Source organism: Trichocoleus sp. FACHB-262, assembly GCF_014696035.1.
GTDB lineage: Bacteria > Cyanobacteriota > Cyanobacteriia > FACHB-46 > FACHB-46 > Trichocoleus.
Map to the genome: position 1 here is coordinate 1 of NZ_JACJPK010000112.1, position 43,250 is coordinate 43,250.

The 43,250-nt window shown below is 50.7% G+C and carries 38 protein-coding genes and 1 pseudogene; 7 read left to right on the plus strand and 32 right to left on the minus strand.

The features are described 5' to 3' along the window. Positions 1-79: 79 nt before the first annotated feature. From H6F68_RS29920 to H6F68_RS27475, 4 genes and pseudogenes are all read right to left on the minus strand, one after another. Positions 80-367, minus strand: a pseudogene (locus H6F68_RS29920) (transposase); the annotation flags it as partial. Between the two features lie 5 nt (positions 368-372). Next, on the minus strand, positions 373-843 hold the full coding sequence (locus tag H6F68_RS27465) for a transposase family protein (protein WP_190564022.1): 471 nt from the start codon (positions 841-843) through the stop codon (positions 373-375). A 274-nt stretch (positions 844-1,117) separates the two neighbouring features. Further along, positions 1,118-1,630 carry a hypothetical protein gene (locus H6F68_RS27470; RefSeq protein WP_199300423.1) on the minus strand — a complete coding sequence of 171 codons (513 nt, stop codon included), beginning with the start codon at positions 1,628-1,630 and terminating at the stop codon, positions 1,118-1,120. A 327-nt stretch (positions 1,631-1,957) separates the two neighbouring features. Continuing rightward, positions 1,958-3,736 (minus strand): AAA-like domain-containing protein, encoded by a 1,779-nt coding sequence (locus H6F68_RS27475; protein ID WP_190564023.1) that lies wholly within the window; start codon positions 3,734-3,736, stop codon positions 1,958-1,960. Between the two features lie 331 nt (positions 3,737-4,067). Between H6F68_RS27475 and H6F68_RS27480 the strand changes: the two genes are divergently transcribed. Beyond that, positions 4,068-7,913, plus strand: a complete 3,846-nt coding sequence (locus H6F68_RS27480; RefSeq protein ID WP_190564025.1) for an AAA-like domain-containing protein — start codon at positions 4,068-4,070, stop codon at positions 7,911-7,913. Between the two features lie 185 nt (positions 7,914-8,098). On the opposite strand, the gene H6F68_RS27485 is transcribed toward H6F68_RS27480, so the two are convergent. From H6F68_RS27485 to H6F68_RS27500, 5 genes are all read right to left on the minus strand, one after another. Next, a complete protein-coding gene (locus H6F68_RS27485; RefSeq protein WP_199300425.1) occupies positions 8,099-8,836 on the minus strand; it encodes a hypothetical protein in 738 nt (245 codons plus the stop codon). A gap of 174 nt (positions 8,837-9,010) precedes the next feature. Next, positions 9,011-9,430: a zinc-binding dehydrogenase gene (locus H6F68_RS28645; RefSeq protein WP_199300427.1), complete on the minus strand. Its 420-nt coding sequence runs from the start codon at positions 9,428-9,430 to the stop codon at positions 9,011-9,013. A 164-nt stretch (positions 9,431-9,594) separates the two neighbouring features. Further along, entirely contained in the window at positions 9,595-9,894 is a 300-nt protein-coding gene (locus H6F68_RS28650; protein WP_199300429.1) for a hypothetical protein, read from the minus strand. A gap of 163 nt (positions 9,895-10,057) precedes the next feature. Then, a complete protein-coding gene (locus H6F68_RS27495; RefSeq protein WP_190564031.1) occupies positions 10,058-10,480 on the minus strand; it encodes a hypothetical protein in 423 nt (140 codons plus the stop codon). A 1,267-nt stretch (positions 10,481-11,747) separates the two neighbouring features. Continuing rightward, complete coding sequence (locus tag H6F68_RS27500) at positions 11,748-13,217, minus strand: phytoene desaturase (RefSeq protein ID WP_190564032.1); 1,470 nt, start codon at positions 13,215-13,217, stop codon at positions 11,748-11,750. A gap of 175 nt (positions 13,218-13,392) precedes the next feature. Between H6F68_RS27500 and H6F68_RS27505 the strand changes: the two genes are divergently transcribed. From H6F68_RS27505 to H6F68_RS27530, 6 genes are all read left to right on the plus strand, one after another. Beyond that, on the plus strand, positions 13,393-14,394 hold the full coding sequence (locus tag H6F68_RS27505) for an AAA family ATPase (protein WP_190564033.1): 1,002 nt from the start codon (positions 13,393-13,395) through the stop codon (positions 14,392-14,394). A gap of 24 nt (positions 14,395-14,418) precedes the next feature. Then, positions 14,419-15,558, plus strand: a complete 1,140-nt coding sequence (locus H6F68_RS27510; protein WP_190564034.1) for a DUF2201 family putative metallopeptidase — start codon at positions 14,419-14,421, stop codon at positions 15,556-15,558. Between the two features lie 29 nt (positions 15,559-15,587). After that, the gene (locus H6F68_RS27515; protein ID WP_190564035.1) at positions 15,588-16,793 is read left to right on the plus strand and encodes a pentapeptide repeat-containing protein; all 1,206 of its coding nucleotides are present in this window, start codon (positions 15,588-15,590) and stop codon (positions 16,791-16,793) included. A gap of 387 nt (positions 16,794-17,180) precedes the next feature. After that, positions 17,181-18,557: an SDR family NAD(P)-dependent oxidoreductase gene (locus tag H6F68_RS27520; protein WP_190564036.1), complete on the plus strand. Its 1,377-nt coding sequence runs from the start codon at positions 17,181-17,183 to the stop codon at positions 18,555-18,557. Positions 18,558-18,563: 6 nt separating this feature from the next. Beyond that, the gene (locus H6F68_RS27525) at positions 18,564-19,724 is read left to right on the plus strand and encodes a ribonuclease inhibitor (RefSeq protein ID WP_190564037.1); all 1,161 of its coding nucleotides are present in this window, start codon (positions 18,564-18,566) and stop codon (positions 19,722-19,724) included. A 746-nt stretch (positions 19,725-20,470) separates the two neighbouring features. Then, the gene (locus tag H6F68_RS27530; RefSeq protein ID WP_190564038.1) at positions 20,471-20,905 is read left to right on the plus strand and encodes a hypothetical protein; all 435 of its coding nucleotides are present in this window, start codon (positions 20,471-20,473) and stop codon (positions 20,903-20,905) included. Between the two features lie 147 nt (positions 20,906-21,052). Here the strand turns inward: H6F68_RS27530 and H6F68_RS27535 are convergent, their stop codons facing one another. The 23 genes from H6F68_RS27535 to H6F68_RS27645 all read right to left on the minus strand — a co-directional run. Continuing rightward, positions 21,053-22,429, minus strand: coding sequence for an NAD(P)/FAD-dependent oxidoreductase (locus tag H6F68_RS27535; protein ID WP_190564039.1), 1,377 nt, complete (start codon positions 22,427-22,429; stop codon positions 21,053-21,055). A 59-nt stretch (positions 22,430-22,488) separates the two neighbouring features. Beyond that, entirely contained in the window at positions 22,489-23,868 is a 1,380-nt protein-coding gene (locus H6F68_RS27540; protein ID WP_199300431.1) for an epoxide hydrolase family protein, read from the minus strand. A gap of 52 nt (positions 23,869-23,920) precedes the next feature. Further along, positions 23,921-24,973, minus strand: coding sequence for an alpha/beta fold hydrolase (locus H6F68_RS27545; protein ID WP_190564040.1), 1,053 nt, complete (start codon positions 24,971-24,973; stop codon positions 23,921-23,923). A 3-nt stretch (positions 24,974-24,976) separates the two neighbouring features. Beyond that, entirely contained in the window at positions 24,977-25,573 is a 597-nt protein-coding gene (locus tag H6F68_RS27550; RefSeq protein ID WP_190564041.1) for a redoxin domain-containing protein, read from the minus strand. Positions 25,574-25,632: 59 nt separating this feature from the next. Beyond that, positions 25,633-26,568, minus strand: coding sequence for an SDR family NAD(P)-dependent oxidoreductase (locus tag H6F68_RS27555; RefSeq protein WP_199300433.1), 936 nt, complete (start codon positions 26,566-26,568; stop codon positions 25,633-25,635). 60 nt (positions 26,569-26,628) lie between these two features. Next, positions 26,629-27,717 carry a thioredoxin family protein gene (locus tag H6F68_RS27560; RefSeq protein WP_190564042.1) on the minus strand — a complete coding sequence of 363 codons (1,089 nt, stop codon included), beginning with the start codon at positions 27,715-27,717 and terminating at the stop codon, positions 26,629-26,631. An 87-nt stretch (positions 27,718-27,804) separates the two neighbouring features. After that, entirely contained in the window at positions 27,805-29,160 is a 1,356-nt protein-coding gene (locus tag H6F68_RS27565; RefSeq protein ID WP_199300435.1) for an epoxide hydrolase family protein, read from the minus strand. 166 nt (positions 29,161-29,326) lie between these two features. Next, positions 29,327-30,007, minus strand: a complete 681-nt coding sequence (locus H6F68_RS27570; RefSeq protein WP_190564044.1) for a VOC family protein — start codon at positions 30,005-30,007, stop codon at positions 29,327-29,329. Between the two features lie 320 nt (positions 30,008-30,327). Continuing rightward, positions 30,328-31,407 carry a nitronate monooxygenase family protein gene (locus H6F68_RS27575; protein ID WP_190564046.1) on the minus strand — a complete coding sequence of 360 codons (1,080 nt, stop codon included), beginning with the start codon at positions 31,405-31,407 and terminating at the stop codon, positions 30,328-30,330. A 96-nt stretch (positions 31,408-31,503) separates the two neighbouring features. Then, positions 31,504-31,812: a Rho-binding antiterminator gene (locus H6F68_RS27580; RefSeq protein WP_242065687.1), complete on the minus strand. Its 309-nt coding sequence runs from the start codon at positions 31,810-31,812 to the stop codon at positions 31,504-31,506. Positions 31,813-31,903: 91 nt separating this feature from the next. Further along, on the minus strand, positions 31,904-32,233 hold the full coding sequence (locus tag H6F68_RS27585) for an NIPSNAP family protein (RefSeq protein ID WP_190564048.1): 330 nt from the start codon (positions 32,231-32,233) through the stop codon (positions 31,904-31,906). A gap of 4 nt (positions 32,234-32,237) precedes the next feature. Next, positions 32,238-32,948, minus strand: coding sequence for an SDR family NAD(P)-dependent oxidoreductase (locus tag H6F68_RS27590; RefSeq protein WP_190564051.1), 711 nt, complete (start codon positions 32,946-32,948; stop codon positions 32,238-32,240). Positions 32,949-33,000: 52 nt separating this feature from the next. Further along, on the minus strand, positions 33,001-33,867 hold the full coding sequence (locus H6F68_RS27595; protein ID WP_190564053.1) for an oxidoreductase: 867 nt from the start codon (positions 33,865-33,867) through the stop codon (positions 33,001-33,003). A 311-nt stretch (positions 33,868-34,178) separates the two neighbouring features. Continuing rightward, positions 34,179-34,691, minus strand: coding sequence for a DUF2721 domain-containing protein (locus H6F68_RS27600; RefSeq protein WP_190564055.1), 513 nt, complete (start codon positions 34,689-34,691; stop codon positions 34,179-34,181). Positions 34,692-34,804: 113 nt separating this feature from the next. Next, positions 34,805-35,197, minus strand: coding sequence for a cupin domain-containing protein (locus tag H6F68_RS27605; protein WP_190564057.1), 393 nt, complete (start codon positions 35,195-35,197; stop codon positions 34,805-34,807). 249 nt (positions 35,198-35,446) lie between these two features. Continuing rightward, on the minus strand, positions 35,447-36,196 hold the full coding sequence (locus H6F68_RS27610; protein WP_190564059.1) for an SDR family oxidoreductase: 750 nt from the start codon (positions 36,194-36,196) through the stop codon (positions 35,447-35,449). A 17-nt stretch (positions 36,197-36,213) separates the two neighbouring features. Then, a complete protein-coding gene (locus H6F68_RS27615) occupies positions 36,214-36,798 on the minus strand; it encodes an NADPH-dependent FMN reductase (RefSeq protein WP_190564061.1) in 585 nt (194 codons plus the stop codon). Positions 36,799-36,878: 80 nt separating this feature from the next. Next, on the minus strand, positions 36,879-37,817 hold the full coding sequence (locus tag H6F68_RS27620) for an NAD(P)-dependent oxidoreductase (protein WP_190564063.1): 939 nt from the start codon (positions 37,815-37,817) through the stop codon (positions 36,879-36,881). 61 nt (positions 37,818-37,878) lie between these two features. Next, on the minus strand, positions 37,879-38,346 hold the full coding sequence (locus tag H6F68_RS27625; RefSeq protein ID WP_190564065.1) for a VOC family protein: 468 nt from the start codon (positions 38,344-38,346) through the stop codon (positions 37,879-37,881). A 112-nt stretch (positions 38,347-38,458) separates the two neighbouring features. Then, positions 38,459-38,908 (minus strand): cupin domain-containing protein, encoded by a 450-nt coding sequence (locus tag H6F68_RS27630; RefSeq protein WP_190564067.1) that lies wholly within the window; start codon positions 38,906-38,908, stop codon positions 38,459-38,461. Positions 38,909-38,982: 74 nt separating this feature from the next. Then, a complete protein-coding gene (locus H6F68_RS27635) occupies positions 38,983-39,546 on the minus strand; it encodes a DsbA family protein (RefSeq protein ID WP_190564069.1) in 564 nt (187 codons plus the stop codon). A 199-nt stretch (positions 39,547-39,745) separates the two neighbouring features. Next, a complete protein-coding gene (locus H6F68_RS27640; protein WP_190564071.1) occupies positions 39,746-40,375 on the minus strand; it encodes a response regulator transcription factor in 630 nt (209 codons plus the stop codon). A gap of 8 nt (positions 40,376-40,383) precedes the next feature. Further along, a partial coding sequence (locus H6F68_RS27645) for a PAS domain-containing protein (RefSeq protein WP_190564073.1) occupies positions 40,384-43,250 on the minus strand: 2,867 nt, incomplete at its 5' end.

Here is a 43,250-nt window from a genome sequence, read left to right on the forward strand (position 1 = left end):
GTAGTTCTGCTGCTGTTGACGGCGACCGTTTTTGACGACGTGAGTGGATTGACAGTCTGGACATTGCATCAGGAGACCCTCAACGCTGCATCATACTACTATTGTGCAACGCCCTCACCCGCAGTCTCGCTAACGCCCGATTGTGCTGCTTCTCGTCCTCGGCTAACGGTTGGTTACGTGGTTTCTTGGTTGGCGTACAAGCCCCCGCGTGACGCTTCGCAAACCCCTGATATCCTCGGTCGGCTAAACATAACTGCGACGACACAAAGGGCAGGCGGCTTCGTTTCAGCAGCTTGAAGTCATGCGTCCTACCCTTGTCGATTGCAGTGGCAATCACTTGTCCATTCTCAAAGTCCACTAGCAGTTGCGCCTTTAGCGTATGGCACTTTTGCTTGCCACTGTAGTAGCGTTTCTGTTTTTTTTCGGGCGTTCAATTTCAACTTCGCCTACGTCCACCATGAATACTTTCCATTCCCATCCAGGCTTGTACAACTGCCGTTGGCTGGGCAAGCGAAACTGACCGCACTTGACCAAGATGTCTTCCACTTTCCTAATAATGCGTCCGACTGTGGTTTCATGCAGCCCCCAACTCGTAGCGATGTGAAACTGGCTGCGATATTCCCGCCAATATTCCAAGGTCACCAGCAGTTGGTCTTCGACACTCAGTTTATTTTGTCCCCCTCGCTTTCCTTGGCGTTCCAGGTGGGGACGTAAGACCTCGACCATCTCGCCAAAGGTTTGCTGGCTCACGCCACACAATCGCCTAAACTCTCCAGCAGACAGGCTTTGCAATTCTTGGTAGGGCATGACATATTCCTCTTCGTGCTTAGTTCTGCCATGCATCTACCGCTTTTGCAAGCCTTTGTTCCTAACTGGCACATTTCCTCCCATTCATGCAGGAGGTCTATTCTACAGGCCAGCCTACCCCTGTCATCGCTCCAAAGTTAGGAGAGCAATACCCTGAGGCGATCGCGTCTCTTCGGCAGTCAGCATGATGACCCAATCACTTCGGACCACTCGAATCCGCCGACATACTTCCTTAATTCAGGCTCTTCAAGGGATGTTTTTGCTGAGCCATCCTGCAACTCAAGCTTCTACATCCCAGCTTAGCCCCGCATTATAGAGTCACGTCTACAGTCATTCCAGCTTGACGTAAGCGCTCTGCCAGCACCTCACCTAAGCCAGTTGCAGGCGTCAAAATGCCGCCACGTGTCTGGCCACCTGGTAGTTCATCCAGTTGCAAGGCTAGACTCAGAGCCGATTCACAGACAAATTTGACCGTGGCTCGATTGCCAGGGTCTCCTTGGTCTCGGATCAGCCCCCGCGCTTGGCGACCATCTGTTGCAGTGCCCACCAGGTCACAGGAGAACCACCCCTCATTCATCGTTTGCTCAGACGGTCCATCTCCCGGTTGCGGCGAGAGCGGTTGCAGCAGCGATCTGATCGGAGGTTGTTGTAGAACGCCTGCAAACAGAGCCAAGCCAGCAGTGACACTCGTTGCCTTCAACCACGACAGCGGTTCATCGAACTTGAGATACTCCTGATAGGTGAAGTCAGGTCCGTAAGGGGCTTGCCATTCCTCGTAGAGAGCCGCGCTGCGCCGAACGATGCGGGTATTGACAGGCCCCATGACGAAGGGAGCGACCCAGGTGTTGAGGTCGGCAGCAAGGGAGGGGGTTTGGGGGGCACGATGGCGTTCAGCCTGAGCGGAAGGGGGAGAGGAAGTGTTGGGGGATTCAGCAGGAAGAGATCATTCATCTGAGCGGACCCGCTTGTTTAGCACTACCAACCTTTCTAGATTTTCGATGAGGATTGAATGAATTGAACTAGCTGACGAGCAGAGCTGTACAGTAGGCTAATGCTGATCAATAGCCGTTCAACTTGACGACAGCTTAGGCAAGGGCCTGCGGAGCTTCTTAGAACAGAGTTGGCTGATGTCTTGATGTACAAGGCTCTTCTATAGACAATGGCAGAAGTATTGGCGATAGAGCTGACATCTGGGTATGCCATCATTACCAACAAGTTTTACAAGCCCCATACTGCTGAGTTTGAAGGCTTGCTCGGAGGGCAACCGCACTGGAGCGTTGCAGAACACGACCTCTCGAAATGCCTGGATTAAGGGTGGATTGCGTTCGAGATTGCTAAGATGACGACGGAGATGATCGGCGTAAATACCGCCTTCGGTTGGCGCAGTCTGCAAGAGTTGCTCTAAGCTCAAATTTAGATGGGCGATCGCATAGAGTGCCAGTCGAATTAAGAAGGGATGTCCTCCGACTAACCCCATCAACGCTTGAATCATTTGGGGCTGCTGGGGCAGACTGTATCGCTGCACCAGTTCCCCAACCTGACTGGTCGTAAGTTCTGGTAGCTCAATGGGTAGCCCTATATTAAATGGAGACTTGTTTATATCTAGTGGGATGTAAACCTCGGTGGAATGGACCACAATCAGGCGAATGTTTTTCCAGATCTCTCGCCGTTTTGCTTCTTCATGCAAAGCACGCAGCAATCCAAAGAAATCATCAGCAATTTCAAGACTGGCAAAGACGCGATCGACTTCATCTAATCCCAATGTCAAGGGAGCAGCAAGCTGCGGCAGTAAGTACTGTTCAAAATAGGCTTTACAGCATTGGTTACTGCCAATCAAGTTCGCAAGTTGCCAATGCTTTGCTAATTGCTCTGGATCAAGAAGACCCAATTCCAGGCTGATACTGGCACAAAACCACTGGAGAAATGTATCTGAATTGTTGAAGATGCGCTGATTAGCAAGCTGGAAGCTCAGTGGCACAATCCGAGATCCTTGCTGTTCTGCTTGATGTAATATCCGCGCCATTAATGAAGTTTTTCCCATCTGCCGGGGCGCTTTAATCCGAATCAGTGCACCGGGTTGGGCGATCGCCTCATAACACAGTGTCTCAATGGGGGGGCGCTGAATGTAAAATCTCGACTCAAGATCCATCTGCCCCCCTGGAATTTCAGGAGAAGCGGTTGGCAGGGGCGGAGTAGGGGCGCGAGTCGCCGGAGCCGTCAGCTGTGTCCAAGGAATGGCTAGCTCATGATTAGCCGGTAGCGCCATCCGCTGCTGATTGAATACTTCCAACAGTGCTGACGCAAAACGCGTGGGCAACTCAGAGAGCTGCCATTGCCACGGCTGGCTTTCTTGCAAATAATTCAGCAGATCAAACGGCAATCGCTGTATCCAGGGCAGATTAACTGCGATGGGTAAGATAGTGGGCTGCTGTGTCTTATCCCATAACTCTCTGGCTAGCTGAACATTGGCCAGGGTTGCTTCACTAATAGCAGATTGCTCGGTTAACAACAGTAGCCAATAGTCAGAGGATTGCAAGGTTTCTGCTCGAAGGAGGGGCGTTGGGGCAATCGCCACCTGATAGGGAGTCTGAGCAAAATACTGTTGGAGCTGAGTTGATAACTCGACACTACCTACATCACCACTGATCAAAATCGTTGCAGCATATCCCTGGGCTTCCGGTTCCTCTACCTGCTCCACTAGTGGCTCAGCCTCTAAATCCACCAGATCGCGCCAGTCCTGCCCTAGAGCTTGAGAAAGTTCTACAAAATTCACGAAGTCTACAGATTTACCATTGAGAAAATGACTAACTGTCGATTGGGCCATCTCTAGGTGTTCGGCCAGAATCCGCTGACTGGGAAAGCCATTTCGCAACAGGGACAGTTTGACGCGAGAGATGCAGGATTGGCGAAGTTTGAGCGATCGCGGCATGGTCAGAAATCACAGTAGGCCTAGTCGGTGTGTCTCATTAGCGCATTAATGCAGAGTTCAGGCTCGGACAGCGTTTTGATGAAATTCTAGCTTGTATCGCAATTTGAAAGGGGCGATCGCTCACTCACACACAACTCGTATTAGTTTTCTGCCCACCTCCAAAAATCACAATTCAAGCTGGATGTGCTATTACTGACATTTCCATAAAGTCGATGGCAACTCAATCACAACTCGAAGTTCTCCCTCCTAAACTCATTAATTGATTGGGTTTCATAGGAATGACAACGGATTCCTTCCGAATCTATTCCCCTCATTTCTCGTCTAAATCGCTATGGCTGCACAAAAAGATCACGCTACGATCGCTACCTACTACCAGGCAGGTGGCACCTTGCCTAAACATGCCGCAGCTTATGTTAGGCGGCAGGCTGACCTTGATTTGTATCAGGGGTTGAAAGCGGGAGAATTTTGCTATGTTCTAAATTCTCGGCAGATGGGCAAATCGAGTCTTCAAGTGCAGGTGATGAATCGCTTGCAGGCGGAAGGAACTGCCTGTGTCACAATCGATATTTCAGATATTGGCAATCAGGTGCCGCTAGAACAGTGGTATGGCGGCGTTGCCTACAAGCTAGCGAGCAGTTTGAATGTATTCACCTCTAAAGAATTCATGGACTGGTGGAGCGATCGCGCTTCGCTTTCACCGGTGCAACGGTTGAGTCAGTTGATTGAAGAGGTTCTGCGTAAGCAGTCTCAGCCTATTGTAGTTTTCATTGATGAAATTGACAGCGTTCTGAGCTTTCGTGACTCTCTAGATGATTTCTTTGTGCTGATTCGTGCCTGCTACAACAAACGGGCGCATAACCCAGCCTATAAGCGTTTAGCGTTCGCATTGTTGGGCGTTGCCACCCCTAGCGACCTGATCAGTGACACCAAGCGCACTCCCTTCAACATTGGTCGAGCCATTGACTTACAGGGATTTGCTGAGCACGAAGCGCAAGTTTTATCAGGGGGATTGACAGAAATCGTTGACTCGCCTCAAACAGCATTGCATGAAATTTTGCGCTGGACAGGTGGACAACCGTTTCTGACCCAAAAGGTATGTCAATTAGTGGTGCAGGAGTGGAGGCGTGAAGAAACAGACCATTCCACGACCCCATCACTCCGTGACTCGATCGAGCGCCTCCTTCAAACCCACATGATCAATAATTGGGAAGCACAGGATTACCCTGAGCATCTCAAAACCATTCGCGATCGCTTGCTGCGGAATGAGCAACGAGCCGGTCGATTATTGGGGCTTTATCAACAGATATTACTGACTCCAGACCGGTCAATTCCAGCAGATGATTCGGCTGAGCAGATGGCGCTGAAGCTTTCTGGCTTGGTGGTGCAGCGCCAGGGCAAATTGTGGGTTACTAACCAGATTTATGAAACGGTGTTTGATGTCGCCTGGGTGAGTGAGCAGTTGGGGAATCTGCGGATTTACAATAATGCGATCTCTGCTTGGATAGCTTCCGAACGGGAGGATGGCTCTCGATTATTGCGGGGACAGACCTTGCGAGAAGCACTGGATTGGTCAGTAGGAAAAAGTTTGAGCAATGAAGATTACCAATTTTTGGCAGCGAGTCAGGAGGCTGAAAATCGCACCATTCAATTAGAGAAGCTAGAGGTTCAGATCGGTTGGGATCTTGAAAAGCGCGAAAAGGAGACGATTGCCAAAGCGAATCAAATTTTGATAGTTGCTAACCATCAAGCCAAACGTCGAATCCAAATTGGTTCCCTAATTCTGGCTGTTTCTGTGGTGGGAGCAGCAATTGCGGGCACCTTCGCCAATATTGCCCTGCAAAAACAGCAGACTGCCCTGGCAGGAACTCGCTTGGAGCGACAAGGGATGAACGTTTTGCGTCAGTTTGCAACCTCGGAACTGGATGCTTTAGTCTCAGCCATGGAGGCTGGGCAGGAGCTAAACCAACTGCTGAAAGGCGATCGCCCCTGGTCCGAGTATCCAGCCACCAGTCCAATTCTGGCGCTACAAGATGTCTTGAGTCAAATTCGTGAACAAAATCGGTTTACGGGCTTTCCGGTCAATCTAGGTGCAGCTGAATTTAGCCCCGATGGAGAGTTGGTTGTGACGGCTTCTGCATCTTCCTCCATGGATGTGCAATCAACGGCTCAATTGTGGACGACGCAAGGAACCTTGATCGCCAACCTGGAAGATCATGGGGGAACAAAGTTAGCAATGGGGTTTAGTGCCGATGGTAAACTGCTCGCTACATCTGGTTTTGATGGCAAAATTCGGCTCTGGAATCGAGGGGGCGATCGCCTTCGGGAGGTGCAACAGCCCAGAAACCGTGAGGTGTTTGCTCTGGCGTTTAGCCCTAATAGTGAATTCCTTGCCGCAGGGAGTTCTCAAACCGTTGATGTTTGGTCATCTCAGGGAAGTTATAAGTCTAAATTAGAGGGCTTTGAGGGTAACATCCATACCGTTCAATTTAGCTCGGATGGGCAACATCTAGCAGCAATTGATGAACAGGGCAATGTGAAAATTGGCTCACTCAAGGTGCAAGCCCTAGCTAGTTTCAAGGCATCCGTTCCCCTAAACATGCAGTGGAGTCCCAATAGTCAGTATTTATTAACAGTTGGTCGGGAAGGGAACACTGAAGTCTGGACAGCGAAGGGCAATCGCGTCAGCGAGATCAAGTTTCCGGCAGGCGGCAATGGCTTATACAAGTCAATTGCGGATGCTCAATTTACACCTAACAATGAAATCGTTGTTGTCACCGTCAATGGAGAATTGAGCTACTGGACGCCCCAAGGGAAGCAACTCCCGCCTAGGATTCCTAGAGTTCCTCTCCAGCCTTTGACAATTGTTCCGGTGGAGTCAAATTTGCAACTAAGTCCTCAGGGCGATCGCTTGATTTTTAGTAATTTCGCCGGCACCATCTACTTGTTGCAACAGATCGAGTCCATGCAACCGATTGCCTCAACGCTGAAGGGGCAGGGCAGAATTTTGAATGCCTGGTTTAGCCCAGAAGGCAATCGCCTTCTCACCTTTTCCACCACAGGCACCGTTCAGGACTGGAACCTGCAAACGCAGAATCAACACCAATTAGCAGGGATTGCACCCGGCACAACCCTCTTTTCAGACCTGAATGGAAAATCGCAGCGCATCCTTGGTGTCAATAATATCAATAATAATGAGGGCAGGGTCCTTATGTGGGATCTGGCAGGACGGCAACAGGCAACGCTGAATGTATCGGGTCAGTCTTCTCCCCATACTCAGTTCAGCCAAGATGGTCAGGTGATGGCGATCGCGAGCAGAGAAGGCTTAATTCGCCTGTGGAATCCGCAAGGTCAACTGATCCAAGAACTGACGGGCAGCCTTCCCTCCCCTGCCTCTCTTGCCCTTAGCCACAATGGTAGCCACATTGCCGCTGCTACGGTCAATAACCAGATTAACCTCTGGACTCGTGAGGGAGAATTGCTGCTGCAAACGCGCACGTCGTCTCAGGCTTCCATCAATGCTCTGAGCCTCAGTCCAAGGGGAAACTATCTTACGGTGGGTCAAATGGATGGGCATATGACGCTGTGGTCAGCCAAAGGAGAAGTTTTGGCAACTCTCAAAGCTCATGAACAGGGTATTATCGCAATGCAGTTTAGCCCCGATGATCAGCACCTGATCACTACAGGTCTGGAGGGAACAGTGAAAATTTGGACACCTCAAGGAAAGCTGATCAAAACATTGTCTCAGTTCCATCCGGATATTTATCTGATTAAATTCAGCCCAGATGGCAACTACTTTGCAACCTCTGGAGCGAATGGCAGCATTAAACTGTGGAATCGCCAAGGGCAGCTAATCACCGATTTTACAGGGAATACAGACACGACCTTCCGAATGGAATTTAGTCCCGATAGCCGCAGCCTTGCCACCGTTGCTAATAGCACGCTGAAACTGTGGACCTTAGAAGGAAACTTGCTGAGCAACATCACTGTCCCCGAAGGCATTCACAACATCAGCTTCAGCGACGATGGCAAAACAATTTTCACCATTGGGACTAGCACTACAGTTCGCCATTGGCAGGTTGCCAGTTTGCCAAATCTCTTAGAGCGTGGCTGCAATTGGTTAGACAACTATTTCAATCACCACCCAGACCTGCGCACCAAACTCAGATGTTCCACCTGAGCCTATGCATTGTCTTCTAGAATTTTTACTTTACAAACAGGAAAATTCTCAAAATGTTTAGGCAGTGTATAGTTTAGCGATCGCCCCAGCGGTCTCTCTTTGAGCACATATTAGGCGAACAGCCTTCTCATCCCATCAGGGCTCAGCAGGGGTGAAAGCAATTCACCCAGCAGTGGGAGCATCGCTTAGAAAGGAATTGAAATCGGTTGCAAATACTGGGCGTTCGCCCGCACATAGCAACCCTGACGAGTGCTCATCCAAGGGGCACCATTAGAGAACGTAAACGCAGTGGCACCACGCGTCTCTGCTTCAATCCGATCACGGGTGGTATACACCTGTTTGATACTACCATTCGGACTGGTGCGGCAGTTGAGTTTGCCATCGCTTGAGACGACCTGCCAAGCTAGCCAGGTGACGTTCCCATTCGTTTCACTCATCCATGTGTTGGCGTTGGTTGAGGTAAAGTCACCGTTGCGATCCGTGCGTGGCAAGGACTCCACCAGATCAAGCGTGACGCTCCGCCCGACTTGAGGACACCCACTGCCCCCCGTGATTTGCCAGGTCACCTTGGCTCCAATCTGATTGCTCACTCCCGAATTTTGCCGGGCGATGCGAATCTTGCCAGTACAAGTCATTGCTGTTCCAGGACCCATCACTTGATCCTGAAATGTCCCGGTATACAACGTCTGTCCAGCCCCTGCAGTCTTGCTTGAGATCGCAATATCGCCCTTCCAAGAACGACCCGCGCTCTTTGTGAAATAGTAGCCCCAAGGCTTTTTAGACAGAGGACTGGTTTCTTGCAAGACGACAACCGTATTATCAGTGCTACTGCGATAGGTTGAAGCGATCGCAGGAGGAGACCAGGCGACAACGCTAGCACTCAGTAAGACAGTGGCTCCCGCCCAATTCAAATATCGGTTCATCAACACAGCGTTCCTTGAATAATCGGTATAACTCTTCTGTAAATACCGATTGGACGCTTCTGATTCCTGATCTTTGTTCCACAGGAACCAAGCAATCTGTGGTTCGCTTGCAGTGCAATTCCCCAACGAGTTCCAGTCCTGCAGGGTAGAAGGGTTAGGGAGTATCAAACAGTTTTAAATAGGTTCTTCTGAAACTTTAATGATCAGTTTTCCTTTCTTGTTGCCATCAAACAGTTTTAGGATGGCTGATGGGGCATTTTCTAAGCTCTCAACGATCTCAGCCGCATGTTTAATCTTACCTTGGTCGATCCATTGTCCAATCTCTCTGATGGCTTCAGACACTTGCGTTAATACGGCATCAAGAATAGAACCGCCCACATTATCAAAATACACATCAACTCCATTAGGACATGATTGAGCGATCGCCCTTTCCAAATCAGCAGTTTTATAGTTAATGGCTGCATCAAAGCCAAGTTCTTGTGTCAGCCACCGGCATTTTTTATCACTACCCGTTATCCCAACAACGCAACAACCTTTGATCTTGGCTATTTGTCCAACGATGGAACCGACTGCTCCTGTTGCTGCAGAAACCACGACAGTTTCTCCTGCTTTGGGCTGTCCGATATCTAAAAGTCTGAAATAAGCGGTCCAACCTGTAGCTCCGAGTAGTCCAACAAATGTGGTGACCGGATAGGGCAGAGGGTTCGGGAGTGGCGTGAGCGTAAGGATGTTGTTTCTGCAACAATCGTGTAATCTTGCTAACCAAGCAAACCAGAAACCAAATCTCCGGGTTGAAAGTTGAGGTTTTTAAATTCTTCTACCACACCAGTCACAATACCCCGCATAACCTGCCCAATTTCCACTGGAGGCATATACTGGGGCATGTCGCTCATCCAAATGCGATTTGTTGGATCGAGCGAAAGATATATCGTGCGTACCAGCACTTCACCATCAGCAGGGCTAGGAATAGGCTCTTCTCGATACTCAAAATCGCTTTCTTTGATATCACCAATGGGACGAACTGCCAAACGAAACTGTCGATTGATTCCTGTTCTCATTGGTTTATCTTTGATGTAATGACCTTTGATCCGATGTAGTAATTATCCTTAAATAACCGTGTTGCCAGGATGACCTTGGCTGCTGATAGATGGCAACGGCGATCGCGCAAATACAAATAGATTGCCCGTCGCCCCACGCCCGATCCGCAAATCCAAGTCAAGATTAGGACGTTTGCCATGCTGCTTCTCGTCTCAGCCCTTCTAGCACCGGAATGTGCAAAGCCGGAAGTTCCCAGTGGGCCTGCTGAAATAACCCAGTTGCTTGTAGCGAAAACGCATCGAAGGCAACAGTAGCGGTCTGAGTTTTCCCCTGCCATCGCCAGTGTCCCTGTGCTTGCAGTTGCACTCTACCCAATAGCGGCAATTCCAATTCTGCACCATTGCTCGCGGCGATCCCTTCGGAGTTGCCCGTAGCACTCAATGCTGCTTCATCTGCTGCACTCAACGTCTGCCAAATCGCATGGATGGTGATGCCACCCGGTAGCCTGCGAGTGATAACCGTGCCGTTTGAGGCATAGAGCAGTTTCCAATCACCCAGAAGTAGCGATCGATTTTTAGGTGCAAGAGGTAACGGTGTGGGATTCAAAGCTTTAGCTGCTGCACGATCACATCCAGTTCACTTTTTTCCGTCGGCAGCAGTGCCTGTCGTCCTAAAGTGGTTGTCCGATCCAGTAAGTCTTGTTTTAGATTCTCTCGTATTTCAATATTCAAATTCATCAAAAATGAGTTTTTACTATATCGCCAGAACACTCTGATAATTTAGCATCCCTCACCTCAGGGGGTGGCAGGAAACTTGAAGCAGATGTGTAGCAAGGAATAGAGCCGCTAAGTATAAAAAAAGATAGGCTTGCTACTTGGCCACAAGTCTACCCCCAAAATACTACTTCCGTTCTACCAAGCTCACCTCCAACCGTGCCTGAGCCCTCGCCATTATCTATTCGTGAATCTGCTAGTTCTCACTTGACGATCGCCTCTGTTACCAGCTAGCAGCTCTGGAGCAGGAGTCAGTTTGCACCTTCCCCAATCCACTCCCGTCATGTTTTACGAGTATCTCTGCTCAATGACATTGATGCGCTGGATTATATTTATAACCGAGGAGACGGTCTAGATGAAAACGTCAGTGTCATTAGTGAGGTATCAACTGTTCCAGAGCCTACCTTGTTTGTAAGTATCTTCGCCTTTGGATTTCTTGGAACTGCGAGGAGGCTGAAGCGTCGTCAATAACAGCATTAGCCCAAGCGCGCTCAGCAAAGCCAGTTCTGGCAAAATCCGGTTCATTACCTTGTGGCTCTAGAGCAGAAACTTCTCCAGCTAGTTTTGCCGTCCTAGAAAAAATAGCGGCACTTGGTGTCCCAATAGAAAGTCCCTGTCAGGGATACCAAGGGCTTCTCAGTGTGCCAGTTAAGGGCGACGGGAAATTTCTCGGTATTCCAGTTGGGGCCTGAGAGTAAGCGATCGCTTCTCTTCCAACAGAAGTCCTAACTTGTTTTTATCTCTCTTTATACGCTTGCAAAAGTGCTGCTGCGGCCTCATTCCGGGTACTGTGAGGTCCTCCACTCTGACCCAGTGATTTCCATCTCCAAGGCGTCTCAGCAGGACCGTCCTTGACCACGACGCCTTTACTTTTACCATCCAAGCAGACTTCCCAACCATCAGGAGCACGTTTGTAACTCCAAGGCCTCTCACTCTTTTTCTTTTTGGCCATCTCCCTTACCCTCGTTGACACACTGAATCTAAAACTGACTTTACCCACTTGTACTGTGGTAACTGCTTGCCAGCTCTTAGCGCTGATATCGATTAGCTGAATTTTGCTGCTGATAGCCCTCCCTGAAGTGTCTAGTCGTGCCATCTCGCTAGGCTACACCAATCAGGGTCGCCACAATTTTCCCAGAACTCATCACGCCTGGTAGACCTGCTCCGGGATGTGTCCCAGCTCCTACACAATAGAGATTCGAGATGTCTTCACTTCGGTTGTGGGGACGAAACCAAGCCGATTGAAACAGCGTGGGTTCTAGGGAAAAGGCACTGCCCTTGTAACTATTTAACTCATGGCAAAAATAAAGTGGATTAATCACCCGCTCCGTGACGATGTGCTGCGATAAGTTTGGCAGATAGTGCTGTTCTAAATACTGAACAATCGCATCTCGGTAGGGCTGGGTATTCTCTTGCCAATCAGTGGGTCCATCCAGGTTAGGCACAGGTGCCAGAGCATACCAAGCATCACAACCCGGAGGTGCAAGTGTGGGGTCGGTCGCTGTCGGACGATGCAGATAGAGTGAGAAGTCAGAGGCTAGGTGCTTGCGCTCGAACAAGTCCACCATCCATTCACGGTAACGCGGACCCATCAGAATCTCGTGATGCGCCATTTGCTCATAGCGACGATTGGTCCCAAAATATAGGACAAACAACGACATTGAATAGCGCAGGTTTTGCAGGTGGCGATCGCGGTACTTGCGGCGAAACTGAGCAGGAACCAAATCAAGGTAAGTAGACGCAACATCGGCATTCGTCACGACAGCATCGGCTGGCAGCAGCTCGCCGCTCTTGAGCACAATGCCCGTGGCCCGCTGCGCTTTGCTATCGATCAAAATCTCGGCCACTTCACAATTGAGCTGTAGCTCTCCGCCCAAGTCTTGAAACAGGCGCACCAAACCTCGGACCAAAGCTCCCGTACCCCCCATGGCAAACCAAACGCCAAAGGCTTGCTCCAGCTTGTGAATCATGGCGTAGACAGAGGTGCTTTGAAATGGGTTACCTCCAATCAGCAGCGGGTGAAAGCTGAATACTTGGCGCAGTCGCTCATCTTGGATGTATTGATTCACAAACCCTGCCACGGATTTGAGGGATTGCAGTTGCAGCATATCTGGGGCAACCTTGAGCATATCCGTAAAGTGGCTAAAAGGTTGGGTCATCAGGGGGAGCCCTTTCTCAAACACCTGCTCGGATGCTTGGTAGAAGCGCTGATAGCCTGCCACATCGGCGGGGCTGAACTGGCGAATTTGCTCCAGCAGGAACTCGCGATCGCCGTTGTAGCGAAAGACGGAGCCATCTTCAAAGCGGACGTTGTAGAAGGGGTCAAGGGGCACCAAGGTGACATAATCCTCGATCGGGTGATCGCTCAACTCAAACAGTTCCTGAATCAGGTAAGGAGCCGTGATGATAGTAGGGCCTGCATCAAAAGTGAAACCATCTTGTTGGAAGACAGAGGCACGTCCGCCCGGTTGATCTCGCTTTTCTACGATGGTCACCTGATGGCCCTGCGCTTGGAGTCGGATGGCAGCCGACAGTCCACCAAACCCACTGCCAATCACAATAATTTTCATACCACTTGCTCAAAACCTACCAAACTCATTAAACCAAGAGATTAGGGCAATCCCTTGCATTTTGTTATTCCAACGATCGGAAGTGCCGCATTAAATTTGGGTCAGAAATCATTTAGGCTCTCAACAGCACAGAGCAACGAATCTGGGGCAAAATAAAATAATTTCAAACCCCATCATGACTCCTACCGAACTGAAACGCTATCTGGAGCAGGTTGTGCAGCGATCGCTGAAGTTGAGTGTCATGATTTGGGGGGCACCCGGGATTGGTAAATCTAGCATTGTGGCGCAGGTGGCGGAGGCGCGATCGCTCGAGTTCGTAGATGTTCGGCTGTCCCAGCTTGCTCCCACGGATTTGCGGGGGCTACCTGTAGCGGAGGATGGCATCTCGAAATGGTATCCTCCAGAGTTTCTACCGCATCAAGGGGCGGGGATTTTGTTTCTCGATGAACTAAATATGGCTCCTCCAGCAATGCAAGGTGTGGCGCAACAGCTCGTTCTCGATCGGCGGGTGGGTTCTTACCGGGTGCCCGAGGGCTGGTTTGTCTGGGCGGCAGGCAACCGTAAAGAAGACCGAGCCGCTGTGTTTGAGATGCCTGCACCATTGGCAAATCGATTTCTGCATCTCCAGGTGGAAGCGGATTTTGAGAGCTGCAAGGCACATGCCCTGGAGGCGGGAATTGATGAACAAATTCTGGCGTTTCTGTCGTTCCGTAGTAGTCTGCTGCATAAGCTAGAGCCGCAGTCAGTCGCGTGGTGCTCGCCGCGTACCTGGATGATGGCAAGTCAGCTCCATCGTGCGCAATTGGATATTGCGGCTGCGGTCGGTCAGGGAGCTGCGGCTGAGTTTGCTGCCTTTCGGAAACTGTATAGCGAGCTGCCGAATGTGGCCGCAATTTTTGCGGATAGTAAGGCGCAAATTGCGTTTCCCACGGAACCCTCCGTGCGCTATGCAACGACGATCGCCTTGGCAGTTCGAGCAGCGGATGTCAGGCAGGCTGCTAACGCATTTCACTGGTTGGTGCGGGTCGCGAGTCCAGAGTGGGTGCAGTTGTTTGCAGCGGATTTGTTTCGTAGCTTCCGCAAAAAAGGATTGATGGCGGAACTGGTGGAATTGATGCAGCAGGACGAAGCATTGCAAGCATTTTTTCAAGATTTTCAGTCCCTGACGACTGCCTGATAATTCCTAAACCAAGCTGTCCCTATGGTGAATTCTTCTGTTGATGCTCAGTTCCAACGCCACATCTCCTCTGCGATTCTGAAGCTGCAAACTCGATCGCCCTTTTTTGCAACGCTGGCTTTGTTTACTCGGATTCGCGCCAGTTCTATCGTTGACACGGCAGCCACGGATGGGCGCGACATTTTTATCAACCCCGAATTTACTAAAACGCTTTCCACGCCTGCTCTAGATGGATTATTGCTGCATGAAGTGCTACACGCGGCTTTGCTGCATGTGCCTCGGCGACGAACGCGCGATCGCCTACTATGGAATATTGCTGCCGATATCGTGGTAAATGGGATGGTAGCGCAGCAGGCAGGTCTGGAGGTTCCCCCCGGTGCGATTCGGGACAAGTCGTTGGAACACCTGAGCGTGGAGGAGGTGTATGAACTGATGCAAAAAGAGAGCCGCCTGTATTCATGCACGTTGGTAGATCTGGTGGATGGCAATGGGGCCAATCTAGGCGGTGAACACAACCAGGCGGGGTTAGAAGCCTATTGGCGAGATGCGATGCGGCAGGCGATCGTGGTTGCTCACGCGACCCAGTCTCAAGGCAGCATTCCGGCTGGATTTGAGCGCGAGTTCGGCAACTTAACGCATCCTCAACTGGATTGGCGATCCTACCTTTGGCGTTATTTGGTGCGCACGCCAACCGATTCCAGTGGCTTCGATCGCCGTTTTATTGGGCGCAAGCTGTACCTAGAAACACTGGAGGGGGAATCGGTCAAGGTCTATGTGGCCATCGACACTAGCGGCTCGATCAGCGATCGTGAGCTGCGGCTGTTCCTGAGTGAACTCGGAGGCATTCTCAGATCCTATCCTCATCTAGACTGCGAACTGTACTACGCAGATGCGGCGATTTATGGTCCCTACGAACTGCAATCTGACAGTCCTCCGCCCAAACCTTTAGGAGGGGGTAGCACGTCTTTTGTGCCGTTTTTTGAGAACGTGCAGCGTCGTCATGCGATGGATGATCAAACAGGTGTGTGCGTTTATCTGACGGATGGCTATGGTGAGTTTCCAGTCGCCCCAGAACTTCCGGTCTTGTGGGTAGTAACGCCGGGCGGGTTAGACTTGAAGGAATTTCCGTTTGGTGAAACGGTCCGATTGCTCTCGATCGCCTAAATTGCTGCTGAGCGACCTCAGATCAACCTATGCCCCAGCCATTCCACTCTCCAACCGATTACATGGCTCTGTTAACGCAAGGGGTTTCTGCCTGGAATGCATGGCGATCGCAGATCTATAATACCTGGTTCTCAGAGGAGACTCCCGATCGCAGCTTGCGGAATCTGAACTTGCGTAGCGCTAATCTTCAAGGCACCCAATTAACCCGGATTAACTTTCGCGATTGTGATTTGCGGGGAGCCAACCTGAGTGGGGCAGATTTGAGCGAGGCAAAACTCTACTGCGCCAAGTTGGATGGGGCAGACCTGAGTGGCGCAAATCTGCAAGGAGCCAACCTCAGCCGTGCCAGTTTGGCTGGCGTGAACCTATCTGGCGCAAACTTGATCGGGGCCAATTTGAGTAACACCGATCTGAGTGGCTACGATTTCAGGGGCTACAATCTCCAGCGGGTGAATTTTTCTCAGTCCAATCTGGCAAAGGCCCAATTCCATGAGGCTGATTTGACTCAGGCAACCTTGCAAAGAGCGAGTTTGCAGCGGGTGGATTTGACTCAAGCAACGTTACACAAAACTCGGTTTCGCTACGCCAATTTGGAACAGGCAAACTTCAGAGGCTGTAAATTGAGCCACATTGATTTTAAGTATGCCAACCTTAGCAGTGCGAATCTGGAGCAGTCCAACCTAACGGATGCCAACTTAGGGCGGGCAGATTTAAGGAAAGCTGTGTTAGTCAGAACAATTCTGCACCGTGCCAACTTCACCTCAGCCAAGCTGAATGAGGCAAACGGCAAGGATCTGGATGGCCGATCTGCCAACTTCCGAGGGGCATCTCTGACAAAAACCTGTTTTACGAATGCAAACTTGAGTCAGGCAAATTTTCAACTGAGTAAGCTCCATGAAGCCATGCTCAATCGCGCTAATCTCACGGGGGCAAACCTGGAGAGAGCAAGGTTAACGCAGGCAATTCTCAGTGAATCAACTCTGGTTAATGCTGTGCTCGTTCAAGCTGACCTATCTCAAGCGGGCCTAGATCAGACGAATCTATTGGGAGCCAATCTTTCTAAGGCGAAGTTGCAGTGGACGACCCTCACAAACTCCTCCCTCGTTGGAGCCGACTTGACATCGGCAGACCTGAGAGGAGCAGATTTGACAGGGGTAAATCTGCTGGGGGCTGACTTGAATAGTACGTGGCTAGTCGGCGCAACAATGCCGGATGGCACCAAGCAACGATGGTGACGATGGCAATACACAAGTTAACCGCTAAGATGAACTTGGCAGTCCATGGTTGGTTTCGCGTGTCTCTGCAAAGACAAGTTGCGATAGAAGACCGTTTGATTCGGTCGCTGCCACCGCTTCGCTCTCTCATTCGGCAAATTTTATCCTTGCAGCTAAGATAAACTTGGCAGTCCATGGTTGGTTCGCGTACCCTCTCATAAGGATCACTGCGATCAAGACCGTTTGATTCGGTCGCTGCCATCCCTTAACGATCGAACTCAGCAAACCCCATTCTTATCGCTAAGATAAACTTGGCAGTCCATGGTTGGTTTTGCTGTGCTTAATCCTTTTCTGCCAGTAGAAGAACCGTTTGATTCGGTCGCTGCCACCCTTTGATGGCTGAATTCAATGGACATTCCTCCAGAGCAACTCGACCTCTGTTTTTCGGTGTTGCAGCAGATTGCCGATGATCCAAGTCTGCTGGAGCAGCACGATCGCCTGAAACCCCTGATTAATAGAATTCACCGAAAGATGCGGCGAGTGGATCGCAGAACGAGACGGGGGCACGATCGCCAACTGCAAGCCACCACAGCGATCGTGCGACAACAATTGCAGCCTCCACAGAAATTTCTCACACCATCGTTAAAATCAGCATTACCCGAGGAACCACAGGGTATGGCTGATCTGTGTCAGCCCAAACCTTGCTACATCTGCAAACAACCCTACACACAACTTCACCCGTTCTATCACTCGCTCTGTCCTAAGTGTGCAGAGCTCAACTATCAAAAACGACAGCAGCGGACTGATTTAACCGGACGCATGGCACTGGTGACTGGTGGACGAATCAAGATCGGCTATCAAACCGGTCTACGCTTATTGCGCGATGGGGCGCAAGTTCTGCTTACCACGCGCTTTCCGCGTGACTGTGCCTATCGCTATAGCCAGGAAGCCGATTTTGACCAGTGGCGCGATCGCCTACAGATCTATGGGTTAGATCTTCGCAATCTCCCCGCTCTTGAAACCTTCATTCAGCACTTGCTGCACACCACATCGCATCTAGATATCCTGATCAACAACGCTGCCCAAACTATCAAGCGATCGCGATCGTTTTATCAATCGTTGTTAAACCAAGAACGCCAGCACCCCCTTTGCCCTGCTGCTCAAGCCCTACTGGTCGCTGCCAATGCGCCGCCGCTGCTGGAAACTTCGTTGTCGATTTCAGAGGATAGGGTCGATGCTGCGATCGCCAACCTGCAATCTCTAGATGCGGACGGGCAACCGATCGATTTGCGTGCGATCAATAGCTGGTCGCTCAAACTGGATCAGGTAAGTAGCCTGGAACTGGTAGAAGTGCAGTTGGTGAATGCGATCGCCCCATTCATCCTTAACAGCCAATTGAAACCATTGCTGCTGCGATCGACCTTCGATCGTCGCTTTATTATCAATGTTTCTGCGATGGAAGGACAATTTAACCGCTCTAGTAAAACGGTCTATCATCCACACACCAACATGGCGAAAGCAGCCCTTAATATGATGACCCGAACCGCCGCTGCCGACTATGCTCAGGACAATATTTTTATGAATAGTGTCGATACCGGTTGGATTACCGATGAGAATCCTTATCCTAAAAAGATGCATCTGCAACACGATCGCGGCTTCTATACGCCCCTGGATCCGATCGATGGCATGGCGCGAATCTACGATCCCATCGTGCAAGGCATTGAGCAAACAGAAACGCCTTTCTACGGCTATTTCCTCAAAGATTACATTCCGTATCCCTGGTAGCTGCTTATGACTGATTTGCCCCTCCAGTGTCCGCTGCCACAGCCGATTCCCTCGTCCGAAGCTGTCCTGGATGACTTAAGTCCATTGCTGGCCTATTTGCCGACTAATCAGCCGATCGCCCAAAAACTGGTTTTTCCCCGGGGCACAGTCATGTCGGATGGTCGCTTAGATCTGTGCAAACAACAGTTAGGCGTAACAGGCTGCGAATTAGTGACGGCAGCATTAACCCACAACCACACGATCGTCAGCCTTCTCCTTGGTACCAATGGCATGGGCGATCGGGGTGCAGCGGCAGTTGCCAAACTCATTGGACGCAATGATCATCTAGGCGTGATTTATCTGGGCTGCAATGCCATCTCGGCAACCGGAACAGCGGCGATCGCAGATGCCCTAACTGTCAATGAAACTGTTCATAGCCTTTGGTTAAAACGCAATCCGATTGGGATTGATGGGGCTTACGCCCTAGCCGAAATGTTGCATCAGAATCGCACGATTCACACCCTGGATCTGGTTCATACCCATCTAGAAGACGCAGGATTCGCAGCAATTCTAGATGTCCTGGCTCATCGCAATCGCACAGTTAAACGGTTGTATCTGGGCGGTAACCAACTAGATGCAAACCACGCTTCCCTACTCGCTACCCTGTTACAGCAGAATCCATCCCTCACCACGCTATCTCTAAATGTGAATCAGCTCGGAGATTCCGGGCTAGAGCATCTGAGCGTAGGCTTGCAGCAAAACTGTACTCTGACAGAATTAGGGTTAGCCAGCAATGGCATTAGCGATGTAGGATGCTGTACGTTGATATCCGCATTGCAAAATCATCCCACTCTGCGCCGTTTAGATCTGGGCTACAGTCCCTCAACCAATGCTCTCTCTGCCCAACCCAACGGCATTGGAAATCAGGGAGCGAAAGCGATCGCCCAATTTTTGGCTCAAAATCCACCACTCGTCTGGCTAGATCTGAGTAATCACTTGATTCAAGAATCTGGCAAAACAGCGCTACGGAATGCATTAGCGACGAATCACACCCTGCAATTTTTGCACCTGGATGGCGATTACGATCGTCAACTTGAATCCTTGTTGCAGCGGAATCAACGACAGCACTCAACAGATGAATGGCAAGTCCCCCCAGAAATTGCCCTAATCCAAAGCGTTTACCGCTGAATTACCGCACTGAATGTTGGTAGGGTTAAAGCAACTCACCTGTGAAAAATGTCTTGAGAGATTAGCTCTGACATGCCACACCATCCCCGTTTCCAACCGAATCGATGCGGGTCGGGTGCTACCACTTGGAACCGTCGCTTGGAAATGTCCCCACAATCCAAATCAGGTAGAGCAGGTGGAATGCACACGCCTGGGTAGGCTGGGGAACATGTGCTGATGACGGTTCCCGCTTGATTAGTTTGGGCCGAGAGAGGAGTGGGAGAGATCAGGAAGATCGCGTCTGCCAATTTAGGAAATCGATTCGTGCTTTTACCGGGAGGGATAGGATTAGCGTTTCCAATGGAGGTGGAGATAATGCGATCGCCGTAAAGGTTTTGAGTTGGCTTGCTGGGTAAAGAAGGTTGTCGTTTAGTGGAAGAAGTAGGCTTTTAATCATGCGAATTCAGCCAGCCATTCGATCTTTTTACAGCACTATCGGCCTACCTTTGATGCCTACCTTTTCCTTGTCATTTTGATTACCAGCCTCTGCGTTCAATTCAATATCGGGCCACGTACCCTGATGCTTCCCATTGCTGTTGTTGGCCTTTCAATCTCTTTTCCATTGGGCTTCTTTAGGATCTGGCAGCGATGGCAGAACCCTGGTGGGGGGACAGAGGGGGTTCTAAGGCAGATGTAGCAGAGGATTGAGAGACAATAGGCAAAGAGAGAAAGGTCCCCGCTTGTTGAGAAGACCTTCCATAATCAAGATGCCTGAATTCTACCAAACTCATCTGCGCTCTTGCCTCAGCCGGGCTCAATTTCTCCTACTCCTGCTGGTGATTCAACTCCTGCCAACTCTCAAAAGTATCAAGCTCGAATCCCTCGCCGCTAATCTACCCATTCCGATTCAAAGTGAAAGCCGTCTGCTCCTGCCAACTCTCAAAAGTATCAAGCTCGAATCCCTCGCCGCTAATCTACCCATTCCGATTCAAAGTGAAAGCCGTCTGCGGAAGTTGAAACGCTTTTTGAGTTCAAGTGAGTTGAGTTTTGAACGCCTCTGGCATCCAATTCTGATTGAACAGTTACACAAGATTCATGCACCCGGTGCGAGCATCTATGTTGCCCTGGACCGCACGCAATGGAAGCAGACGAATTTGTTAGTGCTCATCCCTCTTTTGTCACTCGCGAAAAACAATAAATAACAGTGATACAAGAGCACTGTTTCCACCAATTCATCCAAGCATTGTCCAACAAATTTTGGTGATTTCAGCCATTCTCTGGCAGGTCAGGTATTCTCTAGCAGGAGTGACAAAAGAGGGATTACTTAGTCATTATCAATTGCTCCTTTCCTACATATTGGGGCAGGTTGGCATATCATCTCCAAGGAGGAGCCTTGCTAGACTGGGCAGTGCTTCACCGTAGGTTGGGTGAATGTGAACCGACTGCTCTAGTACCTGCCACGTGGCTTTCGCTTCCATAAGTGACAAAAAGACATGCACGAGTTCAGCCGCTTCGTATCCAACTAGCGTTGCTCCTAAAATCAAATTTGTGTGAGTGTCGACGACCATGCGGTAGAAACCTAGATCGTGCCCCCACTCAATGCTACGAGCGATATGAGCCATTGGCAGAGTAACTTCACAGGCAGCAATGCCTTGTTTCTGAGCCTGCTCTAACGTCACCCCCACTCGACCCACTTGCGGTTCTGTGTAGACGGCATAGCCTAGTACCCGATCGTTGCGTGTCCGGTGTTCACCACATAGAATGGCTTTCAAGCGACGATAGTCTTCCCAAGAAACATGGGTGAAAGCAGGTTGTTTGGCAACGTCTCCGATCGCATAAATTCCAGGGCAAGTTGTCTGAAACTGATCGTCAATTTTGATAAAACCCTGTTCATCTAATTCAACACCTGTCACTGCAGAATTTAATGCCCTAGTATTCGGGTTGCGCCCGATCGCAATTAGCAATGCTTCCCCATCGAGCACTTCACCATTACTCAGCGCTAGGGTAAACACACCGTTGGTATAAGCGACCTGCTTAACGGTCACATTGAAATGCAGCCCGATTCCATCTTGCTTAAATGCATCTAATAGCACAGCACTGACATCGGGTTCTTCTTGAGCCAGCAGGCGATCGCCCCGCACAATTAATTCGGTTTGGCTCCCTAAACGTGCCATTCCCTGCCCTAACTCCAGAGCAATGTAGCCACCGCCGACTACAAGCAACCGAGGTGGAATCTGCTGCAAATCAAAGAAATTTCGGTTGGTGAGATAAGGCGTTCCAGCTAAACCAGGAATGTCAGGAATACTAGAGGATGTTCCTGTATTGATGACGATGATTGGAGCCTGCACCGTCACACCTCCGCCGCTTACCGTCCGCTCTCCAGTGAAAGTGGCTTCAGCACAGACGACTCGAACCCCTGGACTTTCTAGCCTTCGTTTAGTGCCCCGGTTAAACTGGCTGCGAATGCCACGCACCCGCTCCATCACGACAGAAAAATCGACTTCAACCTGTGCGTGTATGCCTAGCTTTGCAGCTTGTCGAGCGCGACCTGCAGCATGGGCAGCGGCTAGAAAGGCTTTGGAGGGAGTACAGCCATAGTTTATGCAACTGCCGCCCAATGCATCACGCTCAAATAGAACGACTTTCTTTCCTGCTTTGGCGAAGTCAGCCGCGAGTGGAACTCCGCCCTGACCACTTCCAATCACAATCACATCTGCTGTTTCCATGGTTACCTCTGCTGATAGGTGGTCATTACAGTTTGTCGGATGAATCAATTGGTTTTGAACTAACGCAGTGGCCTGAATGCCACGCGGATCTCCTCAGAGAAGAGCTGCGGCTGTTCCCAGGCTGCGAAGTGGCCGCCCTTGTTGGCCTCATGGAAGTAGATCAGGTTGCGATAGGCGCGCCGAGCCCATGTCTCTGGAGCCCGATATATCTCCCCCGGAAATACCGTGATGGCCACCGGGAGGGAAATCTCCGCGGTCTTCTGTGCGATCGCGTTCAAAAGACTAGTCTTGTTCTCCCAGTACAGTCGAGCTGACGAGACTGCGCTGTTCGTTAGCCAGTACAGCGTGATGTCGTCCAGCACCTCGTCTTTCGTCGGGGACTTTGCAGAATCGCTGCTGCTGCTTGTCCACTGGGTGAAGCCTGGATGCCCAAGCAGCCACGCTGCGAGTCCGGTCGGCGAGTCCGTCAGGCCGTACCCGATTGTCTGCGGACGCGTGCCCATGATCACGGCGTAGGCCCGTTCTTTCTTATTGAAGGTGTCAAGTGAGTCGAACGCTGCCCGTTCCTTCTCGGATAGTCCTGCTGGTGCAGGTCCGCCGCTGGCGAGCACCGGGGCTACATCGGGCGGTATCGTTGCTGGTAAGTTGATGTGGATGCCGAGTAATCCTGGCGGTGCCTGGCGTGCCATCGCGATAGAGATGGGGGAGCCCCAGTCGCCGCCCTGGGCAACGTAACGGGTGTAGCCGAGGCGCTGCATCAGTTCCGCCCAGGCTCGTGCGATGTGGTCGGGGTCCCAGCCGGTGCCCGTCGGTTTGCCAGAGAAGCCATAGCCAGGAATTGATGGGATGACCAAGTCGAAGGCGTCTTCTGGGCGTCCTCCGTAGGCTGTCGGGTCGGTCAGCGGGCCGATGATCTTTAGCTGTTCAATGACCGATCCGGGCCATCCGTGCGTGACAAGCAACGGCAAGGCGTTCGGATGCTTGGAGCGGACGTGGATAAAGTGAATGTCCAGTCCGTCGATGTTCGTGACGAACTGCGGTAAGGCATTCAGCTTCGCCTCGGCTTTCCGCCAGTCATACTCTGTCCCCCAATAACGAATAAGCTCCTGCATGGTCGCCAGTTGGACGCCCTGGGACTGATCGGTAACCGTTTCTCTGTCAGGCCAGCGGGTCACTGCAATGCGTCGGCGGAGGTCGTCGATCGCCTCCTGCGGAACGTAAACACGAAAGGGGCGGATGGCGTTGTCTTGAGTTGCGATCGCCTCAGACACAACCTGGGTTTGTGTGCGAGTCTGGGCGGATTGCTGCGCTAGCACGAGAACGGGCAGTGCTAGCAGCACCATCGCTGCAAAGAGCATGACGAGAAGTCGCAAGAGCAGGACAAACGTACTTGTGGTGCGGGTTTTAGTTTTGTAGCGTCCTTCTTTCAATTTGGTCATGCGTTTTCTCTTTGCTGCAAATGGTTCGTTCCGTGGCTCAGGTTAAACCCGATCAGTAACCGTCAACTTCGACGACAGCTTTAGCAAACTCCTGTGGCGCTTCTTGTGGCAGGTTGTGCCCAATGCCGCCTTTGATAGTCCGGTGCGAATATTTGTCCGAAAATTTCTTGGCATAGGAACTGGGATCTGGATGCGGCGCGCCGTTGGCATCACTCTCTATTGTGATGGTAGGTACGGTGATCATGGGGAATATGGCGAGTCGCTTCTCAAACTCGTCATACTTCGACTCGCCTTCGGCTAATCCAAGCCGCCAGCGGTAGTTGTGGATCACGATGTCGACGTGATCCGGATTGTCGAAGGCCGTGGCGCTGCGATCGAACGTCGCGTCATCAAAGTTCCATTTCGGTGAGGCAAGTCGCCAGATGAGCTTGTTGAAATCGTGTCGATATTGTTCGTAGCCAAGCTTGCCGCGTTCCGTCGCAAAATAGAATTGGTACCACCATTGGAGTTCGGCTTGCGGTAGCAGTGGTGTCTGGTTGGCCTCAGGGTTGCCGATCAAATAGCCACTTACGGAAACGAGTGCCTTGCAGCGTTCGGGCCAGAGCGCTGCGATAATGTTGGCGGTGCGTGCGCCCCAATCATAACCAGCGATGACTGCCTTCTCGATCTTAAGCCCATCCATCAAAGCAATGATATCGACCGCAAGTGCCGACTGTTGCCCATTGCGGGGTGTCTCGCTTGAAAGAAATCGGGTCGTGCCATAGCCCCGCAAATACGGGACGATCACCCGGTACCCCGCCGACGCCAACAAAGGGACGACATCGACATAGCTGTGAATGTCGTAAGGCCATCCATGCAGAAGGATGACTGGACGACCATCCGCGGGACCCGCTTCGGCGTATCCAACATTCAAGACACCAGCATCGATCTGCTTCAGTGAGCCGAATGATGTGTTTGCCCCCGACTTTATCGTGGACAGAGCGGCTGGTTGTGTTTTGCTCGTTTGGGCGATCGCAGAACTGAATCGACCAAGCTGTGTAGTCGCAATGGCCATAGCTGTAATGCCCAAAAAGCGGCGTCGTTGATGGTTGATTTTGTCGGACATTTTCTAATCCTGTTCGCCGATCGATTGGGCGTAGGTTTTGCCGTACGGGTAGAAGAGTTCTTTGTGGTCTTGCTGCCACGCCGCTTTCAGTTCAGGTGTGGTGATGTCCCAGTCCGGTCGGCATTTCTTGAGAACAGCGCGCAGGTCCTGACGCAGCTCTTCCAGAGTGGGTCGCCCGAAGAACCAGTAGCCCATGTAGATCTTGTAAATAACCAGACCCGGTTCCAGGACGATCGTGTAGGGGATCATAGGATTGTGGAGTGGGTCTGTGTATTCGGCGATATCGAGGTCTTTTTGGAGTTTGCGTCCCGCGTCGGAGAGGAACGGCCAGTGGGCACCGACACCGCTGCGATATTCATTCGTCTCCGTGATGTTGTCGGTGCTGATCGTGACCAAACGGCAATAGCCGACCTCGATCTCACGATGAAGTTGAACCAATCCTTCAGCCTGTCGGCGATCCTTTGGGCAGTACCCTCCGCGGCTGAGGACGAGAACCATCGGATGTTGTCCTTGCAGCTCGGAGATTTTCCGACGTTTCGCGGTGTGGTCGGGCAGTTCGTAGTCGGGGAAGACAGCCCCTGGAACAATATCAGAGCGCATTCGAAAACTCCTTTCTGGTTGGAATTGATAACCTCAGTAAGAGGAACCGACAAAGCCCCTCAAGCCGCGACTTGAGTCCGCGTGAATTCAGCAGCGTGCAATTTCACGAAGTCGTACATACTCGTCGACGTCTTGCCAGTGAGCTTGAATAGGTCGTCCGTCATGCGGTCGTACCGCCCCTGCGCGTGAAGTTCGGCCATCACCGCGAGGTGGTTAAGGAGGTGCGTTGGCACCCCAAACTCACGCAGCGTATCAGTCCATCCGGAGAGCGGCACGTTACGATAGCGGATCGTTCGACCCAGTGCCTCGGAGAACGCGCGCGCATAATGGTTCAGATCAGCCGACTCAAATCCGGTCAGATTGTAAACCTGATCAATGTGCGAGGTAGGGTCGTCTAGGATCACGGAAACGGCGTGCGCTACATCAACCGCCGAGATCGGTGAGGTCTTGCTGTTACCTAGCGGCAGCGCCAGTTCGTCATTGTCCCGGACGCCAGCAGCGGCGAGACGTAGAAAGAAACTTTCGAGGAAGACCGTCGGCCGCACGGTCACGACCGGTAGCCCCGACCACGTCAATGCCTGTTCTGCCAGCCAGTGCAGCTTGTGCTGTGGGCTGTCAGTGGTCTCGGTAATGCTCATCTGCGTCACCGTCATCTGCGACATGTTCACGAAAGCCTCGACCCCGTGGTGCTTCGCCACTGCAGCGGTGTTAACCGTGGCTTCGAGATACGCCGCCGAGACCGACATGCCGAAATAGATGCGCGCGCAACCTTCGATCGCCTGGTGCATTGAGGCAAGATCGGTCAGATCGCCTTGCACAACCTCGGCTCCAAGTTGGCGCAGAGCTTCACCGCGTTCATCTTCCCGCCGGACCAGGGCGCGCACCTTGTGCCCCTTGGCGAGCAGCATTGCGGTGAGGTTGCGGCCAATTGCACCGATATCGCCAGCTGCTCCGGTCACGAGGATTGGGCTGTCATGTATGGATTCCATCGTCATATCATTGACCTTGCGTTCACTTTTCTGCCACTCGTTGCGAAGGCGTATCTGTTTGCGTGATTAACCAAACGTGAAGGCAAAAGCTTCCACCCCAGAATCCAGAAACTCGATCTCGAACTGGCGATCGCTGATGGGCTTTGGCTGCCTGACCAGTTGGTACAACCGCTGTTCGGTAACCGTGCCTTCTCCTCTCTCATTGACATCAAGTCCACGAGCCGCGACTGCTGGCTGGCCGTCTATAAGCACACGAAACCGCACCGACGTTCCTTCGGCTGGCCCCATGACGAGATGCAGGTCACGGGCGTGGAAGCGGTACACAATCCGCCCACCGGGCTTATTTAGTACAATGGCTTGTCTGCCGATGGTCCATTCGCCCGAAAGTGCCCATTGATTAAGTCTCAATTGCGCGGGGGCGGTATATAAATGAGGCTTGTTTAACTCCGCGCGACCGGGAGAGGCAAAATTCTCCGTTCTTTCGTAGCCGAGGTAGTTTTCCGGCGATCGCAGGCTGTTCCAATCGGCGGCAGCTTCAAAACCGCGAGCATCGACTTCGACCATTTCCTGACCGACACGGCCAGTTCCAGATTCAGACAGGAGCTGTTGAATGACCTGTTCCGATCGCTCGTACTCACCCTCGCCGAAGTGATGATGACGAATGCGTCCTTGCGTATCTATAAAATAAAGGGCTGGCCAATAATGGTTCTCGAACGCGCGCCACACGGCATAATCATTATCTACGGCGATCGGATAGTCAATTCTGATTTCCGTCAACGCTCGGTGGACATTATCGATATCCTTCTCGAATTCAAACTCTGGCGTATGTACACCAATGACGACTAGTCCCTGATCTTGATACTTCTCGGCCCAAGCGCGAACATAAGGGAGTTGGCGCAGCCAATTGATGCAGGTATATGTGCAGAAGTTGATCAGCACGACTTTTCCACGCAGTTCGTCAACGGTTAATGGCTGCGAATTAAGCCACGCGATAGCGCCGACAAGAGAAGGCAGGTCGCCTTCAATCGGTAACTTAGCCGTTGCCGACGTAGCGTGCTGTGCGGTGCAGCTGAGCATGCCAAGCGGAGCGGCAGCAATAGTTTTAAGCATGGTTGTTAAAAAGTAGCGGCGATTATGATTGATTTTTTTAGACATGCACTGACCTCCCTGTCGTTGCGTTCGGATAGGTCCAGTGGAATTAGAGAGCCTCGACAGTTGCACTGATAAGGATATTTTTCATAATTAACGCAGCGATCGGAACCCCGCCCTAATTTCCTGAACAAAAATCATTGGCTGCTCCCAAGCCGCGAAATGGCCCCCTTTGTCAAGCTGGTTGTAATAAATGAGATTGGGATACGCCCGCTCGGTCCAGCTCCGTGGAGCCTCATATTGCTCACCAGGGAAGACGCTCACCGCCACTGGAATGGAGACGCCTTTGGTGTTGAAAAAGCCACCCTTGTATTCCCAATAGAGACGGGACGCCGAGACCCCCGTGTTCGTCAGCCAATAAAGCGTGATGTTGTCGAGGATCTCGTCGCGGGTCAGTTCGCCTGTGGCGCTGGTTGTCCGGTTGAGGGCCTCGACGACTGCTGCTGCCGGCTGACCGCCAGCATCATTGTGATCAAGAAGCCAAGCGGCCAGTCCAACAGGTGAATCTGCAATTCCGTACAAGGTTTGCGGACGCGACGCCATCAATTTGGCGTAGTCGACTTGCTTGAACGTTCTGACTAGCTGCTCATAGGCACGCTGTTCGTCAGCCGAGAGACCCAATGGCGCTGGGCTGCCAGCTAGGAGCGCTTTGTCAACATCAGCTGGAACAGTAGCAGGCATGTTGGTGTGGATGGCAAGCAATCCTGTAGGTGCCTGCAAACCCATCTGATCGACGACAAACGCGCCCCAGTCGCCACCCTGAGCGACGTAGCGGTTGTAGCCCAGCCGCTTCATCAACACGTCCCAGGCACTTGCCATGCGCTCGACGCCCCAGCCAGTAGTGGTCGGCTTGCCAGAGAAACCGTAACCGGGCATCGACGGAATCACCACATGGAAAGCGTCCGATGCACTCGCACCATATGCTGTGGGATTGATCAATGGATCGATAATCTTGAGCTGCTCGATGATCGAGCCGGGCCATCCATGCGTGACGATGAGCGGCAATGCGTTTTCGTGTCTTGAACGAACATGAATGAAATGAATGTCTAGTCCATCAATCTCGGTGATGAAGTGTGGCAAGCTGTTTAACTTTGCCTCGACCTTGCGCCAGTCGTAATCTGTCGCCCAATGGCGCGCGAGTTTTTGCATTGTCGCGAGCGGTAGACCCTGCGATAGGTCAGTGACAGTTTCCTTTTCGGGCCATTGCGTTGACGCGATGCGGCGACGAAGGTTGACGAGTGCTTCTTCCGACATGTTGATCCGGAAGGGGCGAATGGTGCTTGGGGCGGCGGACTGCACAGCTCCGGGTTGAGTCGTGGGGGTCTCCTTTGGTTTTGTTGGGCTCGATTGTGCATTGACAGAGCTGAATCGACCGAGCTGTGTAGTCGCAATGGTCATGGCCGCAATGCCCAAAAAGCGGCGGCGTTGATGGTTGATTTCTTTAAACATTGATTTTTAATTGGATTTAACTGAGGTTATGTATCGCCTGCCCACATTACTTAGCTTTGATAGTGGGGCGAGTTCTGGGTTTAAGTTCCGTTGCTCGCCCCATCGCTTAATGCAGCAAGGAAAAGGTCGTCCAAAACTCGCTCTAACAGCTAACAGTCTGACCGCATCACTTGGAAAGAACAGGCAAAATATTCTCCATGTAACGATCAGCGGCGGCGGTTGCCTCTTCTGGACTGCTGCCATTCTGACGCGCACTCAGATAGGGCGCATACCAGTTCCACCAGTGATGCTCGCCGTGAGTCTTCTCGTAGTAATCATGGCGCTCTGCCGTCTCGTGGAGAAGAGTTGCCAGGGTGGCAACGTCTGCTTGTGGAGAGTCCCATAAACGACCAGGAAGCCGCGTTGTGATTTCCTGGAGCAGCCAGAGGTTCCCGTCCGGGTCTTCAAATGAGGCAAAGGAGAAGTAGGAACGACCTTGCGGATCGCGTCCGGAGACACGTGGATTCTCCAGGGCGTTGTTGAAGGGACCGCCAGCATAGTGGAAGATCTCGCTCACATTGACACCGCGATCGCTCAAATCTTTGCGGGCAGCGTCCAGGTCATCCACAGCGAGAACTAGATTTTGTGCCGAGCCAGAATTGGCTGGAGTGACTCCCTTGCCGAAGATGATTGAGGCATCCGAGTTGGGCGGTGTCACATGCACGTTGCGGTAGCCGCCCGCCGCGATGTCGATGTCGAGTCGCCAGCCAAGATTCTCGTAAAATGCCTTCGTGCGCTCCACGTCAGAAACGGTGAATACCACAACTTCGAGTTTCATGTTTGGACGGTTTACTTGATTGCTACTCATCTTGTTCTCCTTTTGGTTAATAAGGTTGTTCAGATTGGTTACGTTTTATTCTTCTGCGATCGCCTTTGGCGGGTCAGGCGCTCCGGCCCAATGCAAACCACTGAAGTTGTTTGAGTTAAAACGCGATTTAAATGTCTGTCCTTCTTTCAACATCTTCAACATCCAAGTGAATTTAGCTTTGATGTACCAAAGGGTGGAATTGTACAGGGAAGGCTAATTCCTGTAATAGCGATAAGACTCTCACCCTCAGCAACAACGTAATTGGCGGCCTACTGCAAGCGGTTGCTCAGAGATAGACTTTGGTCTGAACTTTTAACTTATTATTTGAGCTGTAACGAAGCAGTGACAGCTTGAACTTCTTGTATGATTTTTCCGATCAGCTCACCTGCTGAGAGAGCTTCGGTTAATGCTGCTCCCTGTCCTGCCCACATACTGACAAAATCTGGAATTGATTGTTGAGCAGAAGCCTGACGCAAAACCCGCCCTATAGACATCTGCGCCGGGAATGGCAGCACTTTATCCTTGTTGTTTTCCATTTCATGGATAAATCGATTTCGGATGGCTCTGGCGGGCTTGCCGGAAAATACTTCAGTAATCACTGTGTCTTCGTCCTGACACTTGAGGACTGCCTGCCGATAGACTTCTGAGATGTTGTTTTCAGGGCAGGCGAGAAAGGCAGTCCCCATCTGTACCCCGCTTGCCCCCAGTGCAAATGCCGCAACAATTCCACGAGCATCCATGATTCCGCCCGCTGCCACGACCGGAACCGAGACCGCATCAGCTATCTGTGGCACTAACGCAGCTGTTCCAATCAATTCGTGTTCATAAGGTACTGCAAAGGTGCCGGGATGACCTCCAGCTTCAAAGCCTTGGGCGATGATGATATCGACTCCTGCTTCGACGAGCGCTTTTGCTTCACGGACGGTGGTCGCGGTCGCCAATACAATTGAGCCGATCGCGTGTATCTTATGAATTGCCTCAATGGGCGCAGGTCCAAAGTGGAAACTAAAAACAGGTACTTTCTCCTCAAGCAGGACAGCAAATTGATCTCCGAATGGTCCGAGTATCGGGATTGGTTCAGGCACAGGTCCGGCGTTTAGTTCGTTGTGCCATTTTGTTAATAGCTCAGACATGGGAGTTTGCTGCTCAGGCATCAGTTGATATGCTTCAACGGCTGGAGCAAACAAATTCACTGCGAAGGGTTGGTCTGTCAGCTCTCGAATTTGCCTGATAACGGAGCGAAGGTTAGCTGGTGGGGTGGCCGCCCCACCATACGAGCCTAGACCTCCTGCATTAGAAACAGCTGCAACTAACTCAGGTGTAGAAGCGCCAGCCATCGGAGCCTGAATGATTGGATGCGCGATCTTGAGTAGATCTATCAGTTCCGTCTTAGGCCACATAAATACCTCTCACATGCCTTACCAGTTGCATAGGAACCTCCAGAAACTTGCTAGAGAGTACGACAATGCCTTGTCATTGATGAACAATGAGATAATTTAGTAGTTTGTAAAGGAGACGGGCTTGCCATCTACTGAAATCAAGCGATCGAGGCGAATTTCAGTTCCATCTTGCAGCTTAAGGAATTCGCTTTTGTTGGCAGTATAGAGGTCGATAATTTTGCTTTCTATACTGGCTGCTTCACCAGTTTCTGTGCGATAGCGGATCGTACAAATCCGATGTAAGGTAGCGAGTGCTTCTAGCTCGTCGTAAAAACTACAGCTAACCGCTTGATACAGGTTTGCAGAGGCATCAGAACAGCCTGTATCGACAATGGTGTGTTGAGTTGAATCTGGGTTCAGTTTCATGGTTGATTCTCGACTGATGATGTAAGTGAGCAGAAAAAATAGCGAATTCTCTTTTTAGATTGATGAGCTTGCTCGTCAATCGCCCTACCACTCACTTCACCGAGGAAAACGCGGTCGGTGCTAGCAACTCGTTGCGGATGTTCTGCACGAGGGGACCGTTCTTCTCGCTTTCGGCCTTGGTCGCGATCCATTCAGGGTCGGCGAGGAATGCGTTCCAGCGCTCCTCACGCTCAGCCACACTGTCCCAGGCAAGCAGGTAGGTAAGCTGGTTACTCTCGCTCTCGCCAATCAGCGTTGTCCAGAATCCAGCCTGACGGATGCCATGCTTTTCCCAAATCTGTAATGTGTGATTTTGGAAGCGCGACAGCAGCGCGGATAGTCGTCCGGGCATGGAGTGATAAATGCGTAATTCGTAGATCATGCCTCTAATGCCCTGCACTCTGACCACCATCAACATGAAGGATTTCGCCCGTTACAAAGTTGGCAGATTCTAGATAGAGGATCGCATCAACGATGTCAGAGATTTCGCCCATCCGATCGATTGGGTGCATGGCAGCGAGCTGTGCATGGGTCTCGGCAGGATGCATTGGCGTCTTGATGTTACCCAGCGCGATCGCGTTCACCCGGATACCGCGCTTGGCATACTCGATCGCCAGTGATCGGGTCGCAGCATTCAGTCCACCCTTCGTCAGTGATGCGAGTACAGAGGGTACGCCAGCGATCGGGTTGTCAACCAGACTCGTTGAGATCTGCACAACATGACCGCTACCCTGCTTCTCCATCTCGGCGATCGCGAGTTGTGTCATATGAAAGAATCCAGTGATGTTGGTGCCCAGGTACGCTGCGTAGTCTGCCTCGGTGTACTCGGTGAACGGCTTGGCAATGAAGATTCCAGCGTTGTTGACCAGTGTGTCAATGCGCCCAAATCGGGTCACGCCTTCGATGATTGCACGCTCGGCAGTTTTTCGATCCGCGATGTCACCTGACACTGAGAGAATCTCATCATCGTCCGATGGCTGAATTGAGCGTGAGATCGCAATCACCCGATAGTTGCGATCGCGGTATGCCTTAACCAGGGCTGCACCGATGCCCTGCGATGCGCCGGTAATCACAGCGACTTTCTGTTCAGTGCTCATGTAAAACTCCTTTGGAAATGATGTTTAAATACTGATGTGTGAATCTTGCAGATCAGGCGATGGTCGAAGCTGTGATGCGCTGGTCATGGTCGGTGCTAGTCGCGACTAGCAGCCATGCTTCGATTTCCTGAGCCAATTTTGCGGCATTGCTCTGGCACATCGCGATCGCGTCTTTCCCGACGAGCAAATGCAGTGGCGGACGTTCTGTATTAGCGAGTTGAAGAATCACCTGAGCAAACTTTTTCGGATCTCCAGGTTGGTTGCCGTGTAGCGCATCAGCTCCGCTCCGGATCGGTCCTACTGTTGCCTGATAATCGGCAATAATGGTTTTAGCGGCAACATAAGATTCAGTGCTTAGGAAGTCAGTCGTAAAAAGACCGGGAGCCACTGCGGTGACATGGATGCCAAGTGGTGTCAGCTCCGCTGCTAGCCCTTTCGAGATCCCTTCGACCGCAAATTTAGTGGACCCGTACAATCCCCAGCCCGGAACCACATCGTGGCCAAACAAAGACGAGATATTGATCACCCGCCCGGATTTCCGCTGGCGTAGATAGGGCAACACCGCACGAGTCACATTCAGTAAACCAAACACATTGGTGTCATACTGTTTGCGAACTTCGGCATCCGTGGCTTCTTCGATCGCCGTGATTATGCCAAACCCGGCATTATTGACTAAGATATCAACCCGCTCGAAACGGGAAATGCCTTGCTGGACAGCCTCTTGTACTTGGTCTTCTTGGGTGACATCCATCTGCACAACATGCAGATCCGGGTGGTTTTGAAGGGCAGTGGTGAGTTGTGCGGGATTACTGCGGACCGTGGCTATGACCTGATCACCTATGGCTAAGGCTGCTCTGGCAATTTCTAACCCAAAGCCCCTGGAAGCTCCGGTAATTAACCATACTTTCTGCGTTTTCATCGTGTGTCCTTGTTTAAGGGGTTGTCTAGTGTGTTGGCTTTAGGTCGGTGAGCTTGCTGCCCATCTTGGTTAATTTCATGCTTCTGCGATCGCTCAATCCACACCACTCAAGTTCTTTGAGCTAAAAGCGACTTAATCATTCGGATTGGAGAAAGCAGTAGGAAGCGAAGTTGTTATATCTGATAGGCTTCAGGTGAGCTGCAGGATGAAGTAATTCTGGATTGTCCTGTTCACAAACATAAAGTTGAGTGATAGCGGCAACGGTGATGTTGCTATCATCCGGCTCACTGAAATTGCCAGAACTTCCTAGTTCAATTTCCTACCAGTTTAGTGTGTTGGTGGCGGCACAGGCGGCAAGTACGATGCACCTCTAATTGAATAGAATAGTGAGATGTGCGAAGCTCGTAGGCAATCAAAACCATTCCCCCAAATAGAACGGTAACTCCACTGAGAAAGACTATCAGTGCCATCTGTGCTAGCCAACTGACATTAGTGGCAACTGCTATGGAAATGACCAACATATCCAGCATAAAGACTAGGATAGAAGTATAAGTAAGAACAAGGGCATCATGCACGAAATGATGGTGTCTCAGGAGATCCCTCAGCAGGGATTCAAGTTCTTGTACCTTCTGAGCCTTGTGCCCATTGGGAGCTAGATCCGACTCCTGCAAGTTGCTTAGTTCTTGGTTGACGGCATGTAGGCGGTCGCCGAGGGAACCGTACCGAACAATCAAGCCGTTTACCACGATGGCACAAGTCGTGATCGTGACGACAGGAGCAATGATCAGGTTAATTGTCTTTGTCACTTCCTCAATTGACGACATAATGCCACACTCCCTTAGATAAGGCGTTAACCCGATCTCTATTTGGTTTCAGTGGGGTTGAATTCGGTGACTAACAACGCCCCCACTAGTAAAAATCGTTGCAATTTTGCGTCTTACTCTTTGTCGTTTATGACCAGGCTCTGTTCATTGGTATTGGCGACAAGCACTGCTAGGAGGCGTGCGGATTCAGTATCACTGGCATTGGCGCTGACACGATGATGATCGCCAGGTAATTCAAAAAAGTTTTCACCAGCGTGATATACCTGCTCTGGATTATCATTGATTTTGCTCCGAACCGCACCTTCCAGAACTGTTGCATAGATGAAAGCTGAGGCTGCATGGGTGTGAGGGATCGACGAGACACCTGGCGCATATTCGACCACCTGGACTTTCATGCTCTTGCCAGGGGCATTGGGAAGGGTATGGTCGAAGACCAACGTTACCTTTTCACCCAACACGGTTGAAGCTGCGAATACGGGGAGAGTTATGAATAGGGAGAGTGCCATGAATAAGGAGAGAGTTATGAATACAACTTTATGGAAAAATCTAGTCAACACTTCTGCTCTCCTTGTGTGAATACAAACGTGAATACAAGCTGGTAGATATCAATTCATCTGATGTGCTTTTATGCTGAACAAGCCGATCGTTGGTTAGATCTGTATAGGTTGAGCTTTGTAAAACTCAGCAGTTGCGCGATGTTGGACTTTGTGTCTTCAACTCAACTGATGTCAGCATTAAATTCTCATTGCTGATCTTTAAGCGATCGAGCGGTTGAGCCAGTTCTCGAAGTGCGTCGGGCCGATGCGCGAGTTGCCCTGAGGGACGAGTTGATCGTTCAACGCTGCACCAAAGTAACGGGCGTGACTGTCTACAACCACTTGGCGTGAGTCGTGAGTTGTACTCAGGAATTGGCGGATGATCTCCTCGAAACGGAACCGATCGGGACCCGCTAAGTCGATAATGCCATTTACTGGCGCTCCCAGTGTGATATCAACCAGCGTGTCAACAACGTCATCTGACCAGATGGGCTGGATAAAGGCAGACGGCAAGTGAACTGTTTGCCCATCAGTGGGGAATTGAGAGATGATCGTCTCGATGAACTCAAAGAACTGCGTAGCGCGGACGATTGTATAGGGGATTGCTGCGGACTGGATCAACTTTTCCTGAGCGACTTTCGCACGCATATAGCCGCTATCCGGGATGCGATCGGCCCCGACGATTGATACCATAACGTGATGAGTCACACTCGCGTCTGCCTCTGCTGCTAACAGGTTCCGGGTTGACTTCTCGAAGAACTCTAGCACCGCCGCATCTTCAAAGGAGGGTGAATTCGTCACATCGACAACAACTTGAGCACCTACTAGCACATCAGCCAATCCCTCACCTGTAACAGCGTTGACACCTGAAGAAGGGGACGCTGCGATCGCCTCATGTCCAAGCTCCTGTAGCTTGCTCACAAGCTTCTTGCCAATCAGCCCACTGCCACCAATAACAACAATTCTCATGGCAAAACCTCTAATAATTAGATAGGGGAATTGAGTTTGGCAGTCACCGTTGCGAGTTTGCTACCAAGTTGCAGGATACTTGTCTGTTGAACTTCATCCTTCAAATTGCCATTCTCCTCAAACGCTTGATAAGCGATGCTAATTGCCTGCTGATCGGGCAGCACCAGAACCCCAATGTTGCCAAGAATGGAACGGACGTGAACTAATCCTCGTAAGCCTCCCAACGCTCCAGGAGAAGCACTCATTAACACCGCAACCTTGCCTGCGAAACATTCCAATGGAAGTTCGCCCGGTTCAGAACGCGATGCCCAATCAATCGCATTTTTCAGCAGTGGGGTGATCGAACTGTTGTATTCTGGGCAGGCAATGAGGAAACCCTGATGCGCTTTCATCAAAGCCTTGAGCTTGAGGACATTCTCTGGCAGTCCCTCAGCCTCTTCCAAATCCCCATCGTAGAGCGGTATGGGCAGATCGCGGAAATCCAGGTATGTTACCTCTGCACCTGCGGCTTTCGCTCCTTCAAGGGCGACTTTCACCAGTTTTTTGTTGATAGAATCTTGGCGAGCACTCCCGGCAAAAGCGAGAATTTTGGTAGTGGTCATGAGTTTCTCCTTTTTAGTTTTCTCGTGATAAGTCTATGCTGGTTGAGTTTTGAGCCATCCGCAGTGAGTTGTGAAAACTGTTAACTGGCATGAGATACGGCGGTGCTAACCATCCATTCCAACGGTCGCGGTTGAAAATTTAGTTCGCGTTTTGCCTTGGCATTCGAGGCACCTCGCATCTGAGTCTGGTAGTAAACAATGTCCGAACCTCCCTCTAGGTTCAAAGCATCTTCAATGGATACTCGCGGCGGCGGGGGAGCATTCAGCGATCGCGCAAATGCAGGCAGCCAATCGCGCACCGCTAAAGGCTGATCATCCACAATCAGATAAACACCAGAATTGCCCTGCTCTGCGGCTGCAACCGTGGCGATCGCGGCATCCTCGATGTGTAACCACGACCAGACGCCATCACCATTGCCGACAATTGGAAACTGTTGCTGCCGTATCTGTTGTGCTACATCACCATCCGGGTTGAACCAAGTGCCAGGTCCGTAGAAGAAACCATAGCGTAAGGCAATTCCTTCGAGATTGGATTCCAACAAACGGTATTCAATCTCAGTGACGAGGCGAGCATCGGCGGCAACGGCGGGGGAGGCATCCAGCGATAACGGTGTTTCCTCATCTGCCAATCCATCACCGGGAATTCCCCAGAAGGCGACCGACTGTCTCAGGTAACGGCGCACCCCTGCTGCCTGTGCTGCCGCCAGCACATTGGCACCCCCCTCTAACCGAATCCGCGTATTCAGAGGCCCTGCTGCACTCATTGATTCGCGGCTGTAAGTTTTGGGTAAGGCGGTGAGTTGTTCAATCACCACCTCCGGTTGAGCGTGGGCGATCGCCGCTTTAACTGCATCTGGGTCGAATACATCTGCGATCGCAGGTTCTATTCCCTGTGCCGCTAATGACTGCGCTCTTTCTTGCGAGCGGGTCAGCGCTACAACGTCGTGTCTTCTGACAAGTAATTGGTCGAGTAGGGGACGACCGATCGCTCCTGTTCCCCCGGCAACAAAAATCTTCATTTGTGACTCCTGAAAAACTTGTCGCCTAGTACGGCACTACATTGCGTTGATAGCGGAAGTGTTACCGTCCAGGAAGCCGCACCCTGACCTCTTGGAGTATCCAACCGTTGCCGTCTGGATCACTGAACGAGGCGTAGGAGGCATAGTCACGACGTTCTGGATCGGGACCTGGTACCCGCCCCTCGGTTCCGGCGTGGTGGAAGATCCCGCCGATGTCGTGAAATATCTCACTCACCTCAACACCCCGCTCAACCAGTTCGGCGCGGGCTGCCTCAATGTCGTAAACGATGAGGTACAAACCCTGAACTGAACCTGGCTCGGCTAATGACACTCCGTTACCAAAGATGATTGAGCACTCTGATCCGGGAGGAGTCAATTGCACCACCCGGAAGCCATTCTCGCCAGGAAAGTCGGCATCCAGTCGCCATCCCAACGTTTTATAGAAGTCTATGGAGCGATCAACATCGGCAACGGGGATCACCACAATTTCGAGTTTCATGTTTTGGCTGCTTACAGTATTGCTAGTCATTTTGTTCTCCTTTAAGTTGGTGAATTTGATGTTTAGATTGGTTGCTTTTCATTCTTCTGCGATCGCGATTAAGCAAACCACTGAAGCTCTTTGAGTTAAGACAATAAAGTTGCTATATCCTCGTCGCAACGGCAGGTAAAGTTCCGGGCGGACCTAAAATTTCATCCCCGATTTCAGCACTAATGCGCTCGAACAGAGCTATATCAGATGCTGCTGTTTCATCCTGGGTTCCCACCGCTTCAATCAGCCGAGCAAAGGCACTGGGGGCAGCAATGACTAATCCGCGCGCTGGCTGTTCGCTGAGTGCGGCAACAACATGAGTGGTGCCGATAGGAATGAAAAAACTTTCACCTGCGCCTAACACGACCTTGTGCTCATCTGCCCAGACCGTGAACTCACCTTCCAGCACATAAAGTTGTTCGGAGTAACGGGTGTGGCGATGGGGAGGAGTCTGTGAACCCGGTGGAAAATAGCCTTCAATCAGATCGTATTGACCTCCGGTTGTAGTGTGATCGGCAACGATGCTGAGACAAGAACCAAAAAGCCAGAAAGATTGTGTCATGAGATAAAGACCTGTGGGATAACTGTGTCAACCAATGCAGCTTCTATGCGACTGAGGCTAGCTGCACATAACAATCAAAAACGTTGATTAGTTGCTGCTACAAGAGCTGCTATCAATTGCTCAATAGTCCAACGCTCGCAGTAACGAATCCCATTCACAAAGAAAGCTGGTGCAGCTTCTACCCCACTGCAATATCCACCCTGAATGTCTGCAATGATGTGATCGACATAAGCTCCTTTGGATAAGTCTTGCAAAAATCGAGAAATGTCAAGTCCCAGACGATTTGCATATTCCACGAGGTATCCATTCTCTAAGGCTTGTTGATGGATAAAGAGCATCTCATGCATCTGCCAAAACTGACCTTGAACTGCCGCTGCTTCCGCTGCTTCCGCTGCCCGCTGAGCATGAGGATGAATCTGTATTTGGGGGAAATGACGAAAGATAAAGCACACATCATTCTCCTCGAAAGGGCTTAACTGCTGTTGAGCAGCTTTAATCAACCGATAGGTCTTTGCACTTTGAAAACATTCATAGTCCCCATACAGGATGAGTACAACACTGGCACTTAGCACACCTTGAATGTGATCCTGAACTGAAGGTGGGGCAAATAAGGAATGATGCTCGCAATCGCTAGCCATATTTCAGACCTGCCAAGCAAACTTAAACTCTGCAACTTAATTGCTGTTAGCGTTTGCATGAACCCAATATAGGGAGTTGGCTCCTACATGTCGCCCACTGAAAGTTCATAATTTCGTGCAACATAAGATGGATGAAGTAATCTACCTAAGGTAGTAGCTTCTCTCCAACTAAAGTATGAATCTAGGCCTTAACTCAAGCCTATAAACTAACAAGCCCACGTTTAACCGCAACAATGACGGCTTGCGTGCGATCGCTCACTCCCAGCTTGCTCAAAATCCGAGTCACATGCGACTTGACAGTGCTCTCACCAATCTTGAGAGCAATTCCAATATCTTGATTACTCAATCCCTGCGCCATTAAACGGAGCACTTCTAGCTCTCGTTCACTGAGTATCGGATTATTCATCCTCTCTACCAGCTTACTTGCCACAGCCGAAGAAACATACTGTTGACCGCTGTGAACGATGCGAATCGCATTCAAAAGTTCATTTGGCTTTGCATCTTTAAGCAGATAGCCCTGCGCACCCGCCTGCAATCCTCGATAAATATCTTCATCGCCATTGTAGGTGGTCAGCACAATAATTCGAGCTGACTTAAATTCAGCACAAATTGCAGTAATGGCTTCAACCCCTGCCATTCTTGGCATGCGTAAATCCATGAGGGTGACATCAGGCTGATGTTCACGGTATTGGGCGATCGCCTGCTGCCCATCCTCTGCTTGAGCAACCACTGTCATTTCTGGATCGTAGTTAATGATGTTAGTCAATCCTTCTGTAACGAGGGAGTGATCATCAACAATCAGAACCCGAATTTTAGTGGATTGACTCATGATGATTTTCACTCCCGGTTGACAATGACAACAATTTCTGTTCCTTGTCCAGGTTGGCTTTGAATCGATAGGTGTGCACCAATTCGTTCTGCTCGCTCGCTCATTCCCAACAAACCAAAGCCGCCCAGTGATGAAATGCTTCCAACCCCAAAGCCCTGTCCATCATCTTGAACGCGCAGAAGACATTGAGCATCGTCATACACTAGCTCAACCAGAATTTTACTAGCATTGGCGTATTTGATCGCGTTTGTTAAGGCTTCCTGTCCAATCCGTAGTAAGTGATTTTCTACTTCGGGCGATAGAGAGTAAACTACGCCCTTGCTTTCATAAATCAAAGCGGTCTTAGTAGTTGACTGCATCTGAATCACGAGGCGATGTAGAGCACTCTGTAAAGTACTCGCTTCTAAAAGTTGAGGACGGAGTGCTACCACTGAGCGACGCGCTTCAGCCAGCCCAGTTCGAGCTAATTCATCAATTTTTTCCAGCCTTTCCAGATATATCTGAGCAGATCCCGAATCATCTGCCAGCATTTGTGTTACAGATCCGACATGGAGCAAAATGCCTGTAAAAGCCTGTGCCAATGTATCGTGAATTTCTCGCGCCATGCGGTTGCGTTCTTCTAAAACGGAAGCCTCCTCAGCACGTTTGCGTTCACGTAGTGCGGCCTCTCGTCGTTCGCTAATGTCAAGAATGACTCCTAACATTTGCACAGGCTGTCCGGTTGTGTCATAAATGCCCCGACCTCTGGCAACTAACCAATGAATGCTGCCATCTGGATAAATGACTCGATATTCTGCTTCAAAATCGGTACGGGTTTCTAGAGCTGTTTCAATGGCTTGCTCAACCCAATCAATATCTTCTGGATGAACCCGATCTCGCCATGCCTGATAGCTACTCTCAACTTCATTGGGAACTAATCCCAGCAATCGCACATGATTGTCGTCCCAGTCCACTGTGTTCTCAGTAATATTCCAGTTCCAACTGCCAATGTAGCTGAAGTCCATTGTCAACCTGCGTTGTTCTTCACTCTGTCGTAAGGCAGTCTCTATTCGCTGGCGCTCTTCAATCTCCTGAGAGAGCAGCACAGTTCGCTCAGCAACCTGTTGTTCCAAGGTACGGTTGTAGTCAGCAAGTAGTTGCTCAGCTTTTTTGCGTTCGGTAATGTCTTGAAAAGTGGCGATCGCATAGGCAATATTGCCCTGTTCGTCAAAAACTGGCGTTCCCCAAATCTCAAGTGGAATGATGGTATTGCCTCGGTGAATTTCTAAATCATCTGTCCTCGTGCGTTCACCTTTCAACGCCCGGTATAGATTCAGTTTTTCAGTAGGATATTTTTGATTCGTTCCGGCTATATAAGCTTGATATGTCTCTACAAGTTGATCCATTGTTACGGAAGAAACAACCCCTTTGCCTATTAGCTGAGTTGCTTGTTGATTGAAGTAGTAAGGGCGGCCCGCCGCATTCACAACTGCAACTCCTAATGGAATCGCTTCTAAAAATTGAGTCATTTGACTTTTGCTTGCACGTTGCTCTGAGTACAATTTGGCATTCTCGATCGCAATTGCTGCTTGAGTAGATAGTAGGCTTAAAAGTTGCGATCGCTCTGGTGAAAATACTCCAGTTGCCAACTGATTTTCTAAATACAACACGCCCACAAGCTTGGTTTGGTTCAGCAGTGGTAAACACAAAACCGATTGCGTTTGATGGCGTTGAATATAGGGATCATTGATGAAATGACCTTCACGGGTAGCATCATTGAGAATGACCGATTCATGAGTCCGAATTACATACTGAATAATGGATTCAGGTAAACAATTCGTCATTGGAATCGATTGCAGCACTCGCGTTGCACAGACCTGTGCGCCCTCACTAAGTTCACAAGTCGCTTCGATCTTCCATTCTCCTGCATCTTCCAAAAGTAGAGATCCGGTTTGTGCGCCAGCATTTTCAATTAGACTCTGCATCAAAGAATGAAGTAATCGTTCTAGTTCAATCTCGCTTGAAATCGCTTGTGATGCTTTCATCACCGCTGCTAAATCGATAGCAACCTGTGAGGTGTTAGAAGTAGTTCCAGCAGTAGTGAGAACTGTCACAGGAGCCACATTTAGCGACTGAGGAAAAAACTGTGGATAGCAAGTCTCTAAATCTTTGGCTTTTGCAGTTGCTCCCCATCGTTCATAGCAGTAGTGCGCTTCTTTCATGTAAAGCTGGGCAATTTTCTCTCTGCCTCGCGCTAGATAGTGCTTTGCAGCTAATTCATAGGCTAATGCTTCTTCTTGAATATATTCATTCTCCCTAGCCCCTCGAATCGCTTGTTCGTAAAACTCTTCTGCCTCAAACAACTGACCCAAAACTCGCGCTTTCTCTGCCTCAACTAGATAAAATTTATGTAGATGATTCATTGGAGCCTGATGCGCCCGTATTTGCATCTTTTCTTGGTTGCTTGTCACCTTGAGAAGTAGGTGTTTTTGTTCTGAACGACGAACAAGTGGATGTACTGCTAGCCGTGCCAAAAAATCGTAGAAATGTAACATGGGGGTCGTTATCCACCCAGTTACTCCATCCAAATACTGTTCGGCTTGGGCTGCATTTTCCACTGCTTGAGTAAACTGCCTAAACAGATAATAGAGGATAAGCTTGTAAATATAAAAGATGTGGAGTCCAGTTCTATCATTTGCGGCTAAACTAAGCGGTAGTAATGTCTCCTCATTGTAAGCAACACCTTGTAAACGGCAAGGATTTTCTACCTGTCCCAGTAAGTTCAGGACTACCTGCCGATGAGTTTGGCACCAAGTCAAGACTGTTTCTTGCTTGAGTCGAGGGCGTTGCTGAAAGAGTAATGCTGGCTTTGGCACAATGAAGGTATGAAATGTCC

Bases quoted from the DNA above. Each gene is read 5' to 3' on its own strand.
- H6F68_RS27465 (WP_190564022.1), bottom strand. From the start codon at position 843: ATGCATGGCAGAACTAAGCACGAAGAGGAATATGTCATGCCCTACCAA.
- H6F68_RS27470 (WP_199300423.1), bottom strand. From the start codon at position 1,630: ATGGGGCCTGTCAATACCCGCATCGTTCGGCGCAGCGCGGCTCTCTAC.
- H6F68_RS27475 (WP_190564023.1), bottom strand. From the start codon at position 3,736: ATGCCGCGATCGCTCAAACTTCGCCAATCCTGCATCTCTCGCGTCAAA.
- H6F68_RS27480 (WP_190564025.1), top strand. From the start codon at position 4,068: ATGGCTGCACAAAAAGATCACGCTACGATCGCTACCTACTACCAGGCA.
- H6F68_RS27485 (WP_199300425.1), bottom strand. From the start codon at position 8,836: ATGAACCGATATTTGAATTGGGCGGGAGCCACTGTCTTACTGAGTGCT.
- H6F68_RS28650 (WP_199300429.1), bottom strand. From the start codon at position 9,894: ATGAGAACAGGAATCAATCGACAGTTTCGTTTGGCAGTTCGTCCCATT.
- H6F68_RS27500 (WP_190564032.1), bottom strand. From the start codon at position 13,217: ATGAAAATTATTGTGATTGGCAGTGGGTTTGGTGGACTGTCGGCTGCC.
- H6F68_RS27505 (WP_190564033.1), top strand. From the start codon at position 13,393: ATGACTCCTACCGAACTGAAACGCTATCTGGAGCAGGTTGTGCAGCGA.
- H6F68_RS27510 (WP_190564034.1), top strand. From the start codon at position 14,419: ATGGTGAATTCTTCTGTTGATGCTCAGTTCCAACGCCACATCTCCTCT.
- H6F68_RS27515 (WP_190564035.1), top strand. From the start codon at position 15,588: ATGCCCCAGCCATTCCACTCTCCAACCGATTACATGGCTCTGTTAACG.
- H6F68_RS27520 (WP_190564036.1), top strand. From the start codon at position 17,181: ATGGACATTCCTCCAGAGCAACTCGACCTCTGTTTTTCGGTGTTGCAG.
- H6F68_RS27525 (WP_190564037.1), top strand. From the start codon at position 18,564: ATGACTGATTTGCCCCTCCAGTGTCCGCTGCCACAGCCGATTCCCTCG.
- H6F68_RS27530 (WP_190564038.1), top strand. From the start codon at position 20,471: ATGCCTGAATTCTACCAAACTCATCTGCGCTCTTGCCTCAGCCGGGCT.
- H6F68_RS27535 (WP_190564039.1), bottom strand. From the start codon at position 22,429: ATGGAAACAGCAGATGTGATTGTGATTGGAAGTGGTCAGGGCGGAGTT.
- H6F68_RS27540 (WP_199300431.1), bottom strand. From the start codon at position 23,868: ATGACCAAATTGAAAGAAGGACGCTACAAAACTAAAACCCGCACCACA.
- H6F68_RS27545 (WP_190564040.1), bottom strand. From the start codon at position 24,973: ATGTCCGACAAAATCAACCATCAACGACGCCGCTTTTTGGGCATTACA.
- H6F68_RS27550 (WP_190564041.1), bottom strand. From the start codon at position 25,573: ATGCGCTCTGATATTGTTCCAGGGGCTGTCTTCCCCGACTACGAACTG.
- H6F68_RS27555 (WP_199300433.1), bottom strand. From the start codon at position 26,568: ATGACGATGGAATCCATACATGACAGCCCAATCCTCGTGACCGGAGCA.
- H6F68_RS27560 (WP_190564042.1), bottom strand. From the start codon at position 27,717: ATGTCTAAAAAAATCAATCATAATCGCCGCTACTTTTTAACAACCATG.
- H6F68_RS27565 (WP_199300435.1), bottom strand. From the start codon at position 29,160: ATGTTTAAAGAAATCAACCATCAACGCCGCCGCTTTTTGGGCATTGCG.
- H6F68_RS27570 (WP_190564044.1), bottom strand. From the start codon at position 30,007: ATGAGTAGCAATCAAGTAAACCGTCCAAACATGAAACTCGAAGTTGTG.
- H6F68_RS27575 (WP_190564046.1), bottom strand. From the start codon at position 31,407: ATGTGGCCTAAGACGGAACTGATAGATCTACTCAAGATCGCGCATCCA.
- H6F68_RS27580 (WP_242065687.1), bottom strand. From the start codon at position 31,812: ATGAAACTGAACCCAGATTCAACTCAACACACCATTGTCGATACAGGC.
- H6F68_RS27585 (WP_190564048.1), bottom strand. From the start codon at position 32,233: ATGATCTACGAATTACGCATTTATCACTCCATGCCCGGACGACTATCC.
- H6F68_RS27590 (WP_190564051.1), bottom strand. From the start codon at position 32,948: ATGAGCACTGAACAGAAAGTCGCTGTGATTACCGGCGCATCGCAGGGC.
- H6F68_RS27595 (WP_190564053.1), bottom strand. From the start codon at position 33,867: ATGAAAACGCAGAAAGTATGGTTAATTACCGGAGCTTCCAGGGGCTTT.
- H6F68_RS27600 (WP_190564055.1), bottom strand. From the start codon at position 34,691: ATGTCGTCAATTGAGGAAGTGACAAAGACAATTAACCTGATCATTGCT.
- H6F68_RS27605 (WP_190564057.1), bottom strand. From the start codon at position 35,197: ATGGCACTCTCCCTATTCATAACTCTCCCCGTATTCGCAGCTTCAACC.
- H6F68_RS27610 (WP_190564059.1), bottom strand. From the start codon at position 36,196: ATGAGAATTGTTGTTATTGGTGGCAGTGGGCTGATTGGCAAGAAGCTT.
- H6F68_RS27615 (WP_190564061.1), bottom strand. From the start codon at position 36,798: ATGACCACTACCAAAATTCTCGCTTTTGCCGGGAGTGCTCGCCAAGAT.
- H6F68_RS27620 (WP_190564063.1), bottom strand. From the start codon at position 37,817: ATGAAGATTTTTGTTGCCGGGGGAACAGGAGCGATCGGTCGTCCCCTA.
- H6F68_RS27625 (WP_190564065.1), bottom strand. From the start codon at position 38,346: ATGACTAGCAATACTGTAAGCAGCCAAAACATGAAACTCGAAATTGTG.
- H6F68_RS27630 (WP_190564067.1), bottom strand. From the start codon at position 38,908: ATGACACAATCTTTCTGGCTTTTTGGTTCTTGTCTCAGCATCGTTGCC.
- H6F68_RS27635 (WP_190564069.1), bottom strand. From the start codon at position 39,546: ATGGCTAGCGATTGCGAGCATCATTCCTTATTTGCCCCACCTTCAGTT.
- H6F68_RS27640 (WP_190564071.1), bottom strand. From the start codon at position 40,375: ATGAGTCAATCCACTAAAATTCGGGTTCTGATTGTTGATGATCACTCC.